Origin of the sequence: Pseudomonas oryzihabitans NBRC 102199 (genome assembly GCF_000730625.1) — a bacterium.
Taxonomy (GTDB): domain Bacteria; phylum Pseudomonadota; class Gammaproteobacteria; order Pseudomonadales; family Pseudomonadaceae; genus Chryseomonas; species Chryseomonas oryzihabitans.
Map to the genome: position 1 here is coordinate 339628 of NZ_BBIT01000009.1, position 57671 is coordinate 397298.

The 57671-nt window shown below is 65.5% G+C and carries 51 protein-coding genes and 1 pseudogene (2 of these 52 only partly in view); 16 read left to right on the top strand and 36 right to left on the bottom strand.

What is annotated here, in order from left to right:
* From POR01S_RS11930 to fdxA, 7 genes are all read left to right on the top strand, one after another.
* Window positions 1-245, top strand: the 3' portion of a protein-coding gene (locus POR01S_RS11930; protein WP_042136035.1) for a sugar kinase. It extends 685 nt beyond the left edge of the window; 245 of the gene's 930 nt are visible here — the last part of the coding sequence; its start codon lies off the left edge, out of view; the stop codon is at window positions 243-245.
* 37 nt (window positions 246-282) lie between these two features.
* The gene (locus tag POR01S_RS11935; protein WP_042136037.1) at window positions 283-1566 is read left to right on the top strand and encodes an MFS transporter; all 1284 of its coding nucleotides are present in this window, start codon (window positions 283-285) and stop codon (window positions 1564-1566) included.
* Window positions 1567-1580: 14 nt separating this feature from the next.
* Window positions 1581-2564: a 2-hydroxyacid dehydrogenase gene (locus POR01S_RS11940; protein WP_027597057.1), complete on the top strand. Its 984-nt coding sequence runs from the start codon at window positions 1581-1583 to the stop codon at window positions 2562-2564.
* A gap of 53 nt (window positions 2565-2617) precedes the next feature.
* Window positions 2618-2824, top strand: coding sequence for a hypothetical protein (locus POR01S_RS11945; protein WP_007159388.1), 207 nt, complete (start codon window positions 2618-2620; stop codon window positions 2822-2824).
* A 64-nt stretch (window positions 2825-2888) separates the two neighbouring features.
* Window positions 2889-4838 (top strand): ATP-binding protein, encoded by a 1950-nt coding sequence (locus POR01S_RS11950; RefSeq protein WP_042136039.1) that lies wholly within the window; start codon window positions 2889-2891, stop codon window positions 4836-4838.
* 92 nt (window positions 4839-4930) lie between these two features.
* Window positions 4931-7507 (top strand): DNA mismatch repair protein MutS, encoded by a 2577-nt coding sequence (mutS, locus tag POR01S_RS11955; RefSeq protein ID WP_042136041.1) that lies wholly within the window; start codon window positions 4931-4933, stop codon window positions 7505-7507.
* A 68-nt stretch (window positions 7508-7575) separates the two neighbouring features.
* Window positions 7576-7899 carry a ferredoxin FdxA gene (gene fdxA, locus POR01S_RS11960; RefSeq protein ID WP_007159459.1) on the top strand — a complete coding sequence of 108 codons (324 nt, stop codon included), beginning with the start codon at window positions 7576-7578 and terminating at the stop codon, window positions 7897-7899.
* Window positions 7900-8306: 407 nt separating this feature from the next.
* On the opposite strand, the gene rpoS is transcribed toward fdxA, so the two are convergent.
* The 8 genes from rpoS to POR01S_RS12000 form a co-directional block, all read right to left on the bottom strand.
* On the bottom strand, window positions 8307-9299 hold the full coding sequence (gene rpoS / locus POR01S_RS11965; RefSeq protein WP_007159460.1) for an RNA polymerase sigma factor RpoS: 993 nt from the start codon (window positions 9297-9299) through the stop codon (window positions 8307-8309).
* A 110-nt stretch (window positions 9300-9409) separates the two neighbouring features.
* Window positions 9410-10255 (bottom strand): peptidoglycan DD-metalloendopeptidase family protein, encoded by an 846-nt coding sequence (locus tag POR01S_RS11970; protein WP_007159461.1) that lies wholly within the window; start codon window positions 10253-10255, stop codon window positions 9410-9412.
* 176 nt (window positions 10256-10431) lie between these two features.
* Window positions 10432-11070, bottom strand: coding sequence for a protein-L-isoaspartate(D-aspartate) O-methyltransferase (locus POR01S_RS11975; protein ID WP_007159462.1), 639 nt, complete (start codon window positions 11068-11070; stop codon window positions 10432-10434).
* Window positions 11071-11108: 38 nt separating this feature from the next.
* A complete protein-coding gene (gene surE / locus POR01S_RS11980) occupies window positions 11109-11864 on the bottom strand; it encodes a 5'/3'-nucleotidase SurE (protein ID WP_027597061.1) in 756 nt (251 codons plus the stop codon).
* Window positions 11852-12910, bottom strand: coding sequence for a tRNA pseudouridine(13) synthase TruD (gene truD, locus POR01S_RS11985; RefSeq protein ID WP_042136045.1), 1059 nt, complete (start codon window positions 12908-12910; stop codon window positions 11852-11854). The genes surE and truD overlap by 13 nt, the downstream gene beginning before the upstream one ends.
* A complete protein-coding gene (ispF, locus tag POR01S_RS11990) occupies window positions 12907-13380 on the bottom strand; it encodes a 2-C-methyl-D-erythritol 2,4-cyclodiphosphate synthase (protein WP_027597063.1) in 474 nt (157 codons plus the stop codon). The genes truD and ispF overlap by 4 nt, the downstream gene beginning before the upstream one ends.
* A 66-nt stretch (window positions 13381-13446) precedes the next feature.
* Complete coding sequence (gene fghA, locus POR01S_RS11995; RefSeq protein WP_162180673.1) at window positions 13447-14301, bottom strand: S-formylglutathione hydrolase; 855 nt, start codon at window positions 14299-14301, stop codon at window positions 13447-13449.
* A gap of 39 nt (window positions 14302-14340) precedes the next feature.
* The gene (locus POR01S_RS12000) at window positions 14341-15453 is read right to left on the bottom strand and encodes an S-(hydroxymethyl)glutathione dehydrogenase/class III alcohol dehydrogenase (protein WP_027597065.1); all 1113 of its coding nucleotides are present in this window, start codon (window positions 15451-15453) and stop codon (window positions 14341-14343) included.
* Window positions 15454-15554: 101 nt separating this feature from the next.
* On the opposite strand from POR01S_RS12000, the gene POR01S_RS12005 reads away from it, so the two are divergent.
* The 4 genes and pseudogenes from POR01S_RS12005 (at window position 15555) to yedF (ending at window position 19245) form a co-directional block, all read left to right on the top strand.
* Complete coding sequence (locus POR01S_RS12005) at window positions 15555-16460, top strand: LysR substrate-binding domain-containing protein (RefSeq protein WP_108581292.1); 906 nt, start codon at window positions 15555-15557, stop codon at window positions 16458-16460.
* 106 nt (window positions 16461-16566) lie between these two features.
* Complete coding sequence (locus tag POR01S_RS12010) at window positions 16567-17733, top strand: baeRF3 domain-containing protein (protein ID WP_042136049.1); 1167 nt, start codon at window positions 16567-16569, stop codon at window positions 17731-17733.
* Between the two features lie 71 nt (window positions 17734-17804).
* Window positions 17805-19031, top strand: a pseudogene (gene yedE / locus POR01S_RS12015) (selenium metabolism membrane protein YedE/FdhT).
* Window positions 18997-19245, top strand: coding sequence for a sulfurtransferase-like selenium metabolism protein YedF (yedF, locus tag POR01S_RS12020; RefSeq protein ID WP_007159471.1), 249 nt, complete (start codon window positions 18997-18999; stop codon window positions 19243-19245). Before yedE ends, yedF begins: the two are co-directional and overlap by 35 nt.
* Window positions 19246-19248: 3 nt before the next feature.
* Here the strand turns inward: yedF and ispD are convergent, their stop codons facing one another.
* From ispD to rpsB, 23 genes are all read right to left on the bottom strand, one after another.
* Entirely contained in the window at window positions 19249-19950 is a 702-nt protein-coding gene (gene ispD, locus POR01S_RS12025) for a 2-C-methyl-D-erythritol 4-phosphate cytidylyltransferase (protein ID WP_027602583.1), read from the bottom strand.
* The gene (locus tag POR01S_RS12030; protein ID WP_007159473.1) at window positions 19950-20228 is read right to left on the bottom strand and encodes a septum formation initiator family protein; all 279 of its coding nucleotides are present in this window, start codon (window positions 20226-20228) and stop codon (window positions 19950-19952) included. The genes ispD and POR01S_RS12030 overlap by 1 nt, the downstream gene beginning before the upstream one ends.
* A gap of 166 nt (window positions 20229-20394) precedes the next feature.
* The gene (eno, locus tag POR01S_RS12035) at window positions 20395-21684 is read right to left on the bottom strand and encodes a phosphopyruvate hydratase (RefSeq protein ID WP_007159474.1); all 1290 of its coding nucleotides are present in this window, start codon (window positions 21682-21684) and stop codon (window positions 20395-20397) included.
* 79 nt (window positions 21685-21763) lie between these two features.
* The gene (gene kdsA / locus POR01S_RS12040; RefSeq protein WP_042136053.1) at window positions 21764-22612 is read right to left on the bottom strand and encodes a 3-deoxy-8-phosphooctulonate synthase; all 849 of its coding nucleotides are present in this window, start codon (window positions 22610-22612) and stop codon (window positions 21764-21766) included.
* Window positions 22613-22614: 2 nt separating this feature from the next.
* Window positions 22615-24243: a CTP synthase gene (pyrG, locus tag POR01S_RS12045; protein WP_007159476.1), complete on the bottom strand. Its 1629-nt coding sequence runs from the start codon at window positions 24241-24243 to the stop codon at window positions 22615-22617.
* Between the two features lie 142 nt (window positions 24244-24385).
* Window positions 24386-25702 (bottom strand): tRNA lysidine(34) synthetase TilS, encoded by a 1317-nt coding sequence (gene tilS, locus POR01S_RS12050; protein ID WP_042136055.1) that lies wholly within the window; start codon window positions 25700-25702, stop codon window positions 24386-24388.
* Between the two features lie 10 nt (window positions 25703-25712).
* A complete protein-coding gene (locus POR01S_RS12055) occupies window positions 25713-26663 on the bottom strand; it encodes an acetyl-CoA carboxylase carboxyltransferase subunit alpha (RefSeq protein WP_017639042.1) in 951 nt (316 codons plus the stop codon).
* 140 nt (window positions 26664-26803) lie between these two features.
* On the bottom strand, window positions 26804-30325 hold the full coding sequence (gene dnaE, locus POR01S_RS12060; RefSeq protein WP_042136057.1) for a DNA polymerase III subunit alpha: 3522 nt from the start codon (window positions 30323-30325) through the stop codon (window positions 26804-26806).
* A gap of 76 nt (window positions 30326-30401) precedes the next feature.
* Window positions 30402-31037 carry a ribonuclease HII gene (rnhB, locus tag POR01S_RS12065; RefSeq protein ID WP_042136059.1) on the bottom strand — a complete coding sequence of 212 codons (636 nt, stop codon included), beginning with the start codon at window positions 31035-31037 and terminating at the stop codon, window positions 30402-30404.
* Window positions 31037-32197, bottom strand: a complete 1161-nt coding sequence (gene lpxB, locus POR01S_RS12070; RefSeq protein WP_042136061.1) for a lipid-A-disaccharide synthase — start codon at window positions 32195-32197, stop codon at window positions 31037-31039. Before lpxB ends, rnhB begins: the two co-directional genes overlap by 1 nt.
* The gene (gene lpxA / locus POR01S_RS12075) at window positions 32181-32957 is read right to left on the bottom strand and encodes an acyl-ACP--UDP-N-acetylglucosamine O-acyltransferase (protein WP_007159482.1); all 777 of its coding nucleotides are present in this window, start codon (window positions 32955-32957) and stop codon (window positions 32181-32183) included. Before lpxA ends, lpxB begins: the two co-directional genes overlap by 17 nt.
* Entirely contained in the window at window positions 32954-33394 is a 441-nt protein-coding gene (gene fabZ, locus POR01S_RS12080) for a 3-hydroxyacyl-ACP dehydratase FabZ (RefSeq protein WP_007159483.1), read from the bottom strand. Before fabZ ends, lpxA begins: the two co-directional genes overlap by 4 nt.
* A gap of 45 nt (window positions 33395-33439) precedes the next feature.
* The gene (gene lpxD, locus POR01S_RS12085) at window positions 33440-34513 is read right to left on the bottom strand and encodes a UDP-3-O-(3-hydroxymyristoyl)glucosamine N-acyltransferase (RefSeq protein ID WP_042136064.1); all 1074 of its coding nucleotides are present in this window, start codon (window positions 34511-34513) and stop codon (window positions 33440-33442) included.
* The gene (locus POR01S_RS12090) at window positions 34513-35016 is read right to left on the bottom strand and encodes an OmpH/Skp family outer membrane protein (RefSeq protein ID WP_007159485.1); all 504 of its coding nucleotides are present in this window, start codon (window positions 35014-35016) and stop codon (window positions 34513-34515) included. Before POR01S_RS12090 ends, lpxD begins: the two co-directional genes overlap by 1 nt.
* Before the next feature lie 38 nt (window positions 35017-35054).
* Window positions 35055-37448 (bottom strand): outer membrane protein assembly factor BamA, encoded by a 2394-nt coding sequence (bamA, locus tag POR01S_RS12095; RefSeq protein WP_007159486.1) that lies wholly within the window; start codon window positions 37446-37448, stop codon window positions 35055-35057.
* A 73-nt stretch (window positions 37449-37521) separates the two neighbouring features.
* Complete coding sequence (rseP, locus tag POR01S_RS12100; RefSeq protein WP_042136066.1) at window positions 37522-38874, bottom strand: sigma E protease regulator RseP; 1353 nt, start codon at window positions 38872-38874, stop codon at window positions 37522-37524.
* Between the two features lie 66 nt (window positions 38875-38940).
* Complete coding sequence (gene ispC / locus POR01S_RS12105; RefSeq protein ID WP_176564512.1) at window positions 38941-40122, bottom strand: 1-deoxy-D-xylulose-5-phosphate reductoisomerase; 1182 nt, start codon at window positions 40120-40122, stop codon at window positions 38941-38943.
* The gene (locus POR01S_RS12110) at window positions 40119-40934 is read right to left on the bottom strand and encodes a phosphatidate cytidylyltransferase (RefSeq protein ID WP_007159489.1); all 816 of its coding nucleotides are present in this window, start codon (window positions 40932-40934) and stop codon (window positions 40119-40121) included. Before POR01S_RS12110 ends, ispC begins: the two co-directional genes overlap by 4 nt.
* Window positions 40934-41683, bottom strand: coding sequence for a polyprenyl diphosphate synthase (uppS, locus tag POR01S_RS12115; RefSeq protein WP_027602572.1), 750 nt, complete (start codon window positions 41681-41683; stop codon window positions 40934-40936). The genes POR01S_RS12110 and uppS overlap by 1 nt, the downstream gene beginning before the upstream one ends.
* Before the next feature lie 18 nt (window positions 41684-41701).
* Window positions 41702-42259: a ribosome recycling factor gene (gene frr, locus POR01S_RS12120; protein WP_007159491.1), complete on the bottom strand. Its 558-nt coding sequence runs from the start codon at window positions 42257-42259 to the stop codon at window positions 41702-41704.
* The gene (gene pyrH / locus POR01S_RS12125) at window positions 42256-42999 is read right to left on the bottom strand and encodes a UMP kinase (RefSeq protein WP_007159492.1); all 744 of its coding nucleotides are present in this window, start codon (window positions 42997-42999) and stop codon (window positions 42256-42258) included. The genes frr and pyrH overlap by 4 nt, the downstream gene beginning before the upstream one ends.
* Window positions 43000-43191: 192 nt before the next feature.
* Window positions 43192-44061: a translation elongation factor Ts gene (tsf, locus tag POR01S_RS12130; RefSeq protein ID WP_007159493.1), complete on the bottom strand. Its 870-nt coding sequence runs from the start codon at window positions 44059-44061 to the stop codon at window positions 43192-43194.
* A gap of 131 nt (window positions 44062-44192) precedes the next feature.
* Window positions 44193-44930: a 30S ribosomal protein S2 gene (rpsB, locus tag POR01S_RS12135; protein ID WP_007159494.1), complete on the bottom strand. Its 738-nt coding sequence runs from the start codon at window positions 44928-44930 to the stop codon at window positions 44193-44195.
* Window positions 44931-45216: 286 nt separating this feature from the next.
* Here rpsB and map point away from each other — a divergent pair, with 286 nt between their 5' ends.
* The 3 genes from map to dapC are packed head-to-tail and all read left to right on the top strand — an operon-like array spanning window position 45217 to window position 49927.
* Window positions 45217-45999 carry a type I methionyl aminopeptidase gene (gene map, locus POR01S_RS12140; protein ID WP_007159495.1) on the top strand — a complete coding sequence of 261 codons (783 nt, stop codon included), beginning with the start codon at window positions 45217-45219 and terminating at the stop codon, window positions 45997-45999.
* Window positions 46000-46009: 10 nt separating this feature from the next.
* Window positions 46010-48709 (top strand): [protein-PII] uridylyltransferase, encoded by a 2700-nt coding sequence (locus POR01S_RS12145; protein WP_027602571.1) that lies wholly within the window; start codon window positions 46010-46012, stop codon window positions 48707-48709.
* Window positions 48710-48733: 24 nt separating this feature from the next.
* Window positions 48734-49927, top strand: coding sequence for a succinyldiaminopimelate transaminase (gene dapC / locus POR01S_RS12150; protein WP_042136070.1), 1194 nt, complete (start codon window positions 48734-48736; stop codon window positions 49925-49927).
* Here the strand turns inward: dapC and POR01S_RS12155 are convergent.
* The gene (locus tag POR01S_RS12155) at window positions 49924-51558 is read right to left on the bottom strand and encodes a Na+/H+ antiporter (RefSeq protein ID WP_007159498.1); all 1635 of its coding nucleotides are present in this window, start codon (window positions 51556-51558) and stop codon (window positions 49924-49926) included. The genes dapC and POR01S_RS12155 overlap by 4 nt on opposite strands.
* 211 nt (window positions 51559-51769) lie before the next feature.
* Here POR01S_RS12155 and POR01S_RS12160 point away from each other — a divergent pair, with 211 nt between their 5' ends.
* A complete protein-coding gene (locus POR01S_RS12160; protein WP_007159499.1) occupies window positions 51770-52084 on the top strand; it encodes a hypothetical protein in 315 nt (104 codons plus the stop codon).
* Between the two features lie 50 nt (window positions 52085-52134).
* Here the strand turns inward: POR01S_RS12160 and cysN are convergent, their stop codons facing one another.
* The 3 genes from cysN to POR01S_RS12175 all read right to left on the bottom strand — a co-directional run bounded on the left by cysN (window position 52135) and on the right by POR01S_RS12175 (window position 55873).
* Complete coding sequence (gene cysN / locus POR01S_RS12165) at window positions 52135-54033, bottom strand: sulfate adenylyltransferase subunit CysN (RefSeq protein WP_027597084.1); 1899 nt, start codon at window positions 54031-54033, stop codon at window positions 52135-52137.
* A gap of 1 nt (window position 54034) precedes the next feature.
* Entirely contained in the window at window positions 54035-54952 is a 918-nt protein-coding gene (gene cysD, locus POR01S_RS12170; RefSeq protein WP_007159501.1) for a sulfate adenylyltransferase subunit CysD, read from the bottom strand.
* Between the two features lie 165 nt (window positions 54953-55117).
* The gene (locus POR01S_RS12175) at window positions 55118-55873 is read right to left on the bottom strand and encodes a Nif3-like dinuclear metal center hexameric protein (protein WP_027597085.1); all 756 of its coding nucleotides are present in this window, start codon (window positions 55871-55873) and stop codon (window positions 55118-55120) included.
* 115 nt (window positions 55874-55988) lie between these two features.
* Between POR01S_RS12175 and POR01S_RS12180 the strand changes: the two genes are divergently transcribed.
* A complete protein-coding gene (locus tag POR01S_RS12180) occupies window positions 55989-57110 on the top strand; it encodes a S1C family serine protease (protein ID WP_042136073.1) in 1122 nt (373 codons plus the stop codon).
* 2 nt (window positions 57111-57112) lie between these two features.
* On the opposite strand, the gene hisC is transcribed toward POR01S_RS12180, so the two are convergent.
* A protein-coding gene (hisC, locus tag POR01S_RS12185; protein ID WP_042136075.1) for a histidinol-phosphate transaminase crosses the window boundary here: on the bottom strand, window positions 57113-57671 show its 3' portion. The gene runs 497 nt beyond the window's last position; 559 of the gene's 1056 nt are visible here — the last part of the coding sequence; its start codon lies beyond the right edge, outside the window; its stop codon occupies window positions 57113-57115.

Here is a 57671-nt window from a genome sequence, read left to right on the forward strand (position 1 = left end):
AGCTCGGCCCCGAGGGCGGCTACTGGCGCACGCCCGACGCCGAGGGCGAGGTCCCCGGTGTGCCCGTGGCCGAAGTGGTCGACACCGTCGGCGCCGGCGATGGCTTCGCCACCGGCTTCGTCAGCGCCCTGCTCGACGGTCTCGACGTCGCTACCGCCGTCGCCCGTGGCAACTGGATCGGCGCCCGCGCCGTGCAGGTGGTCGGCGACATGGAAGGACTGCCCTACCGTCACGAACTACCCTGATCTACACCCCTACAAGAACAATCAAGCAGGTGACCCCATGAACGCCTCTTCTCTCGCTCCACGCCGCTGGTGGTATCTGATGCCGGTGGTCTTCATCACCTACAGCCTGGCCTATCTCGATCGGGCCAACTACGGCTTCGCCGCCGCCTCGGGCATGGCCGACGACCTGGGCATCACCCCGGCGATGTCGTCGCTGCTCGGCGCCCTGTTCTTTCTCGGCTATTTCTTCTTCCAGGTGCCCGGCGCCATCTACGCCGAGAAGCGCAGCGTCAAGCGGCTGATCTTCTGGAGCCTGATCGGCTGGGGCGGCCTGGCGACCCTGACCGGCATGGTGCCCAACGTCACCCTGCTGATCGCCATCCGCTTCCTGCTCGGTGTGGTGGAAGCCGCGGTGATGCCGGCGATGCTGGTCTATCTCTGCCACTGGTTCACCAAGCGCGAGCGCTCCCGGGCCAACACCTTCCTGATCCTCGGCAATCCGGTGACCATCCTCTGGATGTCGGTGGTCTCGGGTTATCTGATCCATGCCCTGGACTGGCGCTGGATGTTCATCATCGAAGGCCTGCCGGCGGTGATCTGGGCCTTTATCTGGTGGCGGATCGCCGACGAGCGCCCCAAGGACGCCAAGTGGCTCGATCAGGCCGAGAAGGCCCGCCTGGAAGAAGCCCTGAAGGCCGAGCAGCAGGGCATGAAGCCGGTCAAGAACTACGCCGAAGCCTTCCGCTCGCCCAAGGTCATCCTGCTGTCCCTGCAGTATTTCTGCTGGAGCATCGGCGTCTATGGCTTCGTCATCTGGCTGCCCTCGATCCTGCGCAAGGGTGCCCAACTGGACATCGTCCAGGCCGGCTGGCTGTCTTCGCTGCCCTACCTCGCCGCCGTGCTGGCCATGGTCGGCGTGTCCTGGGCGTCGGATCGCCTGCAGAATCGCAAGCTGTTCGTCTGGCCGCCGCTACTGATCGCCGCCCTGGCCTTCCTCGGCTCCTTCGCCCTCGGCACCCAGCACTTCTGGTGGTCCTATGCCCTGCTGGTGGTGGCCGGTGCCTGCATGTACGCCCCCTATGGCCCCTTCTTCGCCATCGTCCCGGAAATCCTGCCCGGCAACGTCGCTGGTGGCGCCATGGCGCTGATCAACAGCATGGGTGCCCTGGGCTCCTTTGCCGGCTCCTACCTGGTGGGCTATCTCAATGGCGTGACCGGCGGTCCCGGGGCGTCCTTCGGCTTCATGGGCGGCGCCCTACTGGTGGCCGTGGTCCTGACCCTGCTGCTGCGCCAGGAGCCGGTCGCCCGCGCCGCGGCGCTCAAGCCCGCCGCCAGTCACTAGAGGAAACGCTGTCCATGAAAAAGAAGGTGATCCACTACAAGGCCCTGTCCCCGGCGCTCACCGCGCGCCTGGAAGAAGCCTTCGACCTGGAATACGTCGACGTCAAGGCGCCGGGCGGCGAAGCCCGGCTGCGCGAGCGTCTGCCCGAGGCTCAGGGCCTGCTCGGCTCCAGCTTCAAGCTGACGCCCGAGTTGCTGGACCTGGCGCCCCGGCTGGAAGCCATCGCCAGCGTCTCGGTCGGCTTCGACAGCTATGACCTGCCCTATCTGCAGCGGCGCGGCATCCTGCTCTGCAACACCCCGGATGTCCTGACCGAAAGCGTGGCCGACGCCGCCTTCGCCCTGCTGCTCGCCACCGCGCGGCGCATCGTCGAGCTGGCCGACTGGGTGCGCGCCGGCCAGTGGCAAGCCAGTCTGGGCGAGGCGCACTTCGGTTGCGACGTCCATGGCAAGACCCTGGGGCTGGTGGGCATGGGCCGCATCGGCCAGGCCATCGCCCGCCGCGCCCACCTGGGTTTCGGCATGCAGGTCAACTACACCGCCCACGCCGCCAAGCCCGAGGTGGACGAGCGCTTCGGCGCGCGCTTCCTGCCGCTGCCCGAGTTGCTAGCGAGCTGCGACTTCCTCTGCGTCACCGTGCCCCTGAGCGAGGAGACCCATCACCTGCTGGGCGCCGCCGAGCTCGCGCGGCTACCGGCCCACGCCATCCTGATCAACGTCTCGCGCGGACCGGTGATCGACGAGGCCGCGTTGATCACGGCCTTGCAGGAAGGCCGCCTGCGCGGCGCCGGCCTGGATGTCTTCGATCAGGAACCCGTGGCAGCGGACTCGCCCCTGCTGCAACTGCCCAACGTGGTGCCTACGCCGCACCTGGGCTCGGCGACCCGGGAGACGCGTGAAGCCATGGCCCGCTGCGCGGTGGACAATCTGCTGGCCGCCCTGGGCGGTCAACGACCGGCGAATCTGGTGAATCCCGAGGTCTGGCAGCGGCGCGAGTGAGCCTTGGCCGTCATTTGTGGTCAGACAAGTATCATCCCCACGGAGAATGCCCCATGACCGCCTTCGACGACCCCCAAGCCTTCGTCAACCGCGTGCGCGAGCAGGCCGCCGATGCCGAGCGCAGCGGCGACATCCCGCGCCTGCTGCAGCTGGTCAACGAACTGGCCACCGCCTTCGAGCGTCAAGCCCGCAGCACGGCGGCGGACAATGCCGAGGTGGCACGTGCCGTCGAGGAATTCGAGCGGCACGAGGGCACCTGATCGGCCTGCCGCTCGTGCAGCCTTTCGCTACCGTGACGGACCCGCGTCCCGAGGTCTAGCGCCAGTGCCCATCGCCCCTTACATCCTGCTCGGCCGGTTGCTCAAGCTGGCCCCGCGGGACGCCCCTGCCCCCTTGCGCTATCTGGGCGCGGCCCTGCTCATCGCCGTCGCGGCCGGCATTCGCCTGAGCCTGGGGATCGACAGCCTGCCCTATCTGCTGTTCATTCCCTTCATCATGGCCGGGGCCTTCTGGTTCGGCCTCGGTCCCGGGATCTTCGCCACCCTGCTGTCGGTACTGCTGGCCGAGACCCTCTTCGTCAAGGCCCCGGCCTATTTCGCGTTGTTCTCCGAACGCTGGGTGTCCCATGCGCTGTTCGTGCTGGTCAACGTCATCATGGCCATGGTCTGCGCGGCCCAGCGCCGCAGCCTGGAGTCCCTCCATCGCTTCGCCGGCAATCTCGGCGAAGAAGTGGCCCTGCGCACCCGGCAGCGGGACCTGATCTGGCAGGCCAGCCCCGACCTGCTCTGCACGGCCACCCTCGAAGGCCAGCTGCTGGACCTCAATCCGGCCTGGACCAGCACCCTGGGCTGGAGCGCAGAGCAACTGCGCCACGAACCCTTCATGGCCTTCGTCCACGTCGAGGATCGCGCCCGCACCGAGGCGGCGCTGGAACGCCTGACGCTTGGCGAACCCGTGTTCGGCTTCGAGAATCGCTATCGGCATCGCGAAGGCGGCTATCGCTGGCTGTCGTGGAATTCGGTCTTGCAGGATGGCCTCATCTATTCCGCGGTACGCGAGGTGACGGCCATCCGCGAGCAGCAGGAAGCCCTGCGCCAGACCGAGGAACAGTTGCGCCAGAGTCAGAAGATGGAGGCCGTGGGCCAGCTGACCGGCGGCATCGCCCATGACTTCAACAACCTGCTGACCGGCGTGATCGGCAGTCTCGACATGCTCAGCCTGAGACTCGCCCAGGGCCGCTACACCGATCTCGAACGCTATGCCACGGGCGCCAAGGGCGCCGCCGAACGCGCCGCGGCCCTGACTCATCGCCTGCTCGCCTTTTCCCGCCGCCAGGCGCTGGACCCCACCGCCACCCAGACCAACGCCCTGGTGCTGGGCATGGAAGAACTGATCCGCCGCTCGGTCGGTCCCCAGGTCGAGATCCACATCGAACTGTCCGAGGCGTTGAATCCCACCCTGTGCGATCCCCACCAGCTGGAGAACGCCCTGCTCAACCTGTGCATCAACGCTCGGGATGCCATGCCCGAGGGTGGGACGCTGCGCATCGTCACCGCCAATCGCCGGCTCAACGACGCCCAGGCTGCCGCCCTGGAATTGCCGCCTGGCGACTATGTGACCCTGGCGGTGCTCGACACCGGTACCGGCATGCCACCCGAGGTCCTGGCACGCGCCTTCGATCCCTTCTTCACCACCAAGCCGGTGGGCATGGGCACCGGCCTCGGTCTGTCGATGATCTATGGCTTCGCCAAACAGTCCGGCGGCGTCGCCCATATCGTCTCGGCACCCGAGCGGGGCACCACCGTCACCCTCTATCTGCCGCGCCTGGTGGACGCCCCGCCGCCGTCGGTCGAGACGCTGCGCCCCTCGCCGTTGCGCTATCCCGCCGGCATGACGGTGCTGGTGGTGGACGACGAACCCCTGGTGCGGACGCTGGTGGACGAGGCCCTGCGCGAACACCGCATCCGCACCCTGGAGGCGACCGATGCCGCCACCGCCCTGCAGGTGCTGGAATCGGACACGCCGCTGGATTTGCTGATCGCCGATGTCGGCCTGCCGGGCGGGCTGAGTGGCTGCCAGCTCGCCGCCCTGGCCCGTGAACGCCGCCCCGGCCTGATGACCCTGCTGATCACCGGCTACGCCGAGGCGGACCTGCCCGGTCAGCCCCTGCCGGTCCCCGGCGTCGAGGTGCTGGCCAAGCCCTTCACCCTGGAAAGGCTCATGACCCAGATCGATCTGCTGCTGGCCGCCCGCGAACAACGACCGCAGGCCTGATGCCGCTGCCCTGAGCCGAGCGGGGCCGACAAATGCCGCCAGTTGATGGACAATACGCGGCTATCCACAGGCAACCGGATCGAAACACCCGCATGAGCGATCTCTCCGCGCACACGCCCATGATGCAGCAGTACCTCAAGATCAAGCATCAGCATCCCGAACAGCTGCTGTTCTATCGCATGGGCGATTTCTACGAGCTGTTCTATGACGACGCCCGGCGTGCCGCCAAGTTGCTCGACATCACCCTGACCGCCCGTGGCGCCTCGGCCGGCAAGTCCATTCCCATGGCCGGCATCCCCTTCCATTCCGCCGAAGGCTACCTGGCCAAGCTGGTCAAGCTCGGCGAATCCGTGGTGATCTGCGAGCAGATCGGCGACCCGGCCACCAGCAAGGGCCCGGTGGAACGCCAGGTGGTGCGCATCATCACCCCGGGTACGGTCAGCGACGAGGCGCTGCTCGACGAGCGCCGCGACAACCTGCTGACCGCCGTGCTGGGCGACGAACGCCTGTTCGGCCTGGCCGTACTGGACATCGCCAGCGGTCGCTTCACCGTGCAGGAACTGGCCGGCTGGGAAACCCTGCTGGCGGAGCTGGACCGTCTCAATCCCGCCGAGCTGCTGATCCCCGACGACTGGCCCGCCGGCCTGCCCGCCGAGAAGCGCCGCGGCGTACGTCGCCGGGCGCCCTGGGATTTCGACTGCGATTCGGCGCTCAAGAGCCTCTGCCAGCAATTCGGCACCGGTGACCTCAAGGGCTTCGGTTGCGACAAGCTGGGCCTGGCCCTCGGCGCCGCCGGCTGCCTGCTGGCCTATGCCAAGGAAACCCAGCGCACCGCCCTGCCGCACCTGCGCAGCCTCCGCCACGAGCGCCTGGACGACACCGTCATCCTCGACGGCGCCAGCCGCCGCAACCTGGAACTGGACGTCAACCTGGCCGGCGGTCGCGACAACACCCTGCAGTCGGTGGTGGACCGCTGCCAGACCGCCATGGGCAGTCGCCTGCTGACCCGCTGGCTGAATCGCCCGTTGCGCAATCGCGCCATCATCGAAGCCCGCCAGGACGCCATCACCTGCCTGCTGGAAGGCTATCGCTTCGAGTCGCTGCAACCGCAGCTCAAGGACATCGGCGACCTGGAACGCATCCTCGCCCGCATCGGCCTGCGCAACGCCCGCCCGCGCGATCTCGCCCGCCTGCGCGATGCCCTGGCCGCGCTGCCGGCGCTGCAGGACGGGCTGACGCAGATGATCGCCCCGCACCTGCTCGACCTGGCCCGGAGCATCCAGACCTATCCGGAGCTGGCCGCCACCCTGGCCCGCGCCATCATCGACAACCCGCCCGCGGTGATCCGCGATGGCGGCGTCATCAAGCGCGGCTACGACAGCGAGCTGGACGAGTTGCAGACCCTGAGCGAGAACGCCGGCCAGTTCCTCATGGACCTGGAGGCCCGGGAAAAGGCCCGCACCGGCCTGCAGGGCCTCAAGGTCGGCTACAACCGCGTCCACGGCTACTTCATCGAGATCCCCAGCCGCCAGGCCGAATCGGCCCCGGCCGACTACATCCGCCGCCAGACCCTCAAGGGCGCCGAGCGCTTCATCACCCCGGAGCTGAAGGCCTTCGAAGACAAGGCGCTGTCGGCGCAAAGCCGCGCCCTGGCCCGCGAGAAGGCGCTCTACGAAGCCCTGCTCGACGAGCTCATCGGCCACCTGGCGCCGTTGCAGGACAGCGCCGCCGCCCTGGCCGAACTGGACGTCCTGGCCAACTTCGCCGAGCGCGCCCTCAACCTGGACCTGAACAAGCCGCGCTTCGTCGAGGAGCCCTGCCTGAAGATCGGCCAGGGGCGCCACCCGGTGGTGGAACAGGTGCTGGAAACGCCCTTCGTCGCCAACGACGTCACCCTCGACAACGACACCCGCATGCTGGTGATCACCGGTCCGAACATGGGCGGCAAGTCCACCTACATGCGCCAGACCGCGCTGATCGTGCTCCTGGCCCATGTCGGCAGCTTCGTCCCGGCGGCCAGTTGCGAGCTGTCGCTGGTGGATCGCATCTTCACCCGCATCGGTTCCAGCGACGACCTGGCCGGCGGCCGTTCCACCTTCATGGTGGAGATGAGCGAGACCGCCAACATCCTGCACAACGCCAGCGAACACAGCCTGGTGCTGATGGACGAGGTCGGTCGCGGCACCAGCACCTTCGACGGCCTGTCGCTGGCCTGGGCCGCCGCCGAGCAACTGGCGCGATTGCGCGCCTGGACGCTGTTCGCCACCCACTACTTCGAGCTGACCGTGCTGCCGGACGGCCAGCCGAGCGTGGCCAACGTCCACCTCAACGCCACCGAGCACAATGACCGCATCGTCTTCCTGCACCATGTGCTGCCCGGCCCGGCCAGCCAGAGCTACGGCCTGGCCGTGGCGCAGCTGGCCGGAGTGCCGGAAGACGTCATCCTGCGCGCGCGCGAGCATCTCGCCCGCCTGGAAGCGGCCAGTTTCAACGGTGAGGTGGGTACGCCGCTGCCGGTGAGCGCGCCAGCCAAGGATCGTCCGCTACAGGCCGATCTGTTCGCCAGCGCCGTCCATCCTCTCATCGAGGAACTGGAACGCCTGCAGCCGGACGACATCACACCCAGACGGGCCCTGGAGCTTATCTACGAATGGAAAAAGCGTATCTGAGTTAACGGATACGAGGGTTCCGGCAATGCTGCTAGAATCCGCCGCCTTAGCCTGAGGAGAACGAGCAGATGACCTTCGTCGTCACTGACAACTGCATCAAATGCAAATATACCGACTGCGTGGAAGTCTGCCCGGTGGACTGCTTCTACGAAGGCCCCAACTTCCTGGTGATCCACCCGGACGAGTGCATCGACTGCGCCCTGTGCGAACCCGAATGCCCAGCCCAGGCGATCTTCTCGGAAGACGAGGTGCCGGCTGGCCAGGAAGCCTTCATCGAACTCAACAGTGAACTGGCCAACATCTGGCCGAACATCACCGAGAAGAAGGACGCCCTGCCTGACGCCGCCGAGTGGGATGGCAAGCCCAACAAGCTCCCCCAGCTCGAACGCTAGGCCTTGCCTGGAATTTCCAGGCAATAAAAAAGGGGGCGGATCGCTCCGCCCCCTTCGTCCCTGTCCCTGTAATCCTGCCACCATCCTGGTGAACTTCGTCCTGAGGTGTTCCTGATCCGCATCCTGCCGATCCGTGTCGTCCCAGACACAGCGCCGATAGTACGCTTCTCCCGCAGGCTGGCAATCTGCCATAGTGCGCCTTTCGATCTCGCCTTGCGCTTCGACCGGAAACAGAAAAACGTTATGTAGCAGGCACTTGGCGTCTTCTCGCGCTGATCAAGCGATGCTTTCTGGCAGCTCCAAGCGATACAGGCTTACGCAGGCTGTAAGCCCTGGCTTACAAGAACACGCAGAAAAAAGCCCGGAAAAATCCGGGCTCCGTTTGGCTGACATTCAGCTAGGCGCGATCAGAACAGCGAATCACTGGACAGGCCGTTACGTTCGAAGATTTCCCGCAACCGCTTGAGCGCCTCGACCTGGATCTGCCGGACCCGCTCACGGGTAAGGCCTATCTCCTGCCCTACCTCTTCCAGGGTGCAGGCTTCATGACCGCGCAGCCCGAAGCGCCGGATCACCACTTCGCGCTGCTTTTCCGGCAACTCCAGCAGCCACTGGTCGATGCTCTGGTTGAGATCCGAATCCTGCAGCAGTTCGCAGGGATCGGTGGGACGGTCATCGGTCAGGGTATCGAGCAGGGTCTTGTCGGAGTCGGGGCCGAGGACCATGTCCACCGAGCTGATCCGCTCGTTGAGGCCCATCACCCGCTTCACGTCTGCCACCGGCTTTTCCAGCAGAGCGGCAATTTCCTCGGGAGAAGGCTCGTGATCGAGCTTCTGGGTCAGCTCCCGCGCGGCGCGCAGGTGCAGATTGAGCTCCTTGACCACATGGATTGGCAGGCGAATGGTGCGGGTCTGATTCATGATCGCCCGCTCGATGGTCTGCCGGATCCACCAGGTGGCATAGGTGGAGAATCTGAAGCCCCGCTCGGGATCGAATTTCTCCACCGCGCGGATCAGGCCCAGGTTGCCCTCTTCGATCAGATCGAGCAGCGACAGGCCACGGTTGATGTAGCGCCGGGCGATCTTGACCACCAGACGCAGGTTGCTTTCGATCATGCGCTTGCGACCGGCGGGATCGCCGCGCTGCGCGAGACGGGCGAAATGCACCTCTTCTGCCGGTGACAGCAGTGGCGAGAAGCCGATTTCATTGAGATAGAGCTGAGTGGCGTCGAGTGCACGGCCATAGTCGGCCAGCTTGGCACCGCGCAGGACCTGGTTGCCGCGCCCGGACAGGGCCTTGGTCATGGCGGTATCGGCGGATTCCTCACCGAAGGGATTGGAATCGAGAAGCAGGACATCGTCGCCGAGATCGTACTCGGTTTCTTGTTTGTTCTGGATCATCTTGAGTAACCCTTACTCGTCTGTGCTTCGAGCCAGGGCGTATCGATACGTTGCCGATGCGCCATGACTCGCCCCCAAAGAGCTGCGGGATCGAGTCGGCGCCTAGCGAATCAGCGATTGGGCAAAAACTGCAAGGGATCCACCGGCTTGCCCTGACGGCGAATCTCGAAATGGAGCTTGACGCGGTCGGTCCCGGTCGAACCCATCTCGGCAATCGTCTGCCCTATCTTGACACGCTCACCTTCCCGAACCAGCAACCTACGATTGTGACCGTAGGCACTGACGTAGGTTTCGCTGTGTTTGACGATAACCAGTTCACCATAACCCCGTAGACCATTTCCCGCATAGACCACGGTGCCATCGGCGGCGGCCATCACGGGCTGACCTTCCTGGCCGGCGATGTCTATTCCCTTGTTTAGGCTGCTGCTGGCCGAGAAGCGACTGATCAACGTACCTTTCGTCGGCCAGGCCCAACCGGCGGCGGATTGGGGGACGTCACGGGTCGGCGTCTGGGCCGGTGTCACCGGCGTCGGCGGCGGTGCCGCGGGCAGATTCGGAGTCACCACCGGGGTGGCGGCGGTGGGGTTGGAGGTCACGGGCGGCGGAATGGGTACCGGGGTCGCCACCGGATTGCCGGGTGCCGGCGCGGAAGCGACAGGGGTGGCCGAGCCCGTGGCCGGCCGGCGGATGATACGACTGGAACCCGTGGCGCTGCCGCCATTGCCGAAGCGGATCACCTGGCCGACATGGATGACATAGGGCGCAGCGAGGCCGTTCTGGGCCGCCAGGGCGCGCCATTCCCAGCCGTTGCGCGAGGCGATGGAAAACAGGGTGTCTCCGCGCTTGACGCGATACTGCCCGGAGGTGACCTGGGGCACGCTGCTGCGGCCATCGCCGCGGTCGACCACCGGCGCTCGCGAGCCGTTGCTCGAACAACCCGTCAGCAGCAGGGCCACGAGCAACGTCGCCAGCCAGCCTGAACGCCCTCGTCCTGGAAATCCTTGCGCTCGGGCCTTCACCCGTTCCTCCCGCAGAGTCTGATCATCTACCGTCCGGCCATCCTGCCGGCCTCAAGCGGCCGCTGCCGTCAGGCAGCCTTGGAGCGCGGTACCGGGGTAACGTTCCCTGTCTCTCACTGGGCCAGAGGTCCGTTGAGCAGGGGCACGAAACGGACGGCGTTGAGTTCGTGGCGGACGAAGCCTTCGGCCTCGCGCACGATCAGCAGGAGCTTCTGCTCCTCGTCGACGCCTACCGGGATCACCAGGCGACCGCCAGGGGCCAGCTGGTCGAGCAGCGCCTGCGGCACTTCCCGCGCGGCGGCGGTGACGATGATGCCGTTGTAGGGTGCCAGTGCCGGCCAGCCTTCCCAGCCATCGCCCCAGCGGAACACCACGTTGCGCAGGTTGAGTTCGAGCAGACGCTCCTTGGCCCGATCCTGCAGCGACTGGATACGCTCCACGGAAAACACCCGCTCCACGGTCTGCGCCAGGATGGCGGTCTGGTAGCCGGAGCCGGTGCCGATCTCCATGACCTTGTCCAGCGGCCCGCCGGCGAGCAGCAGCTCGGTCATGCGCGCCACCATGAACGGCTGGGAGATGGTCTGGTTGTGGCCGATGGGCAACGCCGTGTCTTCGTAGGCGCGATGGGCCAGGGCCTCGTCGACGAACAGGTGGCGCGGCGTACGGCGGATCACCTCCAGCACCTGGGCGTTGGACAGCCCCTCTTCGTAGAGGCGCTGGATGAGCCGCTCCCGGGTGCGCTGGGAGGTCATGCCGATGCCGTGTCTTTGCATATGCTCTTGCCCCTGAGTCATGCCAGCAGCTCCGTCAGCGCCGACAGGCCGGCGAAGCCCTCGCGGAAGGTGCGATCGAACTGCAGCGGCGTCACCGAGACATAGCCTTCCAGCACGGCGTGGAAGTCGGTACCCGGTCCGCCATCCACCGCATCGCCGGAAACCGAGATCCAGTAACCGGCCTTGCCGCGCGGATTGATCTCGCGCACCGGCGGCTTGGCCTGGGCCCGGTGCCCCAGGCGGGTCAGCTGCAGGCCCTTGATCTGCTCGAGCGGCAGATCCGGGATGTTGACGTTGAGCACGGTGCGCGGCGGCAGATCGAAGCGTTCGTGCAGGGCCACGATGCGGGCGGCGATCTCGGCCGCCACCGCCATGTTGTCGGCACTGCGCGACACCAGCGAGAAGGCCAGCGCCGGCCGATCGAGGAACCGTCCTTCCATGGCCGCGGCCACGGTGCCGGAATAGAGGACGTCGTCGCCCAGGTTGGCACCCAGGTTGATGCCGGCTACCACCATGTCCGGCGTCTCTTCCAGCAGGCCATTGAGGCCGAGGTGAACGCAATCGGTGGGCGTGCCGTTGACGCCCAGGTAGCCATTGGGCAGGCGCTGCGGATGCAGGGGGCGGTCCAGCGTCAGGGCACTGCTCACACCGCTCATGTCATAGAGCGGCGCGACTACCTGGCACTCGTAGTCCGCACGGGCGGAGAGCGCGGCATGCAGCGCGGCGATACCGGGGGCCAGCACCCCATCGTCGTTGGCGATCAGAAGTCGCATGGATGTTCCGTCTGCCCTGCCTCGCCAAGCGTTACCAGCTCGCGAACCACTGCGGTGGCGAAACAGCCGGCCGGCAGGACGAATTCGAGTTGCAGAATGTCAGGAGCGGGATAATGCCACGTCAGGCCGCCGATGGGGAGGCGCAGGATGCGCCGTTCATGCGAGAGGCCGGCACCGGCCAGCCAGGCGGGCAGCTCTCCGGCGGCCTCTGCGACCTGCCGCTCCAGGTCTGCGGCCGGCCCCTGCACCGGCGACTCGCCGGCGCCCCACAGGGGGCCGGTGGGGTGCAGATCGAGCGCCGCCAGGCGCGGATCGGTCAGATCGGCGGCGGTGGCCGGAAAGTGGCTGCGGCTGTCGGTGAAGGCCAGCAGATCGCCCTCCTGCGCCCGCTTCCAGGAGCCGTCGGCGATGCGCCCGGCCAGCACCTGATTGAACAGCCAGCTGCGCGCGGCGGACAGGGTGCGCGAGCGCCGATTGCGTTGCTCGGGCAGGCGCTGCTCGCGGGCGCACTGCTGAGCGTCCGCCAGGTTGCCGCCCTGATAGCCGAAGCGCTGCGGACCGAAATAGTTGGGCACGCCGCCGGCGGCGATGGCCTGCAGCCGCGCCTCCAGCGCCACCGGATCGGCCTGGAGCCCGGTCAGCCGCAGGCGGAAGCCGTTGGCGGCATGGGCGCCGCGCTGCAGCTTGCGGCGGTGGCGACCCTGCTGGAGGATCACCAGCGTCTCGTCGCAGGCGGCCGCGAGATCCGGATCGGCCTTGCCGGGAAGGTGCAGGCTGAACCACTGGCGGGTCAGGGCCTGGCGATCCTTGAGACCGGCATAGCTGATCGCCCGCTGCGGCACCCCGGCGGCGCGCGCCAGGCGGCGCACGGCTTCCTCGGTGTTGAGGCCGCGCTTCTCGACCCACAGCCAGAGGTGCTCGCCATCACCGCTGAGCGGGATGTCCAGCACCTCGTCCACCTGGAAGTCCTCGGCGCTGGCCTTGAGGATCGCCTGGCCGCAGGGCTCGCCATGGGCGCGCGGCCCGAGCAGCTGGTCTTCGGTCATAGCGGCAGCAGGAGGGCCACGGCGTGTACGGCGATGCCCTCTTCGCGCCCGACGAAACCCAGGCGTTCGGTGGTGGTGGCCTTGACGTTGACCTGACCCAGCTCGACCTGCAGATCCTCGGCGATGGCCTGGCGCATGGCTTCGATGTGCGGCGCCATCTTGGGCGCCTGGGCGGCGATGGTGCCGTCGACGTTACCGACCTGCCAGCCCTGCTCGCGGACCAGGCCGACCACATGACGCAGCAGCACCCGACTGTCGGCGCCCTTGAAGCGCGGATCGGTATCGGGGAAATGCTTGCCGATGTCGCCCAGGGCGGCCGCGCCCAGCAGGGCATCGGCCAGGGCATGCAGCAGCACGTCGCCGTCGGAGTGGGCGACCAGGCCACGGTGATGGGGAATACGAATGCCGCCGAGGGTGATGAAGTCGCCCTCGCCGAAGGCGTGAACGTCGAAACCGTGACCTATGCGCATGAAGAGAGACGCCCTTGAGACTGACAGGGCGTCGATTCTACCGGCTGGGGACAGCTCCCGTCGCCCTCAGGGGGTCGTGAGCGCCGCTGCGTGATGCCGCAGATGGTCGTCGATGAAGCTGGCGACGAAGAAATAGCTGTGGTCATACCCCGGTTGCAGACGCAGTTCCAGCGGATGGCCCACGGCTTCCGCCGCGCGCTGCAGCGCCTGGGGCTTGAGCTGTTCGGCGAGGAAGCTGTCCTGCTCGCCCTGGTCGATCAGCAGCGGCAGGCGCTCCTCGGCCTTGGCCAGCAGTGCACAGGCGTCCCACTCGGCCCAGGTGCTGCGGTCCTCGCCCAGGTAGTTGGAGAACGCCTTGTGCCCCCAGGGACAATCCAGCGGATTGACGATGGGCGAGAAGGCCGACACCGAGCGATAACGACCGGGATGCCGCAAGGCGCAGATCAGGGCGCCATGGCCGCCCATGGAATGACCGCTGACGCCGCGACGATCCGAGACCGGGAAGTTGGCCTCGATCAGCGCCGGCAATTCTTCCACCACATAGTCGTGCATGCGGTAGTGCCGGGCCCAGGGCTGCTGGGTGGCATTGACGTAGAACCCCGCCCCCAGGCCGAAATCCCAGGCCTTCTCGGGATCGTCCGGTACGCCTTCGCCGCGCGGACTGGTGTCCGGCGCCACCAGCACCAGGCCCAGCTCGGCGGCCAGGCGCTGGGCACCGGCCTTCTGCATGAAGTTCTCGTCGGTGCAGGTCAGCCCCGACAGCCAGTAGAGCACCGGCAGGTCGCTGCGCGCCTCCGCCTGGGGCGGCAGGTAGACGGCGAAGGTCATGTCGCAGTCGAGACTGCGGGCGCGATGGCGATAGCGCTTGTGCCAGCCGCCGAAACTCTTGTTGCTGGAGAGCAGTTCGAGACTCATGGTCATCTCCCGGACAGGGGGCGCCCCTGGGCGCCCGACTGGCGATCAGTAGTGGACGACGGTGCGGATGCTCTTGCCTTCGTGCATCAGCTCGAAGGCCTCGTTGATCTGCTCCAGGCCCATGGTGTGGGTGATGAAGGTGTCCAGCGGGATCTCGCCGCTCTGCGCCTTGCGCACATAGCCGGGCAGTTCGCTGCGGCCCTTGACGCCGCCGAAGGCGCTGCCGCGCCAGACACGCCCGGTCACCAGCTGGAACGGCCGGGTACTGATTTCCTGGCCGGCCCCGGCCACGCCGATGATCACCGACTCACCCCAACCCTTGTGGCAGCACTCCAGCGCTGCACGCATCAGGTTGACGTTGCCGACGCACTCGAAGCTGTAGTCGACGCCGCCATCGGTCAGCTCGACGATGACCTCCTGGATCGGCTTCTGGTGATCCTTGGGATTGATGAAGTCGGTGGCACCCAGTTCACGGGCGATGTCGAACTTGGACGGATTGATGTCGATGGCGATGATGCGGCTGGCCTTGGCCATCTTGGCGCCGATGATGGCGGCCAGGCCGATGCCGCCCAGGCCGAAGACGGCGACGGTGGCGCCCTCTTCCACCTTGGCGGTGTTGAGCACGGCGCCGATGCCGGTGGTCACGCCACAACCCAGCAGGCAGACCTTTTCCAGGGGCGCTTCCTGGGGGATCTTCGCCACCGAGACCTCCGGCAGCACCGTGTACTCGGAAAAGGTGGAGCAACCCATGTAGTGGTAGATCGGCTCGCCGTTGTAGGAGAAACGGGTGGTGCCGTCGGGCATCAGGCCCTTGCCCTGGGTGGCGCGTACCGAGCTGCACAGGTTGGTCTTGCCGGATTTGCAGAATTTGCACTGACCGCATTCGGCGGTGTACAGCGGGATGACGTGATCGCCCACGGCGACCGAGGTCACGCCCTCGCCCACCGCCTCGACGATGCCACCGCCCTCGTGACCGAGGATGCAGGGAAAGACCCCTTCGGAATCCTGACCCGAGAGGGTGTAGGCATCGGTGTGGCAGACACCGGTGGCGACGATGCGGATGAGCACCTCACCGGCCTTGGGCGGCTCGACGTCCACTTCGACGATCTTGAGGGGCTCGTTGGGCGCGAAGGCTACGGCGGCGCGGGACTTGATCATGGTCGACTCCAGAGGGGCGAAAAAACGAGAGGACCAGTTTAGACGCCAGAATTCCTGGAACAATCGGGCATACTGGAATTCATTTTTGCCACAGGGAAACAATCATGGGCTGGGAGGGCATCGACGAATTTGTCGCCGTGGCGAGCACCCTGCACTTCGGCCAGGCCGCCGATCGGCTCGGCACCTCGACCTCTCACGTGAGCCGGCAGGTGGCCCGACTGGAAGAACGGCTGCAGGCGCGCCTGCTCTATCGCAGCACCCGCAGCGTCGCCCTCACCGAAGCCGGCCACACCTTTCTGCAGCACTGCCGCCGGCTGCAGGAGGCACGCGACGAAGCCCTGCGCGAGGTCAGCGATCTCTCCAGCCAGCCCAAGGGGCTGATCCGCATGACCTGCGCCGTGACCTATGGCGAGCGCTTCGTCGTGCCCCTGGTCAACGACTTCCTCGCCCGTTATCCCGAGGTCAGCCTGGAACTGGACCTGACCAATCGCACCGTCGATCTCCTGCACGAAGGCTACGACCTGGCCATCCGCCTGGGGCGCCTGGCCGATTCCCGCCTGGTAGCGACCCGCCTGGCGCCGCGGGAGCTCTATCTGTGTGCCGCGCCCAGCTACCTGGAGCGCTTCGGCGCACCCCATACCCTGTCGGAACTCGGGCGCCATCGCTGCCTGGTGGGCACCAGCGATATCTGGAGCTTTCGCGAAAACGATCGCGAGGTGCTGCACCGGGTCCAGGGTTCCTGGCGCTGCAACAGCGGTCAGGCGGTGCTGGACGCCGCCCTGCGCGGCTTCGGCCTGTGCCAGCTGCCGGACTACTACGTGCTGCCGCACCTGGCCCGTGGCGAGCTGCGCGCCTTGCTGGACAATCGCCAGCCGCCCAACAGCGCGGTCTGGGCCCTCTACCCGCAGCGGCGCTTTCTCTCGCCGAAGATCCGCCTGCTGGTGGAACACCTCAAACAGGGCCTGAGCACCCCGCGCCCAGGCGCTCGCCACCCATCCGGAAGCTGAGCGCAGCGGAGGAACCGGGTCTTTCGAGCGGCCTTCGAAAGGGTGTCGGTCGTCCTGACCCCGCCCTGCCGGTGGCGTCACGGCGACTCCTGCAGCCGGAGGTCCCATGAACGACACCCTCGATCATCACGCACTCGCCACCTGGATGAAGGAGGCGACCCCACCATGCCTGTCTCTCTACATGCCCACCGAGCGCGCCTTTCCGCAGCGTGAGCAGAATGTCATCCGCTTCAAGAATCTGTTGCGGCAGCTGGAAGCGGATCTCGTCGAGCGCTTTCCCGAAGCCGATCACGCCACGCTGCTGGCGCCGCTGCAGACCCTGGTGGACAACGCCGATTTCTGGCACTACCCGCGCGGCGGCCTGGCCATCCTGCGCGACCGCGATCAGCTCCGGGTGCTCAAGGTACTGGATCCCCTGGAAGAGACCGCCCGGGTCAATCACCACTTCCAGTTGCAGCCGCTGCTGCGCCTGGCCCAGGCGCGGGATCGCTATCAGGTGCTGTGCCTGACCCGCAATCAGGCGCACCTGTTCGAAGGCAACCGCGACAACCTGGTGGAGGTGGAGCTGGGCGAAGGGGTGCCGCGCACCCTGGAAGACGCCCTTGGCACCGAGCTGACCGAAGGCAACCAGCGCGGCCTGCCCCAGGGCTTCAGCCGGGCCGGCGAGCGTGGCGACTCCATGCAGCACAACGCCGGCGGCATCAGCAAGCATGATGAGCAGGACGCCGACCGCGAGCGCTACTTCCTGGCCCTGGACCGCGCCCTGACCCGGGTGCACAGCAACACCGCTCGCCTACCCCTGGTGCTGGCCGCGCTGCCGGAGCACCAGGCCGCCTTTCGCCGCCTGAGCCAGAACCCCCATCTCTTGCCCGAAGGCATCGCCGGTGATCCCGGTCCCCTGGACAACGACGCCCTGCGTGCCAGGGCCTGGGCGGTGATGGCGCCCCGCATGGAACAGCGACTCGACGACCTGCTGGATACCTACGCCCAGCGTCATGGGCAGGGGCTGGCCTCGGATCGCCTGGAAGACATCGGCGGCGCCCTGCTGGACGCCCGGGTCGACACCCTGCTGGTGGAAGCCGATCGCCATATCCCGGGCTATCTGGACCTGGAACGGCGCCTGCTGGTCCCCACCAAGCCGGAGGGCGCCAATGCCGACGACCTGCTGGACGAACTCAGCTTCCAGGCCCTGCAGCAAGGTGGCGAGGTGCTGGTCCTGCCGCGCGAGCGGATGCCTGGCGGCACCGGCGTGGCGGCCATCTATCGCTACTAGCCGCTGCGCTGGACCGGATTGGCGCTTGAACTAGACTTCAGCGCCAATCCGCCCCTGCCAAGGTTGTCACCATGTCTGCCCTAGCCGCCTTTCGCGAGCGCTATCTGCTGCGCTTCTGGGCGCCCCTGCCCACGCTGATCGCCCTCGGCGTCGCCTCGGCCTACTACTTCGCCCTGACCGGAACCTTCTGGGCCGTGACTGGCGAATTCACCCGCTGGGGCGGCCACGTGCTGGCCTGGTTCGGCGTCCCGGTAAGGGACTGGAGCTATTTCCGGCTGATCGGCCTGCAGGGCACGCCCCTGGATCGCATCGATGGCATCATGATCATCGGCATGCTGCTGGGCGCCCTGGCCTGCGCCCTCTGGGCCGGCAACGTCGGCCTGCGCTGGCCCACCAGTCGCCGCCGGCTGCTCCAGGGCCTGGTCGGCGGCATTATCGCCGGCTTCGGTGCCCGCCTGGCCATGGGTTGCAACCTGGCGGCCTTCTTTACCGGCATCCCCATGTTCTCGCTGCATGCCTGGGCCTTCATGCTGGCCGCGGTGGCCGGCGCCTGGCTTGGCGTGAAGCTGACCCTGCTGCCCTGGCTGCGCATTCCGCTGAAGGTCACCGCCCGCGCCGCCACCCTGCCCGATGCCGGGCAACTGGCCCGGTGCGCGCGTCGCCAGGCGCAGCTGGGTCTCGCCGTGCTGGTAGTGGCGCTGCTCTTCGCCGCCTGGCGTTTCGAGGTCTCCCTGGTCTTGGGTCTGGCCACCCTCTTCGGCCTGGTCTTCGGTGGCCTGATTGAGCGGGCGCAGATCTGCTTCACCAGCGCCGCCCGCGACCTCTGGACCACTGGCCGTACCCAGGCGGCGACCGGCATCCTGCTGGGCATGGCGGTGGCCTGCCTCGGCACCTTTGGCGCCATCCAGCTGGGCATGGCGCCCAAGATCTTCTGGATGGGCCCCAACGCCGTGATCGGCGGCCTGGTGTTTGGTGTCGGCATCGTCCTCGCCGGTGGCTGCGAGACCGGCTGGATGTACCGCGCGGTGGAAGGCCAGCTGCATTTCTGGGTGGTGGGCCTGGGTAACGTCATCGGCGGGACCCTGGTGGCGGTCTACTGAGACCGCCTGGGCAGCATCCTCGCCCTGCCCTATCCCAGGATCAATCTGCTGCAGCAGGCAGGCCCCGGCAGCGGCCTGCTGCTGACCTTTGCCGGCCTGGCCCTCTGCCTGCTGCTGGTCCAACTCAACGCCCGCCGTTTCACTCGCCCCGGGAAGCCTGTCCATGACGCTCGCCAAGACGCCGACGCTGTCGCTTGATCTACGGGGCGAACACTGCCCCTACAACGCCATCGCCACCCTGGAGACCTTGCAGACCCTGCAGCCCGGCGATCTCCTGGAGGTGATCACCGATTGCGCCCAGTCGATCCACGGCATTCCGGAAGATACCCGGCGCCAGGGCTACGATTGCCAGGCGGTGGAACAGCATGGCGCGCTGTTCCGCTTTCTCATCGAGGTTCCGCTGCGGGCCTGAGGGCTAGGCCTCGGCGAAGACACTTTGCAGTCGCTGCAGGTCTTCGGGGGTGGTGACCTTGATGTTGTCCGCCCGGCCTTCGACCAGGCGCGGCGCATGCCCCGCCCACTCCATGGCCGAGGCCTCGTCGGTGATGGCGGCGCCCGCGGCCAGACCGGCGCTCAGGGCGTCTCGCAGCGCACCGAGGCGGAACATCTGCGGCGTATAGGCCAGCCAGACCTGGCTGCGATCCACGGTTTCGCTCACCCGGCCATCGCGGCCAACGCGCTTGAGGGTATCCCGCGCCGGCACGCCCAGGAGACCACCCACCGGGTCCTGGGCCAGTTCGGCCAGTAGCCGATCCAGATCGGCGCGGCAGAGATTGGGCCGGGCAGCATCGTGCACCAGCACCCAGTCGCCATCGTTGGCGCCCTGCTCGCTCAGCAGCAGCAGGCCACCCAGCACCGAGTCGGCGCGCTCACGCCCACCCGGGGCGCGCAGGATGCGGGCGTCGCGGGCACAGGCCAGCGTCGGCCACCAGGGATCTTCCGCCGCCAGGCTCACCGCCAGGCCGCGCAGGCGCGGATGGTCGAGAAAACAGTCGAGGGTGCGCTCCAGCAGGCTGCGGCCGCACAGGTCGAGGTATTGCTTGGGTCGGTCGGCACGCATCCGCGCACCCACGCCCGCGGCGGGAATGACCGCCCAGAAGGAAGGCAGAAGGGACATTATTTGGATTGCAGGAAGAGGGTTTCGCCTTGTTTAACCATGCCGAGTTCGTGGCGGGCACGCTCCTCGACGGTCTCCATGCCTTTCTTGAGCTCGACGACCTCGGCTTCGAGGATCTCGTTGCGCTCCAGCAGGCGCTTGTTCTCACCATTCTGGTCGGCGATCTGCTGCTTGAGTTCGCGCACCTGGGCGAAGCTGCCATCACCGACCCACAGGCGATACTGAAGACCGCCGAGCAGCAGGAGCAGGAAGGGGAACAGCCAGTAGGGACTTCGCATGGGAGATAACGGATTCGCGGACGGCGGATGCCGCAAAGGCGGCGGCAGAGACGAAAACAGGATAGAAGCCCGGCTCTACGCTTGTAAACTGGGCATCTATCCTGTGGTCCGTCGGACGTGGCGGAAGGCGACGACCTCTGTCATCGCCTCCCCGGTCGCGCAACCCTTAGCTGCGGAACTCGGCACGACCGCGGTAAGGTGCCTTGGCACCCAGCTGCTCTTCGATGCGCAGCAGCTGGTTGTACTTGGAGACGCGATCGGAACGGCACAGCGAACCGGTCTTGATCTGACCGGCGGCGGTGCCCACGGCCAGGTCGGCGATGGTGGAGTCTTCGGTCTCGCCGCTGCGGTGGGAGATCACCGCGGTGTAGCCGGCGGCCTTGGCCATCTGGATGGCTTCCAGGGTCTCGGTCAAGGAGCCGATCTGGTTGAACTTGATCAGGATCGAGTTACCGATGCCCTTCTCGATGCCTTCCTTGAGGATCTTGGTGTTGGTGACGAACAGGTCGTCGCCCACCAGCTGCACCTTGCTGCCGATCTTGTCGGTCAGGGCCTTCCAGCCAGCCCAGTCGGACTCGTCCATGCCGTCTTCGATGGAGATGATCGGGAACTGCTCGGTCAGCCCGGCCAGGTAGTCGGCGAAACCGTTGGCGTCGAAGGCCTTGCCCTCGCCGGACAGGTCGTACTGGCCGTCCTTGTAGAACTCGCTGGAGGCGCAGTCCAGGGCCAGGGTCACGTCGGTGCCCAGCTCGTAACCGGCATTCTTAACCGCTTCGGCGATGGCGGCCAGGGCGTCGGCGTTGGAGGCCAGGTTGGGCGCGAAGCCGCCTTCGTCACCCACGGAGGTGCTCAGGCCACGAGCCTTGAGCACGGCTTTGAGGTGATGGAAGATCTCGGCACCCACGCGCAGGGCATCGGCAAAGCTCTTGGCGCCAACCGGCTGGACCATGAATTCCTGGATGTCGACGTTGTTGTCGGCATGCTCGCCGCCGTTGATGATGTTCATCATCGGCACCGGCATGGAGTACTGACCGGGGGTGCCGTTCAGGTTGGCGATGTGGGCGTAGAGCGGCAGGTCCTGGTCTTCGGCAGCGGCCTTGGCGGCCGCCAGGGACACGGCCAGGATGGCGTTGGCGCCCAGCTTGGCCTTGTTGTCGGTACCGTCCAGCTCGATCATGGCGCGGTCCAGGGCCTTCTGGTCGCTCGGATCCTTGCCCAGCAGCAGGTCACGGATCGGGCCGTTGATGTTGCCCACGGCCTTCAGGACGCCCTTGCCCAGGTAACGGCTCTTGTCGCCGTCGCGCAGCTCCAGTGCCTCGCGCGAACCGGTGGACGCGCCGGACGGCGCGGTGGCGCGACCGACGATACCATTGTCCAGGATCACGTCCGCTTCAACGGTGGGGTTGCCGCGGGAATCCAGGACCTCACGTCCCTTGATGTCGACGATGTTAGCCATTTTTGTATCGATCTCCATGTTACCGGTCATTGACGGATCAGCCTTCGGCTGCGCCTGGGCCTTTTGGTTCAGCCGCCGCTTAGGCAGTTTCGATCGGCGTGAACGACTTCACCAGCTCGTCCAGCGCCTTGAGCTGGGCCAGGAAGGGCTCCAGCTTGTCCAGGCGCAGGGCGCAGGGGCCGTCGCACTTGGCATGTTCGGGATCCGGATGGGCTTCGAGGAACAGACCGGCCAGGCCCTGGCTCATGCCGGCCTTGGCCAGGTCGGTGACCTGGGCGCGGCGGCCGCCGGCGGAGTCGGCACGCCCGCCCGGCATCTGCAGGGCATGGGTGACGTCGAAGAAAACCGGGTAGCCGAAGCTCTTCATGATGCCGAAGCCGAGCATGTCGACCACCAGGTTGTTGTAGCCGAAGGAGGAGCCCCGCTCGCAGAGGATCAGCTGGTCGTTGCCGGCTTCTTCGCACTTGGCGAGGATGTGCTTCATCTCCTGGGGCGCGAGGAACTGGGCCTTCTTGATGTTGATCACGGCGTCGGTCTTGGCCATGGCCACCACCAGATCGGTCTGCCGCGAGAGGAAGGCCGGCAGCTGGATGATGTCGCACACCGCCGCCACCGGGGCGGCCTGGTAGGGCTCGTGGACGTCGGTGATCACCGGCATGCCGAAGGTGGCCTTGAGCTCTTCGAAGATGCGCAGACCGGCTTCCATGCCCGGACCGCGATAGCTGGTCACGGAGGAGCGGTTGGCCTTGTCGAAGCTGGCCTTGAAGACGTAGGGGATGCCCAGCTTCTCGGTCACCTTGACGTATTGCTCGCACACCTGCATGGCCAGGTCGCGGGATTCCAGCACGTTCATGCCGCCGAACAGCACGAAGGGCTTGTCGTTGGCGATCTCGATGTTGCCGACGCGGACGATCTTCTGAACGGTCATGATCAATCCTTCTTGGCGTAACGCAGTGCGGCGTTGACGAAGCCGCTGAACAGCGGATGGCCGTCACGCGGGGTGGAGGTGAACTCCGGGTGGAACTGACAGGCGACGAACCAGGGATGATCCGGGGCTTCCACCACCTCGACCAGGGCGCCGTCGCCCGAGCGACCGGAGATTTTCAGGCCGGCGGCCTCAATCTGCGGCAGGAGGTTGTTGTTGACCTCGTAGCGGTGACGGTGGCGCTCGACGATGACGTCCTGGCCGTAGCAGTCGTGCACCTGGGTACCGCCGATCAACTGGCACTCCTGGGCGCCAAGGCGCATGGTGCCGCCCAGGTCGGAGCCTTCGGTACGGATCTCGGTGGCGCCGGTGGAATCCTGCCATTCGGTGATCAGGCCGACCACCGGGTGGCCACTGGCCTTGTCGAATTCGGTGGAGTTGGCGTCTTTCCAGCCCAGCACGTTACGAGCGAATTCGATAACCGCCACCTGCATGCCCAGGCAGATGCCCAGGTAGGGGATCTTGTTCTCGCGGGCGTACTGCACAGTGGCGATCTTGCCTTCCACGCCGCGCAGGCCGAAGCCGCCGGGCACCAGGATGGCGTCCACGCCCTTGAGCAGATGGGTGCCCTGCTGCTCGATGTGCTCGGAGTCGATATAGCGCAGGTTGACCTTGGTGCGGCTCTGGATGCCGGCGTGGGTCATGGCCTCGATCAGCGACTTGTAGGCGTCGAGCAGCTCCATGTACTTGCCGACCATGGCGATGGTGACTTCCTGCTCGGGGTTAAGCTTGGCGTCCACCACGCGATCCCACTCGGACAGATCGGCCGGCTTGCATTCCAGGCCGAAGCGCTCGACGACGAATTCGTCCAGGCCCTGGGCGTGCAGCACGGAGGGAATGCGGTAGATGGTGTCGACGTCTTCCAGGGAGATGACCGCGCGCTCTTCGACGTTGGTGAAGAGCGCGATCTTGCGGCGGGAAGAGCTGTCGACGGTGTGGTCGGAACGGCAGATCAGCACATCGGGCTGCAGGCCGATGGAGCGCAGTTCCTTGACCGAATGCTGGGTCGGCTTGGTCTTGGTCTCGCCGGCGGTGGCGATGTAGGGGACCAGGGTCAGGTGCATCAGCATGGCACGGCGCGCGCCGATCTCCACCCGCAGCTGGCGGATGGCTTCGAGGAAGGGCTGCGACTCGATGTCACCGACGGTGCCGCCGATCTCCACCAGGGCTACGTCGGCATCGCCGGCGCCCTTGATGATGCGCCGCTTGATCTCGTCGGTGATGTGCGGGATCACCTGCACGGTGGCGCCCAGGTAGTCGCCACGACGCTCCTTGCGCAGGACGTCCATGTAGATGCGACCGGTGGTGAAGTTGTTGTTCTGGGTCACGGTGGTGCGGATGAATCGCTCGTAGTGACCCAGATCCAGATCGGTCTCGGCGCCGTCATGGGTGACGAACACCTCGCCGTGCTGGAAGGGGCTCATGGTGCCGGGATCCACGTTGATGTAGGGATCCAGCTTGAGCATGGTGACCTTCAGCCCTCTCGCTTCCAGAATGGCGCCCAGGGAGGCCGAGGCGATGCCTTTCCCCAAAGAAGAAACAACACCGCCCGTGACGAAAATAAAGCGCGTCATGAAAATTCCTAGAATCTGCGTTGAGGCGGAGAGCCGCCGATGAAAGCGAGAGCGGTCGGCCTGGCGCCGGACCAATGCACACCGTCCACTCGGGGCGAGCGGAAAATGCGATATAAGACGGGAGCGTAGTCTAGCCTAAAGGTCATCCCAGCTCAAACCCGCCCATGCCGTCTGCGGGCTGCCACTCAAGCCGCCCTCCCCCCGGCAGGCCATCCAGACCGGGCAGGTTGGCCACCGCCAGCAGTTCGTCGCCGCGCCAGAGCAGCGGCAATCGGCCGCGCAGGAACGGCGGCACCCCCTGTTCGTTGAGCAGACGCTTGAGATCGCGACTGCCGCGACCCGGTACGACCAGCCGCTCGCCGCCCTGGCGATAGCCGATTCGCCAGCCGGATACGACGACCGGTACGCTGAATCGCAGGCGACCATTCCCCTGGAGTTCCAGGGTGGTTTCCTGCCCGTTAATGACCTGGGGTGACGGCGTGACCTGCCAGGCCGCAGGCACCCACCAGATCCGCCCTGCCCCCCGGCGCAGACTGCCACCTTCGAGACGCCAGACGGGATCGCCGGCCTCGCCCGCCTCGCGCAATGCCTGCCAACCGGCCCAGTGGGCGCTGTCGGGCTGGCGGGTGAAGCTGTCCAGCCAGACCCGCAGGGCATTGCGCTGGCGTGCCTCGCTCAGGGACTGCAAGGGCGCCAGGGCCAGACTGCGCAAGGGGATCCAGGGGAAAGGCTGTTCGGCCCGCCGGGCCTGCTGCAGATCCAGGCTGGCCAGTTCGCCGAGCAATTCGTCGGCTTCGGCCAGATGCCGGGCACTGCGCGCCATGACCTGATCGACGCCCGGCCAGCGGTCGCGTAGCCGCGGCAGCACCTGGTGCCTCACGTAATTGCGATCCAGCCGGGTATCGGCATTGCTGGGATCCTCGATCCAGTCCAGCCCCTCGGCTTCGGCATAGGCCAGCAGCGCGCGCCGCGGCTCGTCCAGCAGCGGTCGCCAGAGCCGACCGGCGGCCAAGGAACGGGTCTCGGGCATGCCGGCCAGGCCCTTGACCCCCGCGCCGCGCACCAGCCGCTGCAGCAGGGTCTCCAGCTGATCGTCGCGATGCTGGCCCAGCACCAGGCAGCCCTCCCTGGGCAGCACCCGGGCGAAGGCGGCATAGCGCGCCTCGCGGGCAGCCCGTTCGAGACTGGCGGCGCCATCGATGTGGACGTGCAGGATATCGAGAGGAATGGCCAGCGCTTGGCAGACCCGGGTGCAGTGCGAGACCCAGGCATCCGCCGCGGCTTGCAGACCATGGTGCACATGCACCGCCTGCAGATCGGCGAACAGGCCGCGCTCGCGCAGTCGCGCGAAGAGGTGCAGGAGAACGGTGGAATCGAGTCCGCCGGAAAAGCCCACCCGCCAGTGACGGGTGGGCGGCTGCCGCTCCAGGCGGGCGCGCAGCCGATCCAGCAGACTCATAGGGGCGGGATCAGGCGATGCCGTAGCTCATCAGGCGCTCGTAGCGACGTTCCAGCAGCGCCGGCATGTCGTAGCCCTTGAGTTCGTCCAGCTGTTCCAGCAGCGCGGTGCGCAGGCTGTTGGCCATGGCCTGGGGATCGCGGTGCGCACCACCCAGGGGCTCGTCGATCACCTGGTCGACGATGTTCAGGCTCTTCAGTCGCTCGGCGGTGATGCCCATGGCCTCGGCGGCATCGGGCGCCTTCTCGGCGGTCTTCCAGAGAATGGAGGCGCAACCTTCCGGCGAGATCACCGAGTAGGTGGAGTGCTGCAGCATGTTGAGCTGGTCGCAGACGCCGATGGCAAGGGCGCCACCGGAACCACCCTCCCCGATCACGGTGGCGATGATGGGGGTCTTCAGGCGCGCCATGACGCGCAGGTTCCAGGCGATGGCCTCGCTCTGGCCACGCTCTTCGGCGTCGATGCCCGGGTAGGCGCCGGGGGTATCGATGAAGGTCAGGATCGGCATCTTGAAACGCTCGGCCATTTCCATCAGGCGGCAGGCCTTGCGATAGCCTTCCGGACGCGGCATGCCGAAGTTGCGGCGGACCTTCTCGCGGACTTCACGGCCTTTCTGGTGGCCGATGATCATCACCGGACGGCCTTCCAGGCGGGCGATGCCACCGACGATGGCCGGATCGTCGGCGAAGTGGCGGTCGCCGTGCAGCTCTTCGAAATCGCTGAACAGGTAGTTGATGTAGTCGAGGGTGTAGGGACGCAGCGGATGACGCGCCAGACGAGCCACCTGCCAGCTGGACAGGTCGCTGAAGATGCTCTTGGTGAGCGCCTGGCTCTTCTCCTGCAACCGGGCGATCTCGTCACTGATGTTCAGCGCATTGTCGTTACCGACCAGTCGAAGTTCTTCGATCTTGGCCTGGAGATCGGCGATGGGCTGTTCGAAATCGAGATAGTTCGGGTTCATGGGCATCCGTTAGTGCAATCTAGAGCCAAGGGCCGGGGCGCCTACCTTAAGGGATCGGACGGGACAGGTCGAGACTCCTGCCACGTCACCGGCACCCGCCGCTGGCGAGGGTTGGGACGAAGCGCACGAGGCGCTCGGACTTAACGATAGTTCAGAAAGACGTTCTCCCTGCCGAACTGGTCACGCAGGGTTTGAATCAGGCCGTCGGCCGGGTCGATCCGGTAGTTCTCGCCGAACTGCAGCAGCGCCCGCGCGGTGGGGCCCTGGTAGTCGATGGTGACCGGACAGGCGCCGCGATGACGACCGCACAACTCGCCCAGCCAGCGCAGCCGGTCGCCGGCCAGCGCCTCGCTGCGCACGGCGATCCTGAGGCTTTCCGCCAGGGCGGTCCGGGCCTCTTCCAGCCCCAGCACGCGCTTGGCACGCAGGCGCAAGCCGCCGGAGAAGTCGTCCTGGCTGACCTCGCCCTCGACGATCACCAGGGCGTCGGTCTGCAGCAGCGCCTGGGCGGCGTTGAAGGCTTCGGCGAACAGCGAGGCCTCGATGCGCCCGGACCTGTCGTCCAGGGTAACGAAGCCCATCTTGTCGCCGCGCTTGTTCTTCATCACCCGCAGGTTGACGATCAGCCCGGCCACGGTCTGGGTCTCGCGCGACGGCTTGAGGTCGACGATGCGCTGGCGCGCCAGCCGGCGCACCTCGCCTTCGTATTCCTCGATGGGGTGACCGGTCAGGTACAGCCCCAGGGTTTCCTTTTCCCCGCGCAGGCGCTCCTTGAGATTGAGCTCGCGGGCGCGACGGTGATTGGCATAGACGTCGGCCTCGGGTTCGGCGAAGACGCCACCGAAGAGATCGACATGGCCACTGTTGTGGCTGCGGGCGGTCTGTTCGGCCGAGGCGATGGCCTCCTCCATGGCGGCCAGCAGCACGGCGCGATTCTGGTCGATGGTCGCCTGATAGGCCTTGAGCTCGTCATGGTAGTGCGGACCCAGGCGATCCAGGGCACCGGAGCGGATCAGGGCTTCCAGGGTGCGCTTGTTGATGCGCTTGAGGTCCACCCGCGCGCAGAAGTCGAAGAGATCCTTGAACGGTCCCTCGGCACGCGCCTCGACGATGGCCTCCACCGGCCCCTCGCCCACGCCCTTGATGGCGCCCAGGCCGTAGACGATGCGCCCGCCGTCGTTCACGGTGAACTTGAACTCGGAGATGTTCACGTCCGGCGTGTCGATGCGCAGCTTCATGTGGCGGCATTCCTCGATGAGGATCACCACCTTGTCGGTGTTGTGCATGTCCGCCGACAGCACCGCGGCCATGAAGGGCGCCGGATAGTGGGTCTTCAGCCAGGCGGTCTGGTAGGACACCAGGCCATAGGCTGCCGAGTGCGACTTGTTGAAGCCGTAGCCGGCGAATTTTTCCACCAGGTCGAAGATGTTGCCGGCTAGGTCCGCATCGATGCCGTTGTTGGCGCAGCCTTCGATGAAGCCGCCGCGCTGCTTGGCCATCTCTTCGGGCTTCTTCTTGCCCATGGCGCGGCGCAGCATGTCCGCCTGGCCCAGGGTGTAGCCGCCCATGACCTGGGCGATCTGCATCACCTGTTCCTGGTAGAGGATGATGCCGTAGGTGGGCGCCAGCACCGGCTGCAGGCCTTCATACTGGTAGTCCGGATGCGGATAGGCCAGCTCGGCGCGGCCGTGCTTGCGGTTGATGAAGTCGTCCACCATGCCCGACTGCAGCGGACCGGGGCGGAACAGCGCCACCAGAGCAATGAGGTCTTCCAGGCAGTCCGGCTTGAGCTTCTTGATCAGCTCCTTCATGCCGCGGGATTCCAGCTGGAAGACGGCGGTGGTCTCGGCCTTCTGCAGCAGGGCATAGGTCGGCTTGTCGTCCAGCGGGATGAAGTCGATGTTGAGCGGCTCGCGCCCCTCTTCCACTTCCGTGCGGTTGATGGTCTCCAGCGCCCACTTGATGATGGTCAGGGTGCGCAGACCGAGGAAGTCGAACTTGACCAGACCGGCCTGCTCGACGTCGTCCTTGTCGAACTGGGTCACCAGGCCATTGCCGTCCTCATCGCAGGCGATGGGCGAGAAATCGGTCAACTTGGTCGGCGCGATCACCACACCACCGGCGTGCTTGCCGGTACCCCGGGTGATGCCCTCGAGCTTCAAGGCCATGTCCCAGATTTCCTTGGCGTCCTCGTCGGTCGCCAGGAAATCGCGCAGCGGCTCCTCCTGCTCGAAGGCTTTCTGCAGGGTCATGCCCACTTCGAAGGGGATCATCTTCGACAGGCGATCGGCCAGGCCATAGGACTTGCCCTGCACCCGCGCCACGTCGCGCACCACCGCCTTGGCGGCCATGGTGCCGAAGGTGATGATCTGGCTCACCGCCTCGCGGCCGTACAGGTCGGCCACGTATTCGATCACCCGGTCGCGACCGTCCATGCAGAAGTCGACGTCGAAGTCGGGCATGGAGATCCGTTCGGGGTTGAGGAAGCGCTCGAACAGCAGGTCATAGGCCAGCGGATCGAGGTCGGTGATCTTGAGTACGTAGGCGACCAGGGAGCCGGCACCCGAGCCCCGGCCGGGGCCGACCGGCACGCCGTTGTTCTTCGCCCACTTGATGAAGTCCATCACGATGAGGAAGTAACCGGGGAAGCCCATCTGGATGATGATGTCGAGCTCGAAGTTGAGCCGGTCGACGTACTCCTGGCGTTTCTCTTCGTAGTTGGGCGTGGTCTCGCGCGGCCAGAGCACGGCCAGGCGCTCTTCCAGGCCCTCGAAGGAGACGTGGCGCAAGTAGTCGTTGATGGTCATCCCGTTGGGGATCGGGAAGTTGGGCAGGAAGTACTTGCCCAGCTGGATCTCGATGTTGCAGCGCTTGGCAATCTCGACGGTGTTTTCCAGCGCCTCGGGCAGGTCGCTGAACAGCTCGGCCATCTCGGCCGCCGACTTCAGGTACTGCTGGTCGCTGTACTTGCGCTCGCGCCGGGGATCGTCCAGCGGCCGGCCCTCGCCGATGCAGACGCGGGTCTCGTGGGCCTCGAAGTCCTCGGCCTTGAGAAAGCGCACATCGTTGGTCGCCACCAGGGCGCCCCCGCAGCGATCGGCCAGGGCCACGGCGGCATGCAGGTGCTCTTCGTCACCGACTCGCTCGGTGCGCTGCACCTCCAGATAGAAGCGATCCTGAAAGACCTGCTGCCATTCCTTGAACAGCTGATCGGCCAGCGCCAGGTCACCTTCGAGCAGCGCCAGGCCGATCTCGCCCTCCTTGGAACCGGACAGGGCGATCAGGCCTTCGCTGGCGTCCTTTACCCAGTCGCGCTGGATGACGATCTGACCGTCCTGCTGGCCTTCCTGGAATCCACGGGACAGCAACTCGGTGAGGTTGCGATAGCCCTTGGCGTTCATGACCAGCAGGGTCATGCGGCTCAGGGGCGCGTCGCCTTCGCGGCCGGCCAGCCAGATGTCGGCGCCGGCGATGGGCTTGATCCCGGCGCCCATGGCCGCCTTGTAGAACTTGACCAGCGAACAGAGGTTGCCCTGGTCTGTCACCGCCACGGCCGGCATCCCGGCGGCTTCGGCAGCCTTGACCAGCCCCTTCACCCGCACGATCCCGTCGACCAGGGAGTATTCCGTGTGGAGACGCAGGTGGACGAAGGATGCGGACATGGCAGAGACCCCTTGATGCATGAGGCGCGAGATTGTACTGGATTGTCGACCCGGGGTCAGAACGCCGCGACGGCCGTCAGTAGGTGGCGATGATCTGGGTGGAGGCCTGGGTCTCGAGGGCGTGCCAGGCATCGCGCACCGGCGCGAAGGAGCGCCGGTGAATGGGCGTGGGCCCCAGGCGCCGGAGCGCGTCGAGATGTTTGGCGGTGGGATAGCCCTTGTGCCCGGCCAGGCCATAGCCCGGATAGAGGGCATCCAGCACCTGCATCTCGCGATCGCGGGTCACCTTGGCCAGGATGGACGCCGCGGCGATCGCCGGGACCTGGCTGTCGCCCTTCACCACCGGCGCACTGGGCACCGCCAGCTTGGGACAGCGATTGCCATCGATCAGGGCCAGCCGCGGCTGCACCTGGAGGCCTTCCACCGCGCGCTGCATGGCCAGCATGGTGGCGTGCAGAATGTTCAGCCGGTCGATCTCGGCGACCTCGGCGCGGGCCACGCACCAGGCCAGGGCCTTTTCCTGGATCTCGTCGAACAGGGCTTCGCGGCGCGCCAGCGACAGCTTCTTCGAATCGTTCAGGCCGAGGATGGGCTTGCCCGGATCGAGAATCACTGCGGCGGTGACCACGGCGCCGCACAGCGGACCTCGACCGACTTCGTCGACGCCGGCGACCAGCGCCTCGACCAGGTTGAAATCCAGGCCCAGCTGCATCAGCCACGCTGCCGCAGAAGATCCAGCACGGCAGCGGCCGCCTGGACCGAGGCATCGCGCCTCAGGCTGTGATGAATGGCGGCGAAGCTGTCGGTCTGCCGCTGCGGCTGCTCCAGCAGCGGCAGGAGTTCGGCCACCAGCCGCTCCGGCGTCGCCTCGTGCTGGATCAGCTCGGGCACCAGCTTGCGCCCGGCCAGGAGGTTGGGCAGCGAGATGTAGGGACTCTTCACCAGCTGCTTGAGGATCAGATAGGTCAGGGGCGCCACCCGATAGGCCACCACCATGGGTCTCTTGAACAGCAGCGTCTCCAGGGTCGCGGTGCCCGAGGCGATCAGCACGCCATCACAGGCGGCCAGCACCTCATGGGATCGCCCATCGGTCAGCAGCAGCGGCAGCGGCGGCCGACCTTCCAGCAACTGCTCCACCTGCGCCCGCCGCGCCGCATTGGCACAGGGCAGAACGAAGCGCACACCAGGACGTACGGCCAGCAACTGGGCGGCAGCGTCGAGGAACAGGGCACCCAGGCGCCCTACTTCACCGCCGCGACTGCCCGGCAACAGGGCGACGACCTGCCCCTCTTCCGGCAAGCCCAGGGCCTGCCGGGCGGCCAGGCGGTCGCTGTCCAGAGGGATGGTATCGGCCAGTGGATGGCCGACGAAGCGCACCGGCACCTGCTGTTCTTCGTAGAAACGCGCTTCGAAAGGAAACAGGGTCAGCATCAGGTCGCAGCCGTCGCGGATCTTCAGCACCCGCTTCTGTCGCCAGGCCCAGACCGAGGGACTGACATAGTGCACGGCCGGAATGCCCGCGCGATGCAGCTGGGCTTCGATCTCGAGGACGAAATCCGGGGCGTCGATGCCGATGAAGACATCGGGACGGGCGTCGAGCAACTGACTGATCAGCGCCTTGCGCCGACCCAGGAGTTCCCGCAGGCGACCGAGTACCTCGACCAGCCCCATGACCGCCAGACGTTCCATGGGAAATTCGGACACCAGCCCTTCGGCTTCCATCCGCGGACCGCCCACGCCCATGAAGGAGATATTCGGATGCTGCGCACGCAGCGCCTGCATCAGACCGGCGCCGAGCAGATCACCCGACGCCTCCCCTGCCACCAGCGCCACGCGTAGCGGGCGCTGGGCGAACTCAGCGGGTGATGCCACGCGTCGCACTCAGGATGGAATCGCGGAACACCGCCACTTCGGGAAACTGCTGAGCCACCGGCTCCAGCTCGCGCAGGGCGTCATCGACGGTGAGGCCCTGGCGGTAGACCACCTTGTAGGCGCGGCGCAATTCCTTGATGGCTTCGGCCGAGAAACCCCGGCGGCGCATGCCTTCGAAGTTCATGCTGCGGGCTTCGGCCGGATTGCCGAACACCGTGACATAGGCCGGTACGTCCTTGCCGATGGCCGTGCCCATGCCGGAAAAGCTGTGGGCGCCGATGCGGCAGAACTGATGCACCAGGGTATAGCCGGACAGGATCGCCCAGTCATCGACGTGCACGTGCCCGGCGAGGGCCGTGTTGTTGACCAGGATGCAGTGATTGCCGATCACGCTGTCATGGCCGATGTGCACATAGGCCATCAGCAGGTTGTGATCGCCAAGGGTCGTCTCTTCCCGATCCTGCACGGTACCGCGATGGATGGTGACCCCTTCGCGGATGGTGTTGTGATCGCCGATCCGCAGCCGGGTCGGTTCGCCCTGATACTTGAGGTCGGGCGTATCCTCGCCGATCGACGAGAACTGGAAGATACGGTTGTGACGCCCGATCACGGTCGGACCCTTGAGGATGACGTGAGGCCCGATGACGGTCCCCTCGCCAATCTCGACATCCGGTCCGATGATCGACCAGGGGCCGACCTGGACATCGGCGGCGAGCCGTGCCTTGGGGTCGACGATAGCCCTGGGGTCAATCAACGTCATAGCTTGCGTTCCGCACAGATGATTTCAGCCGAGCAGACCGGCTTGTCGTCCACACTGGCGTGGCATTCGAATTTCCAGATGCCGCGCTTGGTGCTGATGAAGCGAGCGTCGAGCATCAGCTGATCGCCCGGCGTTACCGGCTGGCGAAACCGCAGCTTATCCGATCCGACGAAGTAGTACAGGGTGCCATCGGCCGGCGAGGAATTCATCATCTTGAAACCGAGCACGCCGGCAGCCTGGGCCATGGCTTCGACGATCAGCACGCCCGGCATGATCGGATGCTGGGGGAAGTGGCCGGTGAAGAAGGGCTCGTTGATGCTGACGTTCTTGTAGGCACGAATGCGCTTGGCTTCGATATCCAGCTCCAGCACGCGATCCACCAATAGAAAGGGATAGCGATGCGGGAGATATTCACGGATCTCGTTGATGTCCATCATGGTCGGGGAAGGCCTGTTCAGAAAGGGGAAACATCCGATGCAGAATCAAGCATCAGAAGCAGCGTCATCCCGCGAGGTCACGGTAGCAACGATTTTTTCCAGATGTTGCAGACGGCGGGCCATGTCGTCGAGGTGACGAATCCGCGCGGCGCTCTTCTTCCATTCGCCGGCCGGCTGCATGGCCGTACCGGAGGAATAGGCGCCGGGCTCGGTAATCGAGCGGGTCACCATGGTCATACCGGTGACGAACACGTGGTCGCACACCTCGATATGACCGACCATGCCCACGCCGCCGGCGATGGTGCAGTGTTTGCCGATCTTGGTGCTGCCAGAGATGCCGACGCAGGCGGCCATGGCGGTGTGCTCACCGACCTGGACGTTGTGCGCGATCATGATCTGGTTGTCGAGTTTGACGCCATTGCTGATGACCGTGTTGGCCAGGGCGCCCCGGTCGATGGTGGTGTTGGCACCGATCTCGACGTCGTCGCCGATCAGTACGCCACCCAGCTGGGCGATCTTCTGCCACTGGCCACGTTCGTTGGCGAAGCCGAAGCCCTCGGCGCCGATCACGGCACCCGATTGCACCACGGCACGCTCGCCGATGGTCACGTCATGATAGAGCGTGACCCGCGGTGCCAGCCAGCTGTCGGCACCGATGACGCTGCGCGCACCCACCACGCAGTGGGCGCCCAGACTGACACCGGCGCCGATGCGCGCCTGGGCCTCGATCACCACGTAGGGACCGATGGCCGCCGTCGGATCGACCTGGGCATCCGCCGCGACCAGCGCGGTGGGATGGATACCGGCTGCGCTGCGCGGCTTGCGATCGAACAGATGGGAAAGGCGCGCATAGGCCAGATAGGGATTCGCCAGGATCAGGGCGTCACCGGCGTAGCCGTCGGCGTCCTTTTCCGTCAGCAGCACGGCCCCGGCCTGGGTGTCGGCCAGGTAGCGGCGGTACTGCGGATTGGCGAGAAAACTCAACTGCTCAGGACCGGCCTCGGGCAGGGTAGCCAGACCGGTCACCAGGCGCTCGGACGAACCGCGTAACTCCACGGTCAACTGGCGGCTTTCCAGCCACTGCGCCAGTTCGCCCAGCGTAAAGGTGCTATGGCTCATCAACGACCCGCGTTCATGCGCTCGATGACCTGGCGCGTGATGTCGTACTGCGGCTTCACGTCCACCACGGCGCCACGCTCCAGCACCAGATCGTAATCGCCCTTCTTCAGCACCTCTTCCACGGCCTTGTCCAGGCGCGGCTTGAGCAGCTTGAGCATGTCGCGATCCGAGGCCGCCTTGGCATCGTTGAGTTCCTTGGACTGGAACTGGAAGTCACGGGCCTTCTGGCGGAAGTCGTTCTCCAGGCGGGTGCGCTCGGCCTGGGCCATCTTGTCACCGCCCTTGTTGAGCTTGTCCTGGATGTCCTTGGCGGAGCTTTCCAGACCCTTGAGCTTGTTCAGCTGGGGACCGAACTTCTTCTCGGAATCCACCGCGTACTTCTTGGCGGCATCGGATTCCAGCAGGGCCATCTGGTAGTTCAGGACAGCTATCTTGGTATCGGCGAACACCGGAGCGGCGACGAGAACGGCAGCGAACAGAGCGTAGCGGGTGTACTTGTGCACAGTTGACTCCTGCGTAAAGCGCAAAGGTGTAGCCTGGGTCAGAACGTCTGACCCAGCGAGAACTGGAAGACCTGCGGATCGGAGTTGCTCGGCTTCTTGACCGGCACGCCCAGGCTGAAGCTCAACGGACCGAGGGCGGTAACCCAAGTCACACCGACGCCGACGGAGCTGGCCATATTCGAGAAGCTGACGTCGCCGCAGTTTTTGGTCGAGTTCAGGTAGCACTTGGTGCTGAACACGTTACCCACGTCCCAGAAAAGCACGGTCCGCAGGGACTTCTGGTCCTTCACGAAAGGCAGAGGGAACAGGTATTCCATACCGCCGGTGATCAGGACGTTGCCACCGAAGGCCTCGTCGTTCTCCCGATCACGATAGCCCTGACCTTGGGCGCCATACTTGGTACCCAATTCAGGTCTTTCAGGATCTTTATATTGCGGAGGCGTTGTACGCGGCCCCAGGCTGCTGTCTTCGAAACCCCGTACCGAGTTGAAGCCGCCGGCGTAGTAGTTCTCGTAGAACGGCAGGCCATCGGTGCTGCCATAGCCGTCGCCGTAACCCAGCTCGGTATGGAAGCGCAGCGCCGTATTGTCGGTCAGCGGGGTGAACAGCTGGCCGCGATAGTCAAGCTTGTAGAAGCTCAGGTCGCTGCCCGGGATGGTGATCTGGCCGGTCAGGCTCTGGGAGGCCCCACGGGTGGGCAGGACGCCACGGTTCAGCGTCGAGCTCGACCAGCCGATGCTGGCCTTGAAGTTGGTGAAATTGTCCCCTTCGCGCTCGACGAAATCATAGATCTCGTCGGCACTGTAGGTACCGGGATTGATCTCGTCGTTCTGCACGCTCAGACCATAGGTCAGGCGCGAGGTCTCGCTGATCGGATAGCCCAGAGTGACACCGGTACCCAGGCTGTTGATCGAGTAGTAGGAGACGTCACTGTCGTACAGTTTGCTGTAGTCGGTGCTGCGATAGAAGATGTTGTAGCCCAGGCTCACGCCATCCGGCGTGAAGTAGGGATCGGTGAAGCTGAAGTTGTAGCGGCTCTGGTACTGGGAACGGGTCAGACCGATGCTGACCTGATTGCCGGTACCCAGGAAGTTGTTCTGGCTGATGGAACCACCCAGGATCAGACCGGCGCTCTGGGCGAAGCCGATGCTGGCGGTGATGGAGCCCGACGGCTGCTCTTCGACGTTGTAGTTGACGTCGACCATGTCGTCAGTGCCAGGTACCTGGGGCGTCTCGACCTTGACTTCCTTGAAGTAGCCCAGGCGCTCGAGGCGGGTCTTGGACTGGTCGATGAGGTAGGTGGAAGCCCAACCGCCTTCCATCTGGCGCATCTCGCGACGCAGCACCTCGTCCTCGGTCTTGGTGTTGCCGCGGAAGTTGATGCGATTGACGTAGGCACGCTTGCCCGGATCGACCACATAGGTGAGGGACACGCTGTGGTCGTCGTCATGGGGCTCGGGCAGGCCGTTGACGTTGGCGAAGGTATAGCCTTCGTTACCCAGCCGGCGGGTGATCAGGTCCGAGGTGCTGGTCATGACCTTGCGCGAGAAGACCTGGCCCGGCTGGACCAGCATCAGTTTGCGCAGCTCTTCCTCCGGCACCTTGAGGTCGCCGGACAGTTTGACTTCACGAACGGTGTACTTCTGCCCTTCGTTGACATTGACCGTGATGTAGACGTGCTTCTTGTCGGGCGTGATGGACACCTGGGTCGAGGTGATGTCCATGTTGATGTAGCCGCGGTCCAGGTAATAGGAACGCAGGCGCTCGAGGTCACCCGCCAACTTTTCCCGGGAGTACTTGTCATCGTTGCGGAAGAACGACAGCCAGTTGCTCGGCTTGAGCTCGAACAGGGAGGTCAGGTCATCCTCGGCGAAGACCGTGTTGCCCACCACGTTGACGTGGGAGATGGTCGCCACCTCGCCTTCGTTGATGGTGATCTTCAGCTGCACCCGGTTACGGGGCTGCGGCACCACCTCGGCGTCGATGCTGGCGGAGTAGCGACCCTGGGCGACGTACTGGCGCAGCAGTTCGTTGCGCACGCCTTCCAGCGTCGCGCGCTGGAAGATCTCGCCTTCGGCGAGACCGGCCTGCTTGAGACCCTTCATCAGGTCGTCGCTGGAGATCGCCTTGTTGCCTTCCAGGGTGATGCTGGAAATGGAGGGACGCTCGACCAGGTTCACGACCAGGACGTTGCCGTCACGACCCAGCTGGATGTCCTGGAAGAATCCGGTACGGAAGAGCGAGCGGGAGGCTTCGGCCAACTTGTTGTCGTCGACGGATTCGCCGACATTGAGCGGCAGGGCACCGAAGACGCTGCCGGACGATACTCGTTGCAGTCCGTTGACGCGGATATCGGAGATGGTGAAGGACTCGGCGTGTACCTCGCCGATCATCAGCGCGGCTATTACCGCAGGTAGCAGCAGGCGTTTCATGAGTCCCTTTTATTCCAACTGGCAAATAAAGAATCTGCCGCACTGGGCGGCAGATTCGGCAATCAGCAGAGTGTCAGAGGCGACCGAGGTCATTGACCAAGGCCAGCAGCATCACACCCACGACGAGGCTAATACCGATCTGCATGCCCCATGTCTGTACACGCTCGGACAAGGGCCGCCCGCGAATCCACTCGACGAAGTAGAAGACCAGATGACCGCCGTCGAGCACAGGGATAGGCAACAGATTCAGAACCCCCAGGCTTATGCTCAGGTACGCCAGAAAATTGAGGAAATCCCCCAGGCCTGACTGAGCTGAAGCGCCCGCCACTTTAGCAATGGTTATCGGCCCGCTCAAGTTTTTTACCGACAGCTCTCCCAAGAGCATCTTCTTCAGGGAAACCAGTGTCAGCACGCTCATCTGCCAGGTTCGGCTGATACCTTCGCCCACGGCCGCCACGGGTCCGTAGCTGATTTCGCGAACCATTTCCGCTGGCCACTTGACCGGCGCCACACCCGCACCGAGGTAACCGGTCTCGGCGCTATCGACGCGCCGCGCGCCCAGGCGCAGGGACAGCTCGCGTCGCTGACCCTCCCGCTCATAGCTCACCTTGACCTGCTGATCCGGGTGCGCCCGCACCCAGTCCACGGCCTGCTGCCAGTCACCGATGGGCGTATCGTTCAGGGCGATGAGGCGATCACCCGCCTGGAGGCCGGCGGCTTTCGCCGGACCGGCCGGATCCAGCTCGGCGAAGATGGCCGGAATCTGCGGCCGCCAGGGCTTGAGACCAAGCGCCTGGATCGGGTCCGGATCTTCCGCGCCGCGCAGCCAGTCGTCGAGCTGGATGACCGCGTTCTGCTCGGCAGTGGTGCCCGGGACCCGGTAGCTCAGGCGTAGCGGACCGCTTTCACCCAGGCGATCGACCAGGCGCAGATTGACCGCCGACCAGCTGTCTACCGCCGCGTCATCGACCGCGGTCAGTTCGGCGCCCGCCGGGATACCCGCGGTGGCAGCCAGGGTATCAGGCGTGACCGATCCCACCACCGGACGCGGCTGCTGGGAGCCGAGCATGGCCAGCACCCAGAAGAACAGGATGGCGAGCAGGAAGTTGGCGATCGGACCGGCGGCGACGATGGCGATGCGCTGGCGTACCGTCTTGCGATTGAAGGCGGCATGCTGTTCTTCAGGCGCCACCGGCGCTTCGCGCTCGTCCAGCATCTTCACGTAGCCGCCCAGCGGGATCGCCGCCACCACGAACTCGGTGCCCTGGCGATCGTGCCAGCGCAGCAGCGGCTTGCCGAAGCCCACGGAGAAGCGCAGGACCTTGACGCCGCAACGGCGCGCCGTCCAGAAATGGCCATACTCGTGGATGGTAACCAGGACGCCCAGGGCGATCAGGGTTCCCAGAATCGTATAAAGGATGGACATTGGCTGCCTCCGCTACCTCAGTGTGCAGATTCTGCGGACTCGTAGGCCAGGTGTCGAGGCGCGGGATCAGCGTCTCGACAGCCACTCCCGAGCCAGCTGCCGAGCGGTGCTATCGGCCGCGAAGACCGTGTCGAGATCGCTGGCCGGACAGGGCTCGACAGCCTTGAGCACCGCTTCGATCAGCTGCGGGATCTCGGTAAAGCCCAGTCGCCCCTCGAGAAAGGCCTCGACGGCGACCTCGTTGGCCGCATTCAGCGTGGCCGGCATGCAACCACCCGCCTGAGCCGCTTCCCGCGCCAGCCGCAGGCAGGGAAAGCGTTCTTCGTCGGGCCGCTCGAAGTCGAGCCGGCCGATCTCGAACAGGTCCAGCGCCGCGACGCCGGAGTCGATGCGCTCGGGCCAGGCCAGGGCGTGGGCGATAGGGGTGCGCATATCGGGATTGCCCAGCTGGGCCAGCACCGAGCCATCCACGTAGTCCACCAGCGAATGAATCACGCTCTGGGGATGGATGACCACCTCGACCTGCTCCGGCGTCGCCTCGAACAGCCAGCAGGCCTCGATCAGCTCCAGCCCCTTGTTCATCAGGGTCGCGGAGTCCACCGAAATCTTGCGCCCCATGGACCATTTGGGATGGGCACAGGCCTGATCCGGCGTCACCCCGGCCAGTTGTTCGGCCGGTGTCTCGCGGAACGGGCCGCCCGAGGCGGTGAGCAGGATGCGTCTTACGCCCTTGCGGGCCAGGCCGGGTGTCGCCGGATCGGCCAGGCACTGGAAGATGGCATTGTGCTCACTGTCGATGGGCAGCAGGGTCGCGCCACTGGCCTGCACGGCCTCGATGAAGAGCGCGCCGCTCATGACCAGGGCTTCCTTGTTGGCCAGCAGTACGCGCTTGCCGGCCTTGACCGCCGCCAGGGTGGGCTTCAGACCCGCCGCGCCGACGATGGCCGCCATGACGGTATCCACCCGGGGATGGGCCGCGATGGCCTCCAGGCCACCCTCCCCCACCAGGATCTCGGGGCGGGCTTCAGCCCCTTGCAGCAAAGCGGCCAACTGATCGGCGGACGCCTGATCCGGCACGGCTGCATAGACCGGCTGGAAACGCCGGCAGAGGTCTGCCAGCTCGCTCAGTCGACGATGCCCGCTGAGGGCGAAGATGCGATAGCGATCGGGATACCGGGCCACGACATCCAGGGTGCTGGCGCCGATGGAGCCCGTCGCACCCAGGACACAAAGCTGCTGGAGACTCACTGGACACCCCAGCCGGCCCACCAGAGCAGCAGGGCGAACAGCGGTACGGCGGCCGTGAGGCTGTCGATGCGATCCAGCACGCCACCGTGCCCCGGCAGCAACTGGCTGCTGTCCTTGAGCCCGGCCTGACGCTTGAACATGCTTTCGGTGAGATCACCCACTACCGAGATCAGCACCACGCAGGCGGCGCCGATGAGTGCCTGCAGGAGGTCGCCCAGGCCCCAGCCACGGACCAGACCAAGCACCAGAGTAGCCACCAGCGCGGCGGCCAGGCCGCCATAGAGACCTTCCCAGCTCTTGCCCGGACTCACGGCCGGCGCCAGCTTGCGCTTGCCAAAGGCCCGCCCGGAAAAATAGGCGAAGATGTCGGCCAGCCACACCAGCATCATCACTTCGAGAATCAGCAGATTGCCACCCGGTGCCGCCTTGAGCAGCATCAGCCCCTGCCAGGCCGGGACCAGCACCACCAGACCGATCAGCAGGCGCCGCCAGGAGGCCTGCCAGGCGCGAGCGCTATCGGGATAGGTGAGCACCAGCACCGTCGCATAGAGCCACCAGGCCAGGCTGATGAACAGCAGGCCATGGGCACCGGCGGGGAGCCACCAGCAGAGCAGCAGCGCCAGCGCGACCACGGCGGCATAGGCGCAACGCAGCGGCTGGGCTTCCAGACCCGCCAGCCGCGCCCATTCCCAGGCGCCCAGGACCACGACCGCACCGATGAACAGGGCGAAAGCCGCCCCTTCCAGCCAGAAAAATCCGGCCAGGGCGATGGGCAGGAGCACCATCGCCGTGATAACTCGCTGCTTCAGCATTAGGCGCGTAGCTCCGCTTCCACCTGTTCGCAGGTCCGGCCAAACCGCCGCTGGCGGGTGGCAAAGTCCGCCAGGGCGGCGTGCATGGCCTCGTGCTTGAAGTCCGGCCAGAACAGGTCGGAAAAATACAGCTCGGCATAGGCGATCTGCCAGAGCAGGAAGTTGCTGACCCGACGCTCGCCACCGGTGCGGATGCACAGGTCGGGCAGCGGCAGGTCGGCGGTCGCCAGACAGCCTTGCAGCAGCTCCGGCGTGATCTCACCCGGCTGCAGCGAACCCTGCTGGACCCGCGCCGCCAGCTGCTGGGCGGCCTGGGTGATATCCCACTGCCCCCCGTAGTTGGCGGCGATCTGCAGCACAAACCGGGTGTGATGGGCAGTGAGGGCCTCGACTTCCGCCATGGCCGCCTGCAGTTCCGGATGGAACAGCGAGCGATCGCCGATGATGCGCAGCCGGATGCCATTCTGGTGCAGCTTCTTCGCCTCCCGCCGCAGGGCGGACAGGAAGAGCTCCATCAGGGCGCCGACCTCGTCGGCCGGACGCCGCCAGTTCTCGCTGGAAAAGGCGAACAGCGTCAGTACCTCGACGCCCGCATCGCCGCACACCTCGATGACCGCGCGCACGGCGTCCACTCCGGCCTTGTGACCGGCGACGCCCGGCAGCAACCGACGGCGCGCCCAGCGATTGTTCCCATCCATGATGATCGCCACGTGACGCGGCACCACCTTGCCTGGCTTGCTCATGCCCATGTTACGTCCCAACCGTTGTCAAACAGCCATCAAGTCGGCTTCCTTGGCCTCCAGAGCCTTGTCCACCTCGGCGACGAATTTATCAGTCAGCTTCTGGACTTCATCCTGAGCGCGACGATCCTCGTCTTCACTGATTTCCTTTTCCTTGAGCAGATCCTTGAGCTGAGCCAGGGCATCGCGACGGATGTTGCGCACGGAAACCCGCGCCTGCTCGGCCTCGGCACGCGCCTGCTTGGTGAAGCCCTTGCGGGTCTCTTCGGTCAGCGCCGGCATCGGCACGCGAATGGTGGTCCCGGCGGTGGCCGGATTGAGGCCCAAGTCGGAGGTCATGATGGCCTTCTCGACCGCCTGGATCATGCTCTTGTCGAACACGCTCAGGGCCAGGGTCCGCGAATCCTCGACGGTGACGTTGGCCACCTGACGCAGCGGGGTGTCGCTGCCGTAGTAGGACACCATGACGCTATCCAGGATGCTTGGATGAGCGCGTCCGGTACGGATCTTGGCAAAGGCGTGGCCCAGGGCTTCCAGGGTCTTGGTCATGCGCGTCTGCGCATCCTTCTTGATCTCGTTGATCATGCTGCTCCCTCCTCGATCAGGGTGCCCTCACCACCGCCCACCACGATATTGAGCAGGGCGCCGGGCTTGTTCATGTTGAAAACCCGCAGGGGCATGCTGTGGTCACGGCAGAGACAGATGGCCGTGAGATCCATGACACCCAGCTTGCGGTCGAGCACTTCGTCGTAGGTCAGGCGCTCGAATTTTTCGGCATTGGGATCCTTGAAGGGATCGGCCGTGTATACACCATCCACCTTGGTGGCCTTGAGCACCAGGTCGGCCTCGACCTCGATGGCGCGCAGGCAGGCGGCAGAATCGGTGGTGAAGAAGGGGTTGCCGGTACCGGCGGAGAAGATGACGACTTCGCCATCCTTCAGCTGACGCAGGGCCTTGCGCCGATCGTACTGATCGGTCACGCCGACCATGGAGATGGCGGACATCACCGTGGCGGGAATGTTGGAACGCTCCAGGGCGTCGCGCATGGCCAGGGCGTTCATCACCGTGGCCAGCATGCCCATGTGGTCACCGGTCACCCGATCCATACCGGCAGCGGACAAGGCCGCGCCGCGGAACAGGTTGCCACCGCCGATCACCAGACCGACCTGGACACCGATACCCACCAGCTGGCCGATCTCCAGCGACATGCGATCCAGCACCTTCGGGTCGATCCCGAAGTCTTCACTTCCCATCAGGGCTTCGCCACTGAGCTTCAGCAGAATACGCTTGTAACGGGGTTGGCGACCACTCATCTGCTGTGCCATTCACTCTCTCCTGTGGCGATGAACATGTGCGGGGGATTTTGATCCAGCGATAGGAAAGCGCAACCGCAGTTGCGTTCACTCCAATCGGCAAAAAACTCCTTGGAAGAGCAGAAATCAGACCTGCCTTCCAATTTGACAAAGAGGCCGCGCGCTCGAAGCGGGCGGCCTCCTGGTCAACGGCAGATGCCGGGCTTACTGCTTGCTGGCAGCCAGCTGGGCAGCCACTTCGGCAGCGAAGTCGACTTCGGCCTTCTCGATGCCTTCGCCCACTTCGTAACGCACGAAGGAGACGATTTCGGCGCCGGCTTTCTTGGCCAGTTCACCGACCTTGACTTCCGGATCCTTGATGAAGGGCTGCTCAACCAGGCTGGCTTCGGCCAGGAACTTGTTGATACGACCCTTGACCATGTTCTCCACGATGTTTTCCGGCTTGCCGGCGATCTTGTCGGCGTTCAGCGCCAGGAAGATTTCCTTTTCCTTGGCGACAGCTTCTTCGGAAACCTGGGAGGGATTCAGGAACTGGGGATTGCTCGCCGCGACGTGCATGGCGATTTCCTTGGCCAGCTCGGCGGTGCCACCCTGCAGGGTAACGACCACACCGATGCGGTGACCGTGGAGGTAGGCGCCAACGACATCGCCTTCGACACGGGTCAGACGACGGATGTTGACGTTTTCGCCGCACTTGGCGACCAGGGCCTCACGGGCGGCTTCCTGAGCGGCGATCAGCGGAGCGGCATCGCTCATCTTCTCGGCGAAGGCCTTGTCCAGGCTGGCGGCGACGAAGCCCTTGAAGTCGTCCTGCAGAGCCAGGAAATCGGTCTGGGAATTGACTTCGATGATGACGGCAGCCTTGTGGTCGTCAGCGACCTTGACCGCGATGGAGCCTTCGGCAGCCACGTTACCGGCTTTCTTGGCGGCCTTGATGGCGCCAGCGGCACGCATGTCGTCGATGGCTTTCTCGATGTCGCCACCGGCAGCGGCCAGGGCCTTCTTGCAATCCATCATGCCTTGGCCGGTGCGCTCGCGCAGTTCTTTGACCAGGGCTGCAGTGATTTCTGCCATGTTTGAAATCCTCTTGAATCGGTTTCGAGGTCACTCCGCACGGAGACGGAGCCAATGAAACGCCAGTAGGCAAAAAGGGGGCTAGGCCCCCTTCTCGCACGTCGAACCGCTCGACCCTAGGGTCGACCTGCTCAGCCCTCGACGGCTTCGGCAGCGGTTTCTTCGACGAATTGCTCGTTGGCACCGCCGTTGTTGCCGCCACGGATCACGGCATCAGCAACGCTGCTCAGGTACAGCTGAACGGCGCGGAAGGCGTCGTCGTTGCCGGGGATGACGTAGTCAACGCCTTCCGGGCTGCTGTTGGTATCGACTACGCCGATGACCGGGATACCCAGCTTGTTGGCTTCGGTGATGGCGATGCGCTCGTGGTCGACGTCGACGACGAACAGGGCATCCGGCAGACCGCCCATGTCCTTGATACCACCCAGGCTGCGCTCGAGCTTCTCGAGGTCGCGGGTGCGCATCAGGGCTTCTTTCTTGGTCAGCTTGTCGAAAGTACCGTCCTGGGACTGGACTTCCAGATCGCGCAGACGCTTGATCGAGGCACGGATGGTCTTGTAGTTGGTGAGCATGCCGCCCAACCAGCGATGGTCGACGAAGGGCTGACCGCAACGAGCGGCTTCTTCGCGAACGATCTTGCCGGCGGAACGCTTGGTGCCGACGAACAGGATCTTGTTCTTGCCGGAAGCCAGGCGCTCAACGAAGGTCAGGGCCTCGTTGAACATCGGCAGGGTCTTTTCGAGGTTGATGATGTGGATCTTGTTGCGCGCGCCGAAGATGTACTTGCCCATCTTCGGGTTCCAGTAACGGGTTTGGTGGCCGAAATGCACGCCGGCTTTCAGCATGTCACGCATGGAGACTTGAGACATTTAGATGTTCCTCGTAGTCGGGTTGGGCCTCCACGCATCCCAATGACCAACTTCCCATCGGGAAGCACCCAGGTCATCGTGTCGATGCGTGTGTGGGGTTAGGAGCGCTAAAGGGCGGAGCCCCGAAAAAGCGCGCGACTTTATATCACGCCTTGCCGGATACCACCAGCGGCGATTGCCGGATACCGGAGATCCGGGGCCGCGCTGGCGGCCACAGTGCGGGCGCCGGCTCTGATAGAATAGCGGATCGAAAGCTGACACCCGGCGTGATACCTAGAGATTTCCGATGACCGTCATCCTCAAGACCCCTGAAGACATCGCCAAGATGCGCATCGCCGGCCAACTGGCCGCCGAGGTGCTCGAAATGCTGGACGAGCACGTGCGTCCCGGCATCACCACCGAAGAACTGGATCGACTGGCCCACGACTATATCGTCAACGTGCAGCAGGCCATCCCCGCCCCGCTGAACTACAAGGGCTATCCCAAATCCATCTGCACCTCGCTCAACCATGTGGTCTGCCACGGCATTCCCAATGACAAGCCGCTCAAGAGTGGCGACATCATGAACGTGGACATCACCGTGATCAAAGACGGCTACCACGGCGACACCAGCAAGATGTACCTGGTGGGCGACGTGCCCGAGTGGGCCGAGCGCCTCTGCCAGATCACCCAGGAATGCCTCTACAAGGGCATCGACCTGGTCCGCCCCGGGGCGCGCCTGGGCGATATCGGCGAGGTCATCCAGAAGCACGCCGAGAAGAACGGCTTCTCGGTGGTTCGCGAATACTGCGGCCACGGCATCGGCAAGGGCTTCCACGAAGAGCCGCAGGTGGTGCACTACGGTCGCGCCGGCACGGGCCTCGAGCTGCAGGCCGGGATGATCTTCACCATCGAGCCGATGATCAACCAGGGCCGCTACGAGACCCGCCTGCTGGGCGATGGCTGGACCGCCATCACCAAGGACCGCAAGCTGTCCGCGCAGTGGGAGCACACGGTGCTGGTCACCGAACAGGGTTACGAGATCCTGACCCTCAGAAAGGACGAAACCTTTCCCCGCGTTTCTGCGTGAGTGAGCGCCCATGCCCCAGGTCGATTCGGAGTTGTTCGACGCCGGCCAGTTCCAGGCTGAGCTTTCGCTGAAAGCCAGCCCCATCGCGGCCTTCAAGAAATTCATCCGGGCCGCGAACGCCACCCTCGATGCCCGCTTCCTGGCCGGGCGCAGCGTGCGCCGGCTGGTCGAGGATCGCGCCTGGTTCATCGACCAGATGCTGATCGCGGCCTGGAGTCGCTTCAGTTGGCCGGACGATGGCATCGCCCTGCTCGCGGTGGGCGGCTATGGCCGTGGCGAACTGCATCCGCACTCGGACATCGACCTGCTCATCCTGCTCGCCGAAGAAGAGCAGGAGCGCTTCCGCGATTCCATCGAAGGCTTCCTGACCCTGCTGTGGGACGTGGGCCTGGCCGTGGGGCAGAGCGTCAGATCCCTGCGCGAGTGCACTACCGAGGCGCTGGCCGATCTGACGGTGATCACCAACCTGATGGAAAGCCGTACCCTCGCCGGCCCCGAGCACCTGCGCCAGGCGATGCTGGCGGCCACCAGTGTCGAGCACCTCTGGCCGGGACGGGCCTTCTACCTGGCCAAGCGTGCCGAGCAGAGTGCCCGACACGCCAAGTACAACGACACCGAGTACAACCTGGAACCCAACGTCAAGGGTTCCCCGGGCGGCCTGCGCGACATCCAGACGCTGCTGTGGATCGCCCGGCGGCAATTCGGCACCCTCAATCTGCAGGCCCTGGTGGGCCAGGGCTTTCTCACCGAGAGCGAGTGCAGCCTGCTGATCTCGGCCCAGGAATACCTGTGGAAGGTCCGCTACGCCCTGCACATGTTGGCCGGTCGCCCGGAGGATCGCCTGCTGTTCGACCATCAGCGGCGCATCGCCAACCTGCTCGGCTACGAGGACAACGACGCCAAGCTGGCGGTCGAGCGCTTCATGCAGAAGTACTACCGGGTGGTGATGGACGTCTCCCAGCTCAGCGACGTGGTGATGCAGCACTTCGAGGAAGTGAATCTGCGCGACGAGCAGCTGCCCGCCGCGGTGACGCCGCTCAACAACAGATTCCAGATCCGCAACGGCTATCTGGAGGTGGTGCATCCGCAGGTGTTCCTGCGCACCCCCTTCGCCCTGATGGAGCTGTTCGTCCTGCTGGCGCAGAATCCGGCGATCAAGGGGCCCAGCGCCGGCACCATCCGCCTGTTGCGCGACAGCCGCCACCTGATCGACGACGCCTTCCGCCAGGACATTCGCAACACCAGCCTGTTCATCGAACTGCTCAAGAGCGAATCCGGCATCCATCGCAATCTGCGGCGGATGAATCGCTACGGATTGCTGGGGCTCTACCTGCCCGAATTCGGCCAGATCGTCGGCCAGATGCAGCATGACCTCTTCCACATCTATACGGTGGACGCCCACACCCTCAATCTCATCAAGCACCTGCGCAAGATGAGCTACGACGTCCTGGCGGAAAAGTATCCGCTGGCGACGCGGGTGATCCACAAGCTGCCCAAGCCGGAGCTGATCTACATCGCCGGTCTCTACCACGACATCGCCAAGGGCCGTGGCGGCGATCACTCGGAACTGGGGGCGGAAGACGTGGAAGCCTTCGGTCGCCGTCACCAGTTGCCGGAGTGGGACACCCGCCTGGTCAGCTGGCTGGTGCGCAACCATCTGGTGATGTCCACCACCGCCCAGCGCAAGGACCTCTCCGATCCCCAGGTGATCCACGACTTCGCCCTGACGGTGGGCGACCACACCCATCTCGACTACCTGTACGTCCTCACCGTGGCCGACATCACCGCGACCAATCCGTCGCTGTGGAATTCCTGGCGCGCCACCCTGCTGCGGCAGCTGTACACCGAGACCAAGCGTGCCCTGCGTCGTGGCCTGGAGAATCCGGTCAATCGCGAAGAGCAGATCCGCAGCACCCAGCAATCGGCCCTCGACACCCTGATGCGTCGCGGCATCGATGCCGATGACGCCGAGCAGCTGTGGTCGCAGCTGGGTGACACCTACTTCCTGCGGCATACCGCGCTGGATGTCGCCTGGCACACCGAGGCCATCCTCGGCCACGGCGATACCGCCGAGCCCCTGGTGCTGATCCGCGAGACCACCCAGCGTGACTCCGAAGGCGGCACCCAGATCTTCATCTATGCCGCGGACCAGCACGACTTCTTCGCGGTGACCGTGGCGGTGATGGACCAGCTCAACCTGAACATTCAGGACGCGCGCATCATCACCTCCACCAGCCAGTTCACCCTGGACACCTACATCGTGCTGGATACCGATGGTGGCTCGATTGGCAACAATCCCGCGCGCATCGCCCAGATCCGCGGCGGCCTGATCGAGGCGCTCAAGCATCCCGAGGAATACCCGAGCATCATCAACCGGCGCGTGACCCGCCAGCTCAAGCATTTCGCCTTCTCGCCCCAGGTGAACATCTATACCGACACCATGCGCTCGGCGAGCCTGATCGAGCTGACGGCGCCGGACCGCCCCGGTCTGCTGGCACGGGTGGGCCGCATCTTCCTCGACTTCGACCTGTCCGTGCTCAACGCCAAGATCGCTACCCTCGGCGAGCGCGTGGAAGACGTCTTCTACGTCACCGACGCCGATGGCCGTCCGTTAGCGGATCCCGGTCTGTGCAGCGCCCTGCAGCAAGCCCTGATCAAGCAGCTGGGCGAGCCGGACAGCCAGACGCCACTCAGCCGCATCAGCATCTAGCCTCGAACGAAGGACCACCCGACGATGAACCCCACCCTCGACCTGCTGCAGCCCTACCCGTTCGAGAAGCTGCGCGCCCTCCTCGCCGGCGTGACCCCGCCGGCGGCGCTCAAGCCGATTCCGCTGTCGATCGGCGAGCCCAAGCATCCGTCCCCCGCCTTCGTCGCCGAGGCGCTGACGGCGAATTTGGATCAGCTGGCGGTCTATCCGACCACCCTTGGCATCGCCGAGCTGCGCGAGGCCATCGCCAGCTGGGCTGGCCAGCGCTTTGGCGTACCGGCCGGCTGGCTGGATCCGGCGCGTCATGTGCTGCCGGTGACCGGCACCCGGGAGGCGCTGTTTTCCTTTACCCAGGCGGTGGTGGATCGCAGCCAGGCCGGCCTGGTGCTGAGCCCCAACCCCTTCTACCAGATCTACGAAGGCGCGGCCCTGCTGGCCGGCGCCGAGCCGCACTACCTGCCGTGCCTGGCGGACAAGGGTTTCAATCCCGATTTCGACAGCGTGCCGGACGAGGTCTGGCAGCGCTGCCAGCTGCTGTTCCTCTGTTCGCCCGGCAATCCCACCGGCGCCCTGCTGCCGGTGGCCACGCTGAAAAGGCTCATCGCCCTGGCCGATCGCCACGACTTCGTGATCGCCGCCGACGAGTGCTACAGCGAACTCTATTTCGACGAAGCCAGTCCGCCGCCCGGGCTGCTGACCGCCTGCGCCGAACTGGGGCGCAGCGACTTCGCCCGTTGCGTGGTGTTCCACAGCCTGTCCAAGCGCTCCAACCTGCCGGGCATGAGATCCGGCTTCGTCGCCGGCGATGCCGCCATCCTCAAGCGCTTCCTGCTCTATCGCACCTACCACGGTTGCGCCATGCCGGTGCAGGTGCAGAAGGCAAGCGCCGTGGCCTGGCGCGATGAAGCCCATGTCCGCGAGAACCGCGAACTCTATCGGCAGAAGTTCGCCGCCGTGCTGGACATCCTGCAGGGCAGCCTGGAGGTGTCACTGCCGGACGGTGGTTTCTATCTCTGGGCCAGGACGCCGGGCGATGACGAAGCCTTCGCTCGCGATCTGTTCGCCCGCGAACATGTGACCGTGGTGCCGGGTTCCTACCTGTCGCGGGAAGTCGCGGGCGTCAATCCGGGTGCCGGACGGATCCGCATGGCCCTGGTCGCCCCTCTGGCCGAATGCGTGGAAGCGGCGGAGCGCATCCGCCGCTTCTGCCAGGGCTAGCGGTTGCCCTGATCGCGCATCAGCGCGGTCTCCTGGATGTCCAGCTCCCGGAGGAATTCGGTGACCACCAGGTCATCGATCACGCCGGCGATACGCAGCCGATAGAGTTCACGGCGCTGGGCACGGATGGCGAGCAGGCGCAGCTCGCCATCCAGGGTGTCCCGCAGACGCGCCAGCGAACGGGCATCCTCGCTGTCATCGGCGGAACTCAGCTCGTCACGGAATTCGGCGATGATGCCTGCCTTGATCTCCGCCTGCAGCGCCGCCCGCGCCGGCTCGTCGGCATCGCTGGACTCCACGTCTTCCAGTGCCGTGATGGCGGCGCGGGCGGCGTTGATCCGCACCTCGCAGCGTTCCCGCTCCAGCAGGTCGTTGGATTGCTCCGGCAGCCGCGCCAGCAGCAGCGGAATACCGATGCTCGCCACCACCAGGGACAGCAGAATCACCCCGGCGGCGATGAACACCAGGACGTCACGCAGGGGAAAGGGCGTGCCATCCGAGAGCAGCAGCGGCAGCGACAGCACACCGGCCAGGGTCACGGCGCCGCGCACCCCGCTGAGGGAGGCGATGGCGGCGATCAGGCGCGGATCGCCCGCGATGGTCATGGGTCCGCTGCCAGGCTGGGTCAGGTGCCAATAGCCGAGGATGACCCCGAAGCGGATGGCCATGATTACCAGATAGGCACCCAGCACATAGAGCGTCAGCCAGCCCGCGGCCGGCCAAAGCGCCTGGGAAGCCGGCAGGGCCGCCGCCAGGATGTCCGGCAGTTGCAGCCCCAGGATCAGGAACACCAGGCCGTTGAAGGCGAATTCCACCAGTCCCCAGACGCTGTGGTTGAGCAAACGGGTGGCGGTCTGCCGGGGCAGCATGTCGACCCGGCTCTGCATCATCCCGGCGGCCACGGCGGACAGGATGCCGGAAACGCCCAGTCGCTCCGCCAGCACATAGGCGGCGAAGGGCAGCAACAGCATGAAGACCACATGGGGCGCGGCATCGCTCCAGCCGCGCTTCACCACCATCCAGGCGCGCGCCCGCCCGACCAGCCAGCTCAGCACGCCACCGACCAGCACGCCGCCCACCGCGACGATGACGAATTCCAGACTGGCCTGGCTCAGCGAAAAGGCGCCGGTCAGGGCCGCCGCCACGGCGAACTTGAAGGTCACCAGACCCGAGGCGTCGTTGAGCAGGGCCTCGCCCTGGATCACATGCAGCAGGGCGCTGGGCAGCCGGCCACGGACGATGCTGGACACCGCCACGGCATCGGTGGGCGACAGCACCGCCGCCAGGGCGAAGGCCACCGCCCAGGGCAGGTGCAGCATCCAGTGCAGGAACCAGCCGGCACCCAGCACCGTGAGGAACACCAGGCCGAAGGCCAGGACGAAGATCGGTCGGCGCAGCCGCCAGAATTCGCGCTTGGGCATGCGCCAGCCATCGGAGAACAGCAGCGCCGGGATGAACAGCAGCAGGAAGAGTTCCGGGTCCAGGGCCACGTGCAGCCCCAGGGTGGGCCAGGCGAGCAAGGCGCCGACCACCACCTGGATCAGCGGCAGCGGGATGGGAATCAGATGGGCGCTGAGTCGGGTGGCACCCACCATCAGCAAGAGGATCAGAGCGGTATAGAGAATCTGCACGGTGGTCTCGTGGTCAGGGCACCGGTCGCGGTGCCAGATACAGGAGATGCATCCCGCGGGAGTGGGGACACGTCGACCTCGAGTTGTTGGGACTGATGTCCCCGGATTTGGTTTTACCCAAACTTTACCCGAGGCGATCTAGGCGACTGGCCACCGTTGCGGTCTGATAGACATACCCGGTTTCATTTCCCCGGGTCGCAGGAGAAAGATCATGCTACGTCGCATCACTCAAGTCGTGGTGCTTGCCGGTTGCCTCGCCATCGCCGGTCAGGCGTCCGCCCACGGTCGTGGTCCCGGTCCGGCCTTTCTCGGTGCCGTAGTGGGTGCCGTGGTCGGCGGAGCCATCGTCTCCCATTCCTACGCCCGCGAGCCGGTCTACGTTGAAGGCCCCCCGCCGCCTCCGCCGCCGCGCGTGGTCTACTACGAGCCGGCACCGGTCTACGAATATCGCGTGGTGGAACCCCGCCCGGTGTACTACGGCCCGCCGCCCGGCGCCTACTACTACGGCCCACCACCGCGCTGGTAAGGCCCATGAAAAAACCCGCCTCTCGGCGGGTTTTTTCATGGCTGGACGCCCTAGACCACCTGACGCCGACGCAGGACGTCGAGGATCTGCTGGACCCCCTCCTCCACCGACAGCTGCTCGGTGTCGATCACCAGATCGGCATCTTCCGGTGCATCGTAGGCGAAGGAGATACCCGGGATGTTGTCGCCACCGGCGGCATAGAGACCCTGGGGATCACGCTCGGCGCAGGCCTTGGGCGACGCCTTGACGTGCACGGTCAGCAGACGCTCGGCACCGATCAGCGCCTGGGCCTGGGCACGGCCCTCGGCATCCGGCGCGACAAAGGCCGCCAGGGCGATCAGACCCGCTTCGTTGAACTGGCGGGCTACCTGGGCGGCACGCAACCAGTTCTCGCGACGCCCGGCGCGATCCTGTGGCAGACCCTTGTTCAGGTCGTGGCGCAGATTCTGACCGTCCAGCACGAAAACCGCACGACCGGCATCGAACAGACGACGCTCCAGGGCATAGGCCAGGGTGGTCTTGCCGGCGCCGGAAAGGCCGGTGAAGAGCACGGTGCTGGGCTGCTGACCGAAGCGCGCGGCCCGCTCGCTGGTGCCGACGTGCAGCTGGTGCGCGCCCTGGCCATGACCGCCCCTGCCCACCGGGTCGGCGATGATCATGCCGGCACCGACGGTGCCATTGGTCAGGCGATCGATGACGATGAAGGCGCCGGTGGTGCGGTTGACGCCATAGCCATCCAGGGCGATGGACGCATCGAGAGCCACCTTGACCCGGGCGATCTCGTTGAGCTTAAGCTCGCTGGCGGCGCCACGTTCCAGGGTATTGACGTCAACCGTGTGCACGATGCTCGGCAGCGAGCCGGGCACGTAGCTGGTGGCGCGCTTGATGTCGTACTTCTTGCCGGGCCGCATGGGTTCTTCGGCCATCCACACCAGCATGGCCTCGAAGCTGTCGGTGACCTGGGGACGGTTGTCGGCATGCACCAGGACGTCGCCCCGGGAGATGTCGATCTCGTCTTCCATGGTCAGGGTCACCGCCTGGCCAGGTCCGGCCTGCTCCAGCTCGCCTTCGTAGGTGACGATGGACTTGATGCGGCTGCCCTTGCCCGACGGCAGGACCACCACGGCATCGCCCTTGGTGACCACGCCCGAAGCCAGGGTTCCGGCGAAGCCGCGGAAGTTGAGGTTGGGCCGGTTGACGTACTGCACCGGGAAGCGCAGATCGTCGAGATTGCGATCCGCGGCGATCTCCACGGTCTCGAGGATTTCCATCAGCGGCTTGCCGCTGTACCAGGGCGTCTGCTCGCTGCGATTCACCACGTTGTCGCCCTTGAGCGCCGACATGGGGACGAAGTGGATATCCTTGGCGTTGAGGTCGATACGCTGGGCGAAGGCCAGGTAATCGTCCTTGATGCGCTCGAACACCGCCTCGTCGAAGCCCAGCAGATCCATCTTGTTGATGGCGACCACGATGTGCTTGATGCCCAGCAGCGAAGCGATGTAGCTGTGCCGGCGGGTCTGGGTCTGGATGCCGTGACGGGCATCGACCAGGATGATCGCCAGGTCGCAGGTGGAGGCCCCGGTGGCCATGTTGCGGGTGTACTGCTCATGGCCGGGGGTATCGGCGATGATGAACTTGCGCTTGGCGGTGGAGAAGTAGCGGTAGGCCACGTCGATGGTGATGCCCTGCTCGCGCTCGGCCTGCAGGCCGTCCACCAGCAGCGCGAGATCGACTTCTTCGCCGGTGGTGCCGACCTTCTTGGAATCGCGGGTGATGGCTTCCAGGTGATCCTCGTAGATCATCTTGGAATCGTGCAGCAGGCGCCCGATCAGGGTGCTCTTGCCGTCGTCGACGTTGCCGCAGGTGAGGAAGCGCAGCAGTTCCTTGCGTTCGTGCTGTGCGAGGTAGGCCAGGATGTCCTGGCCGATCAGATCGGATTGGTGCGACATCTTAGAAATACCCCTGACGTTTCTTCTCTTCCATGGATCCGGCGCCATCGTGGTCGATGACCCGGCCCTGGCGTTCGGAGGTGCGGGTGAGCAGCATCTCCTGGATGATGTCCGTCAGCGTGGTCGCCTGGGACTCCACCGCGCCGGTCAGGGGGTAGCAGCCAAGGGTACGGAAGCGCACCTGGCGCTTGTGGATGCGGGCCTTCTCCTCGGGCGAGAGGTGCTCGAGGATACGGTCGTCGTCGATCATGAGCAGGGTGCCGTTCTTCTCGATCACCTCGCGCTCGGCGGCGAAGTACAGCGGCACGATCGGGATGCCTTCGAGGTAGATGTACTGCCAGATGTCCAGCTCGGTCCAGTTCGACAGCGGGAAGACGCGGATCGACTCGCCCTTGTTGGTCTTGCCGTTGTAGATGTTCCACAACTCGGGACGCTGGTTCTTGGGATCCCAGCGGTGCTTGCTGTCCCGGAAGGAGTAGACGCGCTCCTTGGCGCGGGACTTCTCCTCGTCGCGGCGGGCACCGCCGAAGGCGGCGTCGAAGCCGTACTTGTCCAGCGCCTGCTTGAGGCCCTGGGTCTTCATGATGTCGGTGTGCTTGGCACTGCCATGGGTGAAGGGGTTGATGCCCTGGGCGACCCCTTCCGGATTCTTGTGCACCAGCAGATCGAGGCCCATGTCGGCGACCATGCGATCGCGGAATTCGTACATGGCCTGGAATTTCCAGCCGGTGTCCACGTGGAGTACCGGGAACGGCAGCTTGCCGGGAAAGAAGGCCTTGCGGGCCAGGTGCAGCATCACGGCCGAATCCTTGCCGATGGAATACAGCATGACCGGATTGTCGAACTCGGCGGCCACTTCACGGATGATGTGGATGCTTTCCGCCTCAAGCTGTTTGAGGTGCGTCTGTTTGTCGAGCATGGCTACTCACGATTGCAGAAAGGTGGCCTAGGAGATGTCCGTTGCGGCATCCAGTCGACTGGACACACCGGACAGAGCGGGCCGTGGACGAACCTCAACCTTACCATAGGCAACGGTTATGGCCCGCCAGGCTATTTAGAACCAGAAGTTCTATGCTTATGACGCTCAGGCGGGATTGTCGCAGTCGATGAAGAGGTGCTGGATCCCCAACTGCGCGGCCAGATGGTCGCCCAGCGCCTGCACCCCGTAGCGCTCGGTGGCATGGTGGCCGGCGGCGAAGAAACTCACGCCGTTCTCGCGAGCGCTGTGCACCGTCTGCTCGGACACCTCTCCGGTCAGGTAGGCATCCACTCCGCCGGCGATGGCCTGGTCGATATAGCCCTGGGCGCCACCGGTGCACCAGGCCAGGCGTCGGATCGAGCGCCCGCCGTCGACCACCAGCGGCTCGCGCTGCAGCACGTCCGCCACCTGCCGACCGAAGTCCGCGGCGGATTGCGCCTGCGGCAACTCCCCCTGCCAGATCAGCCCCTTGGCATCGCCTGGCAGCGGCCGGATATCCTGCAGCCCCAGGCGGCGTCCCAGCTGGACGTTGTTGCCCACCTCGGGATGGACATCCAGGGGCAGGTGGTAGGCCAGCAGGCTGATGTCATGGCTCAGCAGCGTCTTGATCCGCCGGTGCTTCATGCCGATGAGGCGGGCATCTTCGTTCTTCCAGAAATAGCCATGGTGCACCAGGATGGCATCGGCACCGGCGGCGACGGCGGCGTCCAGCAGCTGCTGGGAAGCCGTGACGCCACTGACCAGCAGGCGCACCTGCTCACGGCCCTGGACCTGCAGGCCGTTGGGGCAGTAATCCTGGATCCGGGCCGATTCCAGGTAGCGGTCGGCGGTCTCTACCAGTTGCTCAAGGGACAGGGTCACGTGCGGCTTACCTCCTCGTTGGCGGCGCCAGCGTGTCTTCGGCTGGCGCCGCTCCTTATAATGGCCGCCAGCTTATCCGGCGCACCCCGGGTGGACAAATTCAAGGATGTGATCGATGTACAAGGCTTTGCGTTATCTCGGCTGGCCCGTGCTGTGCGGTCTGCTCGTTGCAGCCCTGATCATGCAGCGCTATCCCCAGTGGCTCGGCCTGCCCGCCCAGCCGCCGCTGTTCGAGGCCGCCCAAGCGCCCGCCAATTCGCGCCAGGAGGGACCGGTTTCCTATGCCGACGCGGCCAGTCGCGCCGCGCCCGCGGTGGTGTCGTTGCGCTCGACCAAGGCCGCCAAGCCGGGCAAGGCCGGGGATACGGCCAGCGACCGCAAGGGCGCGACCAAGCCGGTGGAAGAACTCAGCCTGGGTTCCGCCGTGCTGATGAGCCATGACGGCTATCTGCTGACCAACAACCACGTGACCCTGGACGCCGAATCCATCGTGGTGGCCCTCGCCGACGGGCGCCAGACCCTGGCCAAGCTCATCGGCAACGATCCGGCCACGGACCTGGCCGTGCTCAAGATCGACCTGCCCAACCTGCCGGCCATCTCGGTGGGCGATTCGACCGCCATCCGCATCGGCGACGTGGTGCTGGCCATCGGCAACCCCTTTGGCGTCGGCCAGACGGTGACCATGGGCATCATCAGTGCCACCGGTCGCAACCAGCTGGGTCTCAATACCTACGAGGACTTCATCCAGACCGATGCGGCGATCAACCTGGGCAATTCCGGCGGGGCGCTGGTGGATGCCAGCGGCAATCTGATCGGCATCAACACCGCCATCCTCTCCGGCGGCTCCCAGGGCATCGGCTTCGCCATCCCGATCAAGCTGGCCATGGAGGTCATGCGCTCGATCATCCAGCACGGCCAGGTCATCCGTGGTTGGCTGGGCGTGGCGGTGGAGGTGATCACCCCGGAGCTGGTCAAGACCTATGGCCTCAAGGTCGACCAGGGCATCGTGGTGACCGACATCGATCCCGATGGACCCGCGCACAAGGGCGGTCTGCGCGCGGGCGACGTGCTGGTCAAGCTGGCTGGCCAACCGATCAGGGACGGCCGGCTGGCGATGAACCAGATCGCCCGCAAGCAGCCTGGCGACAGCATCCCCATCGAGGTGCTGCGCCAGGACAAGACCGTGCAGGTCAAGGTGACCGTCGGGATGCGCCCCCTGATGGAGAAGGCGCGCTAGGCTCAGAGGGTGTCGAGGGCCGTGATCAGCGCCTGATTCTGCGTCGGCGTGCCGATCGTGATGCGCAGGAAGTCGGCGATGCGCTCGGGGCGGCTGAAGTGGCGCACGATGACGCCGTGCTCGCGCAAGCCCGCGGCCAGCGCCGCGCCGCCCTTCTGCACATGACGGGCGAAGATGAAGTTGGCGGCGGAGGGCAGGACCTCGAAGCCGCGCTCCAGCAACTGGCCCACCAGCGCTTCGCGACTCTCGATCACCTGCCAACAGGTCTCGTCGAAATAGGCGCGATCCTCGAAGGCCGCGGTCGCGCCGGCCAGGGCCAGGCGATCCAGTGGATAGGAGTTGAAGCTGTTCTTGATCCGCTCCAGGGCTTCCATCAGCGGCGCCTGTCCCAGGGCCAGCCCTACCCGCAGACCGGCCAGCGAACGGGACTTGGACAGCGTCTGGGTCACCACCAGGTTGGGATGGCGCTCGATCAGGGCGACCGCCGACTCCGCCCCGAAGTCGACATAGGCCTCGTCCACCACCACCACCGAGGTCGGATTGCCGGCGACGATACGCTCG

Excerpts from the sequence above, each read along its gene's own strand:
- lpxA (WP_007159482.1), bottom strand. The coding sequence starts at position 32,957 with ATGACGTTGATTGACCCCAGGGCTATCGTCGACCCCAAGGCACGGCTC.
- cysD (WP_007159501.1), bottom strand. The coding sequence starts at position 54,952 with ATGCTCGACAAACAGACGCACCTCAAACAGCTTGAGGCGGAAAGCATC.
- ispD (WP_027602583.1), bottom strand. The coding sequence starts at position 19,950 with ATGTCCCTTCTGCCTTCCTTCTGGGCGGTCATTCCCGCCGCGGGCGTG.
- POR01S_RS11975 (WP_007159462.1), bottom strand. The coding sequence starts at position 11,070 with ATGACCTCCCAGCGCACCCGGGAGCGGCTCATCCAGCGCCTCTACGAA.
- rseP (WP_042136066.1), bottom strand. The coding sequence starts at position 38,874 with ATGTCCATCCTTTATACGATTCTGGGAACCCTGATCGCCCTGGGCGTC.
- fdxA (WP_007159459.1), top strand. The coding sequence starts at position 7,576 with ATGACCTTCGTCGTCACTGACAACTGCATCAAATGCAAATATACCGAC.
- POR01S_RS12000 (WP_027597065.1), bottom strand. The coding sequence starts at position 15,453 with ATGATCAAGTCCCGCGCCGCCGTAGCCTTCGCGCCCAACGAGCCCCTC.
- POR01S_RS11935 (WP_042136037.1), top strand. The coding sequence starts at position 283 with ATGAACGCCTCTTCTCTCGCTCCACGCCGCTGGTGGTATCTGATGCCG.
- lpxD (WP_042136064.1), bottom strand. The coding sequence starts at position 34,513 with ATGAGCCATAGCACCTTTACGCTGGGCGAACTGGCGCAGTGGCTGGAA.
- rpsB (WP_007159494.1), bottom strand. The coding sequence starts at position 44,930 with ATGTCTCAAGTCTCCATGCGTGACATGCTGAAAGCCGGCGTGCATTTC.
- POR01S_RS11945 (WP_007159388.1), top strand. The coding sequence starts at position 2,618 with ATGACCGCCTTCGACGACCCCCAAGCCTTCGTCAACCGCGTGCGCGAG.
- fabZ (WP_007159483.1), bottom strand. The coding sequence starts at position 33,394 with ATGATGGACATCAACGAGATCCGTGAATATCTCCCGCATCGCTATCCC.
- truD (WP_042136045.1), bottom strand. The coding sequence starts at position 12,910 with ATGACCGAAGACCAGCTGCTCGGGCCGCGCGCCCATGGCGAGCCCTGC.
- POR01S_RS12010 (WP_042136049.1), top strand. The coding sequence starts at position 16,567 with ATGAACGACACCCTCGATCATCACGCACTCGCCACCTGGATGAAGGAG.
- yedF (WP_007159471.1), top strand. The coding sequence starts at position 18,997 with ATGACGCTCGCCAAGACGCCGACGCTGTCGCTTGATCTACGGGGCGAA.
- bamA (WP_007159486.1), bottom strand. The coding sequence starts at position 37,448 with ATGAAACGCCTGCTGCTACCTGCGGTAATAGCCGCGCTGATGATCGGC.
- rpoS (WP_007159460.1), bottom strand. The coding sequence starts at position 9,299 with ATGATCCAGAACAAACAAGAAACCGAGTACGATCTCGGCGACGATGTC.
- POR01S_RS12180 (WP_042136073.1), top strand. The coding sequence starts at position 55,989 with ATGTACAAGGCTTTGCGTTATCTCGGCTGGCCCGTGCTGTGCGGTCTG.
- ispF (WP_027597063.1), bottom strand. The coding sequence starts at position 13,380 with ATGCGCATAGGTCACGGTTTCGACGTTCACGCCTTCGGCGAGGGCGAC.
- surE (WP_027597061.1), bottom strand. The coding sequence starts at position 11,864 with ATGCGACTTCTGATCGCCAACGACGATGGGGTGCTGGCCCCCGGTATC.
- eno (WP_007159474.1), bottom strand. The coding sequence starts at position 21,684 with ATGGCTAACATCGTCGACATCAAGGGACGTGAGGTCCTGGATTCCCGC.
- dnaE (WP_042136057.1), bottom strand. The coding sequence starts at position 30,325 with ATGTCCGCATCCTTCGTCCACCTGCGTCTCCACACGGAATACTCCCTG.
- mutS (WP_042136041.1), top strand. The coding sequence starts at position 4,931 with ATGAGCGATCTCTCCGCGCACACGCCCATGATGCAGCAGTACCTCAAG.
- dapC (WP_042136070.1), top strand. The coding sequence starts at position 48,734 with ATGAACCCCACCCTCGACCTGCTGCAGCCCTACCCGTTCGAGAAGCTG.
- POR01S_RS12160 (WP_007159499.1), top strand. The coding sequence starts at position 51,770 with ATGCTACGTCGCATCACTCAAGTCGTGGTGCTTGCCGGTTGCCTCGCC.
- map (WP_007159495.1), top strand. The coding sequence starts at position 45,217 with ATGACCGTCATCCTCAAGACCCCTGAAGACATCGCCAAGATGCGCATC.
- POR01S_RS12145 (WP_027602571.1), top strand. The coding sequence starts at position 46,010 with ATGCCCCAGGTCGATTCGGAGTTGTTCGACGCCGGCCAGTTCCAGGCT.
- POR01S_RS12030 (WP_007159473.1), bottom strand. The coding sequence starts at position 20,228 with ATGCGAAGTCCCTACTGGCTGTTCCCCTTCCTGCTCCTGCTGCTCGGC.
- fghA (WP_162180673.1), bottom strand. The coding sequence starts at position 14,301 with ATGACCATGAGTCTCGAACTGCTCTCCAGCAACAAGAGTTTCGGCGGC.
- tsf (WP_007159493.1), bottom strand. The coding sequence starts at position 44,061 with ATGGCAGAAATCACTGCAGCCCTGGTCAAAGAACTGCGCGAGCGCACC.
- rnhB (WP_042136059.1), bottom strand. The coding sequence starts at position 31,037 with ATGCAGCTGGGCCTGGATTTCAACCTGGTCGAGGCGCTGGTCGCCGGC.
- pyrH (WP_007159492.1), bottom strand. The coding sequence starts at position 42,999 with ATGGCACAGCAGATGAGTGGTCGCCAACCCCGTTACAAGCGTATTCTG.
- POR01S_RS12055 (WP_017639042.1), bottom strand. The coding sequence starts at position 26,663 with ATGAACCCGAACTATCTCGATTTCGAACAGCCCATCGCCGATCTCCAG.
- tilS (WP_042136055.1), bottom strand. The coding sequence starts at position 25,702 with ATGAGTCTGCTGGATCGGCTGCGCGCCCGCCTGGAGCGGCAGCCGCCC.
- kdsA (WP_042136053.1), bottom strand. The coding sequence starts at position 22,612 with ATGACCGTTCAGAAGATCGTCCGCGTCGGCAACATCGAGATCGCCAAC.
- POR01S_RS12110 (WP_007159489.1), bottom strand. The coding sequence starts at position 40,934 with ATGCTGAAGCAGCGAGTTATCACGGCGATGGTGCTCCTGCCCATCGCC.
- POR01S_RS11940 (WP_027597057.1), top strand. The coding sequence starts at position 1,581 with ATGAAAAAGAAGGTGATCCACTACAAGGCCCTGTCCCCGGCGCTCACC.
- frr (WP_007159491.1), bottom strand. The coding sequence starts at position 42,259 with ATGATCAACGAGATCAAGAAGGATGCGCAGACGCGCATGACCAAGACC.
- uppS (WP_027602572.1), bottom strand. The coding sequence starts at position 41,683 with ATGGGCATGAGCAAGCCAGGCAAGGTGGTGCCGCGTCACGTGGCGATC.
- cysN (WP_027597084.1), bottom strand. The coding sequence starts at position 54,033 with ATGTCGCACCAATCCGATCTGATCGGCCAGGACATCCTGGCCTACCTC.
- pyrG (WP_007159476.1), bottom strand. The coding sequence starts at position 24,243 with ATGACGCGCTTTATTTTCGTCACGGGCGGTGTTGTTTCTTCTTTGGGG.